General features: G+C 72.3%; 50 protein-coding genes, 1 tRNA gene and 3 pseudogenes (2 of these 54 running past the window's edge). 28 read left to right on the top strand and 26 right to left on the bottom strand.

The genetic code is table 11. The features are described from left to right. Positions 1-327, bottom strand: the 5' end (the start) of a protein-coding gene (locus tag ABD954_RS24155) for an aldehyde dehydrogenase (RefSeq protein WP_345488775.1). The gene continues 1,143 nt to the left of window position 1, outside the view; the window shows 327 of its 1,470 coding nt (coding positions 1-327); its start codon is at positions 325-327; its stop codon lies off the left edge, out of view. Between the two features lie 119 nt (positions 328-446). On the opposite strand from ABD954_RS24155, the gene ABD954_RS24150 reads away from it, so the two are divergent. From ABD954_RS24150 to ABD954_RS24115, 7 genes are all read left to right on the top strand, one after another. Next, positions 447-1,484 (top strand): Strvi_7410 family MBL fold metallo-hydrolase, encoded by a 1,038-nt coding sequence (locus tag ABD954_RS24150; RefSeq protein WP_345488773.1) that lies wholly within the window; start codon positions 447-449, stop codon positions 1,482-1,484. Between the two features lie 284 nt (positions 1,485-1,768). Then, positions 1,769-3,061, top strand: a complete 1,293-nt coding sequence (locus ABD954_RS24145) for an SCO2321 family membrane protein (RefSeq protein WP_345488771.1) — start codon at positions 1,769-1,771, stop codon at positions 3,059-3,061. Positions 3,062-3,096: 35 nt separating this feature from the next. Beyond that, positions 3,097-3,753, top strand: coding sequence for an SCO2322 family protein (locus ABD954_RS33660; RefSeq protein ID WP_382745821.1), 657 nt, complete (start codon positions 3,097-3,099; stop codon positions 3,751-3,753). After that, the gene (locus tag ABD954_RS24130) at positions 3,750-4,874 is read left to right on the top strand and encodes an energy-coupling factor transporter transmembrane component T (RefSeq protein ID WP_345492434.1); all 1,125 of its coding nucleotides are present in this window, start codon (positions 3,750-3,752) and stop codon (positions 4,872-4,874) included. Before ABD954_RS33660 ends, ABD954_RS24130 begins: the two co-directional genes overlap by 4 nt. Continuing rightward, complete coding sequence (locus tag ABD954_RS24125; protein WP_345488769.1) at positions 4,871-6,736, top strand: ABC transporter ATP-binding protein; 1,866 nt, start codon at positions 4,871-4,873, stop codon at positions 6,734-6,736. The genes ABD954_RS24130 and ABD954_RS24125 overlap by 4 nt, the downstream gene beginning before the upstream one ends. Beyond that, complete coding sequence (locus ABD954_RS24120) at positions 6,733-7,647, top strand: ECF transporter S component (protein WP_345488766.1); 915 nt, start codon at positions 6,733-6,735, stop codon at positions 7,645-7,647. Before ABD954_RS24125 ends, ABD954_RS24120 begins: the two co-directional genes overlap by 4 nt. Before the next feature lie 300 nt (positions 7,648-7,947). Continuing rightward, entirely contained in the window at positions 7,948-8,349 is a 402-nt protein-coding gene (locus ABD954_RS24115; protein ID WP_345488763.1) for an aggregation-promoting factor C-terminal-like domain-containing protein, read from the top strand. A gap of 232 nt (positions 8,350-8,581) precedes the next feature. On the opposite strand, the gene ABD954_RS24110 is transcribed toward ABD954_RS24115, so the two are convergent. Next, a complete protein-coding gene (locus ABD954_RS24110) occupies positions 8,582-9,760 on the bottom strand; it encodes a steroid 3-ketoacyl-CoA thiolase (RefSeq protein ID WP_345488761.1) in 1,179 nt (392 codons plus the stop codon). Between the two features lie 263 nt (positions 9,761-10,023). Between ABD954_RS24110 and ABD954_RS24105 the strand changes: the two genes are divergently transcribed. From ABD954_RS24105 to ABD954_RS24095, 3 genes are all read left to right on the top strand, one after another. Then, a complete protein-coding gene (locus tag ABD954_RS24105; protein WP_345488759.1) occupies positions 10,024-11,268 on the top strand; it encodes a cytochrome P450 in 1,245 nt (414 codons plus the stop codon). 72 nt (positions 11,269-11,340) lie between these two features. Next, the gene (locus ABD954_RS24100) at positions 11,341-12,483 is read left to right on the top strand and encodes a DUF2330 domain-containing protein (RefSeq protein WP_345488757.1); all 1,143 of its coding nucleotides are present in this window, start codon (positions 11,341-11,343) and stop codon (positions 12,481-12,483) included. Between the two features lie 56 nt (positions 12,484-12,539). Continuing rightward, a complete protein-coding gene (locus tag ABD954_RS24095) occupies positions 12,540-13,214 on the top strand; it encodes an O-methyltransferase (protein WP_345488755.1) in 675 nt (224 codons plus the stop codon). A gap of 210 nt (positions 13,215-13,424) precedes the next feature. On the opposite strand, the gene ABD954_RS24090 is transcribed toward ABD954_RS24095, so the two are convergent. Next, positions 13,425-14,555 (bottom strand): serpin family protein, encoded by a 1,131-nt coding sequence (locus tag ABD954_RS24090; RefSeq protein WP_345488753.1) that lies wholly within the window; start codon positions 14,553-14,555, stop codon positions 13,425-13,427. 12 nt (positions 14,556-14,567) lie between these two features. Between ABD954_RS24090 and ABD954_RS24085 the strand changes: the two genes are divergently transcribed. Together ABD954_RS24085 and ABD954_RS24080 are read left to right on the top strand one after the other, a co-directional pair. Next, positions 14,568-14,882, top strand: coding sequence for an antibiotic biosynthesis monooxygenase family protein (locus tag ABD954_RS24085; RefSeq protein WP_345488751.1), 315 nt, complete (start codon positions 14,568-14,570; stop codon positions 14,880-14,882). Between the two features lie 29 nt (positions 14,883-14,911). Beyond that, positions 14,912-15,397 carry a GNAT family N-acetyltransferase gene (locus ABD954_RS24080; RefSeq protein ID WP_345488749.1) on the top strand — a complete coding sequence of 162 codons (486 nt, stop codon included), beginning with the start codon at positions 14,912-14,914 and terminating at the stop codon, positions 15,395-15,397. A 35-nt stretch (positions 15,398-15,432) separates the two neighbouring features. Here the strand turns inward: ABD954_RS24080 and ABD954_RS24075 are convergent, their stop codons facing one another. Further along, positions 15,433-17,487 (bottom strand): MFS transporter, encoded by a 2,055-nt coding sequence (locus ABD954_RS24075; protein ID WP_345488748.1) that lies wholly within the window; start codon positions 17,485-17,487, stop codon positions 15,433-15,435. Between the two features lie 619 nt (positions 17,488-18,106). Here ABD954_RS24075 and ABD954_RS24070 point away from each other — a divergent pair. Further along, positions 18,107-18,970, top strand: a complete 864-nt coding sequence (locus tag ABD954_RS24070) for a peptidoglycan-binding domain-containing protein (protein WP_345488747.1) — start codon at positions 18,107-18,109, stop codon at positions 18,968-18,970. A gap of 166 nt (positions 18,971-19,136) precedes the next feature. After that, positions 19,137-19,817, top strand: coding sequence for an HAD-IA family hydrolase (locus tag ABD954_RS24065; protein WP_345488745.1), 681 nt, complete (start codon positions 19,137-19,139; stop codon positions 19,815-19,817). 172 nt (positions 19,818-19,989) lie between these two features. Here the strand turns inward: ABD954_RS24065 and ABD954_RS24060 are convergent. Next, a pseudogene (locus tag ABD954_RS24060) lies at positions 19,990-20,739 on the bottom strand (ABC transporter permease); the annotation flags it as partial. Positions 20,740-20,966: 227 nt separating this feature from the next. On the opposite strand from ABD954_RS24060, the gene ABD954_RS24055 reads away from it, so the two are divergent. From ABD954_RS24055 to ABD954_RS24045, 3 genes are all read left to right on the top strand, one after another. Next, positions 20,967-21,617, top strand: coding sequence for an HNH endonuclease family protein (locus ABD954_RS24055; protein ID WP_345488742.1), 651 nt, complete (start codon positions 20,967-20,969; stop codon positions 21,615-21,617). 138 nt (positions 21,618-21,755) lie between these two features. Further along, the gene (locus tag ABD954_RS24050) at positions 21,756-22,229 is read left to right on the top strand and encodes a DoxX family protein (protein WP_345488740.1); all 474 of its coding nucleotides are present in this window, start codon (positions 21,756-21,758) and stop codon (positions 22,227-22,229) included. A gap of 526 nt (positions 22,230-22,755) precedes the next feature. After that, positions 22,756-23,421 carry a DedA family protein gene (locus ABD954_RS24045; RefSeq protein ID WP_345488738.1) on the top strand — a complete coding sequence of 222 codons (666 nt, stop codon included), beginning with the start codon at positions 22,756-22,758 and terminating at the stop codon, positions 23,419-23,421. Here the strand turns inward: ABD954_RS24045 and ABD954_RS24040 are convergent. Next, the gene (locus tag ABD954_RS24040) at positions 23,381-23,674 is read right to left on the bottom strand and encodes a DUF2277 domain-containing protein (RefSeq protein WP_345488736.1); all 294 of its coding nucleotides are present in this window, start codon (positions 23,672-23,674) and stop codon (positions 23,381-23,383) included. The genes ABD954_RS24045 and ABD954_RS24040 overlap by 41 nt on opposite strands. A 352-nt stretch (positions 23,675-24,026) precedes the next feature. Next, the gene (locus ABD954_RS24035) at positions 24,027-24,251 is read right to left on the bottom strand and encodes a hypothetical protein (protein ID WP_345488734.1); all 225 of its coding nucleotides are present in this window, start codon (positions 24,249-24,251) and stop codon (positions 24,027-24,029) included. 218 nt (positions 24,252-24,469) lie between these two features. On the opposite strand from ABD954_RS24035, the gene ABD954_RS24030 reads away from it, so the two are divergent. After that, positions 24,470-25,234, top strand: a complete 765-nt coding sequence (locus tag ABD954_RS24030) for a GntR family transcriptional regulator (RefSeq protein WP_345488732.1) — start codon at positions 24,470-24,472, stop codon at positions 25,232-25,234. On the opposite strand, the gene ABD954_RS24025 is transcribed toward ABD954_RS24030, so the two are convergent. Next, complete coding sequence (locus ABD954_RS24025; RefSeq protein WP_345488730.1) at positions 25,176-26,096, bottom strand: MBL fold metallo-hydrolase; 921 nt, start codon at positions 26,094-26,096, stop codon at positions 25,176-25,178. The two genes, ABD954_RS24030 and ABD954_RS24025, sit on opposite strands and share 59 nt — an antisense overlap. Next, positions 26,093-26,629, bottom strand: coding sequence for a DUF4231 domain-containing protein (locus tag ABD954_RS24020; RefSeq protein ID WP_345488728.1), 537 nt, complete (start codon positions 26,627-26,629; stop codon positions 26,093-26,095). The genes ABD954_RS24025 and ABD954_RS24020 overlap by 4 nt, the downstream gene beginning before the upstream one ends. A 315-nt stretch (positions 26,630-26,944) precedes the next feature. Between ABD954_RS24020 and ABD954_RS24015 the strand changes: the two genes are divergently transcribed. After that, entirely contained in the window at positions 26,945-27,562 is a 618-nt protein-coding gene (locus ABD954_RS24015; protein WP_345492432.1) for a hypothetical protein, read from the top strand. A gap of 742 nt (positions 27,563-28,304) precedes the next feature. Here the strand turns inward: ABD954_RS24015 and ABD954_RS24010 are convergent. Further along, the gene (locus tag ABD954_RS24010; RefSeq protein ID WP_345488725.1) at positions 28,305-30,425 is read right to left on the bottom strand and encodes an ATP-binding protein; all 2,121 of its coding nucleotides are present in this window, start codon (positions 30,423-30,425) and stop codon (positions 28,305-28,307) included. A 133-nt stretch (positions 30,426-30,558) separates the two neighbouring features. On the opposite strand from ABD954_RS24010, the gene ABD954_RS33655 reads away from it, so the two are divergent. Beyond that, positions 30,559-31,632, top strand: a complete 1,074-nt coding sequence (locus tag ABD954_RS33655; protein ID WP_382745771.1) for a DNA cytosine methyltransferase — start codon at positions 30,559-30,561, stop codon at positions 31,630-31,632. 555 nt (positions 31,633-32,187) lie between these two features. Continuing rightward, positions 32,188-32,607 (top strand): hypothetical protein, encoded by a 420-nt coding sequence (locus tag ABD954_RS24005; protein WP_345488723.1) that lies wholly within the window; start codon positions 32,188-32,190, stop codon positions 32,605-32,607. Positions 32,608-33,187: 580 nt separating this feature from the next. On the opposite strand, the gene ABD954_RS24000 is transcribed toward ABD954_RS24005, so the two are convergent. Together ABD954_RS24000 and ABD954_RS23995 are read right to left on the bottom strand one after the other, a co-directional pair. Further along, the gene (locus tag ABD954_RS24000; protein ID WP_345488721.1) at positions 33,188-33,313 is read right to left on the bottom strand and encodes a hypothetical protein; all 126 of its coding nucleotides are present in this window, start codon (positions 33,311-33,313) and stop codon (positions 33,188-33,190) included. Positions 33,314-33,357: 44 nt separating this feature from the next. After that, positions 33,358-33,645 (bottom strand): annotated as a pseudogene (locus ABD954_RS23995) (NUDIX hydrolase); the annotation flags it as partial. Between ABD954_RS23995 and ABD954_RS23990 the strand changes: the two are divergent. Continuing rightward, positions 33,644-33,919 (top strand): annotated as a pseudogene (locus ABD954_RS23990) (tyrosine-type recombinase/integrase); the annotation flags it as partial. The pseudogenes ABD954_RS23995 and ABD954_RS23990 sit on opposite strands and share 2 nt — an antisense overlap. A 75-nt stretch (positions 33,920-33,994) precedes the next feature. Here the strand turns inward: ABD954_RS23990 and ABD954_RS23985 are convergent. Next, positions 33,995-34,069, bottom strand: a tRNA-Val gene (locus ABD954_RS23985). A 150-nt stretch (positions 34,070-34,219) separates the two neighbouring features. Here ABD954_RS23985 and ABD954_RS23980 point away from each other — a divergent pair. Next, positions 34,220-35,470 carry a coiled-coil domain-containing protein gene (locus ABD954_RS23980; protein ID WP_345488719.1) on the top strand — a complete coding sequence of 417 codons (1,251 nt, stop codon included), beginning with the start codon at positions 34,220-34,222 and terminating at the stop codon, positions 35,468-35,470. A gap of 22 nt (positions 35,471-35,492) precedes the next feature. Next, positions 35,493-35,708 (top strand): FmdB family zinc ribbon protein, encoded by a 216-nt coding sequence (locus ABD954_RS23975; protein WP_345488717.1) that lies wholly within the window; start codon positions 35,493-35,495, stop codon positions 35,706-35,708. An 84-nt stretch (positions 35,709-35,792) separates the two neighbouring features. Here ABD954_RS23975 and ABD954_RS23970 read toward each other — a convergent pair whose 3' ends face one another. Together ABD954_RS23970 and ABD954_RS23965 are read right to left on the bottom strand one after the other, a co-directional pair. Beyond that, positions 35,793-36,458 carry a response regulator transcription factor gene (locus tag ABD954_RS23970; RefSeq protein WP_345492430.1) on the bottom strand — a complete coding sequence of 222 codons (666 nt, stop codon included), beginning with the start codon at positions 36,456-36,458 and terminating at the stop codon, positions 35,793-35,795. Further along, on the bottom strand, positions 36,458-37,576 hold the full coding sequence (locus tag ABD954_RS23965; RefSeq protein ID WP_425584113.1) for a sensor histidine kinase: 1,119 nt from the start codon (positions 37,574-37,576) through the stop codon (positions 36,458-36,460). Before ABD954_RS23965 ends, ABD954_RS23970 begins: the two co-directional genes overlap by 1 nt. 931 nt (positions 37,577-38,507) lie before the next feature. On the opposite strand from ABD954_RS23965, the gene ABD954_RS23960 reads away from it, so the two are divergent. Further along, positions 38,508-39,143 carry a DedA family protein gene (locus ABD954_RS23960; RefSeq protein ID WP_345488713.1) on the top strand — a complete coding sequence of 212 codons (636 nt, stop codon included), beginning with the start codon at positions 38,508-38,510 and terminating at the stop codon, positions 39,141-39,143. Here ABD954_RS23960 and ABD954_RS23955 read toward each other — a convergent pair. From ABD954_RS23955 to ABD954_RS23945, 3 genes are read right to left on the bottom strand one after another with little or no spacing between them, the layout of a single operon-like run. Continuing rightward, positions 39,097-40,200, bottom strand: a complete 1,104-nt coding sequence (locus tag ABD954_RS23955) for an HAD family hydrolase (RefSeq protein ID WP_345488711.1) — start codon at positions 40,198-40,200, stop codon at positions 39,097-39,099. The genes ABD954_RS23960 and ABD954_RS23955 overlap by 47 nt on opposite strands. Further along, complete coding sequence (locus tag ABD954_RS23950) at positions 40,197-43,034, bottom strand: phosphoribosyltransferase (protein ID WP_345492428.1); 2,838 nt, start codon at positions 43,032-43,034, stop codon at positions 40,197-40,199. The genes ABD954_RS23955 and ABD954_RS23950 overlap by 4 nt, the downstream gene beginning before the upstream one ends. Before the next feature lie 41 nt (positions 43,035-43,075). Continuing rightward, positions 43,076-44,278 (bottom strand): HpcH/HpaI aldolase/citrate lyase family protein, encoded by a 1,203-nt coding sequence (locus ABD954_RS23945; RefSeq protein WP_345488709.1) that lies wholly within the window; start codon positions 44,276-44,278, stop codon positions 43,076-43,078. 163 nt (positions 44,279-44,441) lie between these two features. Here ABD954_RS23945 and ABD954_RS23940 point away from each other — a divergent pair, with 163 nt between their 5' ends. Continuing rightward, positions 44,442-45,338 carry a TerD family protein gene (locus tag ABD954_RS23940; protein ID WP_382745773.1) on the top strand — a complete coding sequence of 299 codons (897 nt, stop codon included), beginning with the start codon at positions 44,442-44,444 and terminating at the stop codon, positions 45,336-45,338. A 197-nt stretch (positions 45,339-45,535) separates the two neighbouring features. Here the strand turns inward: ABD954_RS23940 and ABD954_RS23935 are convergent, their stop codons facing one another. The 6 genes from ABD954_RS23935 to ABD954_RS23910 form a co-directional block, all read right to left on the bottom strand. Continuing rightward, positions 45,536-46,273, bottom strand: a complete 738-nt coding sequence (locus ABD954_RS23935) for a TerD family protein (protein WP_345488705.1) — start codon at positions 46,271-46,273, stop codon at positions 45,536-45,538. Positions 46,274-46,395: 122 nt separating this feature from the next. Beyond that, complete coding sequence (locus ABD954_RS23930) at positions 46,396-47,538, bottom strand: DUF475 domain-containing protein (RefSeq protein WP_345488703.1); 1,143 nt, start codon at positions 47,536-47,538, stop codon at positions 46,396-46,398. Between the two features lie 29 nt (positions 47,539-47,567). Further along, positions 47,568-48,143 carry a TerD family protein gene (locus ABD954_RS23925; protein WP_345488701.1) on the bottom strand — a complete coding sequence of 192 codons (576 nt, stop codon included), beginning with the start codon at positions 48,141-48,143 and terminating at the stop codon, positions 47,568-47,570. Positions 48,144-48,252: 109 nt separating this feature from the next. Next, on the bottom strand, positions 48,253-48,828 hold the full coding sequence (locus ABD954_RS23920; protein ID WP_345488700.1) for a TerD family protein: 576 nt from the start codon (positions 48,826-48,828) through the stop codon (positions 48,253-48,255). A gap of 187 nt (positions 48,829-49,015) precedes the next feature. Continuing rightward, entirely contained in the window at positions 49,016-49,486 is a 471-nt protein-coding gene (locus tag ABD954_RS23915; protein WP_345488697.1) for a peroxiredoxin, read from the bottom strand. A 141-nt stretch (positions 49,487-49,627) separates the two neighbouring features. After that, positions 49,628-50,050, bottom strand: coding sequence for a DUF3052 domain-containing protein (locus tag ABD954_RS23910; protein WP_345488695.1), 423 nt, complete (start codon positions 50,048-50,050; stop codon positions 49,628-49,630). A 417-nt stretch (positions 50,051-50,467) separates the two neighbouring features. Between ABD954_RS23910 and aceE the strand changes: the two genes are divergently transcribed. Together aceE and ABD954_RS23900 are read left to right on the top strand one after the other, a co-directional pair. Continuing rightward, a complete protein-coding gene (aceE, locus tag ABD954_RS23905; protein ID WP_345488693.1) occupies positions 50,468-53,200 on the top strand; it encodes a pyruvate dehydrogenase (acetyl-transferring), homodimeric type in 2,733 nt (910 codons plus the stop codon). 114 nt (positions 53,201-53,314) lie between these two features. Further along, positions 53,315-54,109, top strand: a complete 795-nt coding sequence (locus tag ABD954_RS23900; protein ID WP_382745775.1) for a potassium channel family protein — start codon at positions 53,315-53,317, stop codon at positions 54,107-54,109. On the opposite strand, the gene ABD954_RS23895 is transcribed toward ABD954_RS23900, so the two are convergent. Together ABD954_RS23895 and ABD954_RS23890 are read right to left on the bottom strand one after the other, a co-directional pair. After that, positions 54,090-54,530: a peptidase inhibitor family I36 protein gene (locus tag ABD954_RS23895; protein WP_345488689.1), complete on the bottom strand. Its 441-nt coding sequence runs from the start codon at positions 54,528-54,530 to the stop codon at positions 54,090-54,092. The genes ABD954_RS23900 and ABD954_RS23895 overlap by 20 nt on opposite strands. Positions 54,531-54,686: 156 nt before the next feature. Then, positions 54,687-56,185, bottom strand: the 3' portion of a protein-coding gene (locus tag ABD954_RS23890; RefSeq protein ID WP_345488687.1) for an MFS transporter. The gene runs 124 nt beyond the window's last position; the window shows 1,499 of its 1,623 coding nt (coding positions 125-1,623); the start codon falls outside the window, past its right edge; the stop codon is at positions 54,687-54,689.

The following is a 56,185-nucleotide window of genomic DNA, read 5'->3' as shown; positions in this document are numbered from 1 at the left end:
CGCCTGGGCGAGGACCGACCAGGAGTAGGGGGAGCCGTTCTGGGAGCTGATGGCGCGGGCGATCTCCTCGTGCCGCACGGCGATCGCGTCCTTGATCCGCGCGACGGCCTCGATCCGCCGCTCCAGCGTCCACCGCGGCCACGGCCCCTCGTCGAAGGCCCGCCGGGCGGCGGCGACGGCCCGGTCGACGTCGGCCTTCGAGGCGTGCGGGACGCGGCCGATGACCTCCTCGGTGTGCGGCGAGACCACCTCGATGACCTCACCGCCGAGCGGATCGGCCCACTCGCCGCCGACGAACAGTTTTCCGTGCTCCACAAGCTCGGTCATGGCCGACTGCCTCCCGGCACCGCACGTGGGCTGTGAATTCCTGACGGACTTTCAGAACTGATACCAGTTCTCGTTATAGTGGGCAATGGCCGTACCGGTACGCGGAGACGAGGCTGCCCATGACGCAGGTGACCGAGCACGGCGCGGGCGTCTGGTCGTTGCGGGTGCCCATTCCGGACAACCCCCTCGGGCACACCCTCGTCCACGTCCTCGACACGGCCCGCGGGCCCGTGCTCGTCGACACCGGGTGGGACGACCCGGACTCCTGGGCCGAGCTCACCGCCGGGCTCGGCGCCCTGGGGCTCGGGGCCCGGGACGTCCACGGGATCGTCGTCACCCACCACCACCCCGACCACCACGGACTGTCCGGCCGGGTCCGGGAGGAGTCCGGCGCCTGGATCGCCATGCACGCCGCCGACATCGCCGTCGTCCGCCGCACCCGCGACTCCGCCCCCGGCAGCTGGCTCGACTACCTGGCCCGCAAGCTCGCCGCCGTCGGCGCCCCCGAGGAGCACACCGCCCCGCTGCTCGCCGCCCGCGCCGCCGGCCGGATGCGCACCCTGCCCGGACTGCGCTCCGCCCTGCCCGACCGGGAGATCGTCCCCGGCGAGCTCCTGGACCTGGCCGGACGTCGCCTGCGCGCCGTGTGGACGCCGGGCCACACCCCCGGCCACGTCTGCCTCCACCTGGAGGAGGCCCACCCGGCCGGCCTCCCCGGACACGGCCGGCTCTTCTCCGGCGACCACCTGCTGCCCGGCATCAGCCCGCACATCGGGCTGTACGAGGACCCCGACGACGCCACCGTCACCGACCCCCTCGGCGACTACCTCGGCTCCCTGGAGCGCGTCGGCCGCCTCGGCGTCGCCGAGGTGCTCCCCGCCCACCAGCACGCCTTCCCCGACGCCGCCGGCCGGGTCCGCGAGCTCCTCGCCCACCACGAGGAACGCCTCACCGGCCTGCTCGCCCTGCTCGCCGTCCCCCTCACCCCGTGGCAGCTCGCCGAGCGCATGGAGTGGAACCGCCCCTGGGACCGCATCCCGCACGGCTCGCGCACCATCGCCGTCAGCGAGGCCGAGGCCCACGTCCGCCACCTGGTGAAGCGGGGGCGGGCGGAGCCGGTTGCGGGGACGGACCCGGTGGCGTACGTGGCGGTCTGAGCGGTGTGAGCAAAGTGGCCTGAGGGGGCGGTGCGCCGGGAGCGGTGTGACGTACGGCTCCGGGGGCGGCGGGTGACCGGCCGGTAGAGTGGGCGACCGTCGTCATGCCCGTACAGGGGGAAGCCGGTGGGAATCCGGCACTGACCCCGCAACCGTGACACGCCCCTGGGCGTGGAGTCGGACCGCCCGGTACGGGACGTGAGCGCCGGCACCGTCGAGGAACACGGCGCCGGAGGCTGGGCCCGTGGGGGCGCCGGTGTCCGGTGCCCGCAGGAGAGGGACCCATGATCAGCGTTCGCCGCGCGGCCGCCGCACTCGCGGCCGGTGCCGTGCTCAGCACCTCCGTCGCCGGAGCGGCCACCGCCGCCCCCTCGCCGACGCCCTCCCCCGCCAAGATCCCCGCCGGCCTCTACGGCACCTCGGACCCGGCCTACGACGGCGTCTGGCGCCAGTCACTCGCCTTCCTCGCCCAGCGCACCTCCGGCATCCAGCCCGCCGACCAGGCGGTCGACTGGCTGCTCGGCCAGCAGTGCGCGAACGGCGCCTTCGCCTCCTACCGCCCCGACCCCGCCAAGCCCTGCGACGCCAAGACGATGCTCGACAGCAACGCCACCGCCGTCGCCGTCCAGGCGCTGACCGCCGTGAAGCGGCAGTCCGCCGACCCGGCGAAGACGGAGAAGGCCGCCAAGGCCGGCGCCGCCTGGCTGAAGAGCGTCCAGAACAAGGACGGCGGCTGGAGCTACGTCCCCGGCGGCGCCAGCGACGCCAACTCCACCTCCATCGTCATCAGCGCCTTCGCGTCCTCCGGCGTCCGGCCCGCCGACGTGAAGTCCGCCGGCGGCAAGAGCCCGTACGACGCCCTCCTCACCTTCGCGCTGCCCTGCGCGGACCCCGCCGCCAAGGACGGCGCCGCCGCGGGCTCCTCCGCGGCGAAGGGCGACGGGGGCGCCTTCGCCTACCAGCCCGACAAGACCGGCAAGCTCTTCGCGAACGCCGACGCCACCGCCGCCGCCACCCTGGCCGGCCTCGGCAAGGGCATCACCGCCCGCGGCGCCCAGCCCCAGCAGCCCGTCACCTGCACCGACCTGCCGAAGCCGACCGCGGAGCGGGCCGCCCTCAACGGCGCCTCCTACCTCGCCGCCCGGCTCGCCACGTCCGGCCACCTCGTCACCCCGCCGATGCCGGGCGCCACCGAGACCGCCGCGCAGCCCGACTACGGCAACACCGCCGACGCCGTCGTCGCGCTCGCCGCCGCCGGGGCGAAGAAGGAGGCCGCCGGCGCGCTCGCCTGGCTGGAGAAGAACGCCGCCGCCTGGGCCAGGAGCGGCGGCCCCGCCGCCTACGCCCAGCTGGTCTTCGCCGCGCACGCCATGGACACCGACCCGCGCAGCTTCGGCACCGTCGACCTGCTCGAACAGCTCAACGCCACCGGCCCCGCCCCCAAGGCGCCCGACAACTCCCAGGCGTCCGCCGGCGCCGACGAGGACGAGTCCGGCTTCGACGTGTGGTGGATCATCGGCATCGGCATGGTCGTCGGCGTCGGCATCGGCTTCCTCCTGAGCGGCCGCAAGAAGTGAGGAACGGGCTGGCCGCGGGCGCCGCGGCGGGACTGATGCTGCTCGCCGCGGCCACGCCCGCCGAGGCGGCCGGCTACCGCTACTGGTCCTTCTGGGAGGCCCGGGGCGGCGCGACGTGGGGCTACGCCACGCAGGGCCCGGCGACCGCCCGCCCGGCCGACGGCGACACCATCGGCTTCCGCTTCGCCGTCAGCCGCGACTCCAGCGACGCCGCCCGGCCCTCCGCCGCGCCCGACTTCGCCGGCCTCTGCTCCGGCGTGGCCGCGAAGGACGGCAGCAAGCGGGTCGCGGTCGTCATCGACTTCGGCCGCCCCGAGGACGCCCCGCCCGGCGAGACGCCGCCGGCCCCGGCGCTGCGGACCGGCTGCCCGCAGGTGCGCGAGGACGCCACCGCAGCGGAGGTGCTCGCGGCGGTCGTTAAACCGCTGCGGTACGACTCCAAGGCGCTGCTGTGCGGGATCGCCGGGTATCCGGCGAAGGGCTGCGGGGAGCAGGTCGCGGACGCCGGCACGGAGCCGCCGAAGACCGGGGCGGACGCCTCGTCCCCCGCCTCCCCCTCCAGGACGCCCGCGCGGGGCGCGTCCACCACCGACTCCGGCGGCGGGCCGTCCGTCGGGCTCGTCGCGGGCGGGGCCGCCGTGCTCCTCCTCGGCGCCGCCGGTGTCTGGCAGGCCCGCCGCCGCCGCGGATGACCTCGCTCGCACGGCTGCGCGCGCCCGAGGCGAACCGGTCCAACGCCCTGCACCCCGGCGCCTGGTGGCTCTGGTCGCTCGGCCTCGCCGTGGCCGCCTCGCGCACCACCAACCCGCTGCTGCTCGGCCTGATCGTCGGCGTCGCCGGCTATGTCGTCGCCGCCCGCCGCACGGACGCGCCCTGGGCCCGCTCGTACGGCGCGTTCGTGAAGCTGGGTCTGTTCGTCGTGGCCCTGCGGGTGGTGTTCTCGCTGCTGCTCGGTTCGCCGATCCCCGGCTCGTACGAACTGTTCACGCTGCCCGAGGTGCCGCTTCCCTCGTGGGCGCAGGGCGTGCGGATCGGGGGCCGGGTCACCGCCGAGCAGGTGGTGTTCGCGGTCTACGACGGGCTGAAGCTGGCGGCCCTGCTGATCTGTGTGGGCGCGGCCAACGCGCTCGCCAGCCCGGCGCGGCTGCTCAAGTCGCTGCCCGGCGCCCTGTACGAGGCGGGCGTCGCCGTGGTCGTCGCGATGACCTTCGCCCCGAACCTCGTCGCCGACGTGGTCCGGCTGCGGACCGCCCGCCGGCTGCGCGGACGGCCGACCGGCGGGGTGCGGGCCCTGCTCCAGATCGGCCTGCCGGTCCTGGAGGGCGCGCTTGAGCGGTCGGTGGCGGTGGCCGCCTCCATGGACGCGCGCGGCTACGGCCGTACGGCGCGGGTGCCGGCCTCGGTACGGCGCACCACCCACGTGCTCACCCTCGGCGGGCTGCTCGGGGTGTGCGCCGGCTCGTACGGGCTGCTCGCCGCGCAGGGCGCCTCCTACGGGCTTCCGCTGCTGGCGGCGGGGCTCCTCGCGGCCGTCGCCGGGCTGCGGCTCGGCGGGCGGCGCGCGGCGCGCACCCGCTACCGGCCGGACCGGTGGGGTGCCCGGGCCTGGCTGGTGGCCGGGGCGGGGGTCGTCGTCGCGGTGGCGATGATCTGGGCGGGGTCGGTGGCGCCGGACGCGCTGCGGCCCGGGGTCGTACCGCTGGAGGCGCCCCAGCTGCCGCTGTGGCCGGCGGCGTCCGTGCTGATCGGGCTGCTGCCCGCGTTCGTGGCCCCCGTGCCCGCGGGGCCTGGCAAGGAGAGTGCTCGCCCGTGATCCGCTTCGAGAACGTCTCGGTGACCTACGACGGCGAGTCCGCGCCCACGCTGGACGGCGTGGACCTGACCGTGCCCGAGGGCGAGCTGGTGCTGCTCGTCGGGCCGTCGGGCGTCGGGAAGTCGACGCTGCTGGGGGCGGTGTCCGGGCTCGTCCCGCACTTCACCGGCGGCACGTTGAAGGGGCGGGTGACCGTGGACGGCCGCGACACCCGCACCCATCCGCCGCGCGAACTGGCCGACCTGGTCGGCACGGTGGGGCAGGACCCGCTCGCCCACTTCGTCACCGACACGGTGGAGGACGAGCTGGCGTACGGCATGGAGTCGCTGGGGCTCGCGCCCGCCGTGATGCGCCGGCGGGTGGAGGAGACGCTGGACCTGCTGGGGCTCGCCGATCTGCGGGACCGGCCGATCGCCACGCTGTCGGGCGGGCAGCAGCAGCGGGTCGCGATCGGCTCGGTGCTCACCCCTCATCCCAGGGTCCTCGTCCTCGACGAGCCGACCTCCGCCCTCGACCCCTCGGCCGCCGAGGACGTCCTGGCCGTCCTCCAGCGCCTGGTCCACGACCTGGGCACGACGGTCCTGATGGCGGAACACCGCCTGGAGCGGGTCGTGCAGTACGCGGACCAGGTCCTCCTGCTCCCGGACGCGGTCATGGGCCCGCCGGCCGAGGTCATGACCGTCTCCCCGGTCCGGCCGCCCGTGGTCTCCCTGGGCCGCCTGGCGGGCTGGGACCCCCTGCCCCTGTCGGTACGGGACGCGCGGCGCGCGGCGGGCCCGCTGAAGGCCCGGCTGGCGGGGCGGGAACGGCTCGCGGGCGAAGGTGTGGGGTCTGCGGTGGGTGCGGGGACGCGTATGGGTACGGGTACGGGATCTCCGGCGGGTGCGGGGACGCGTACGGGTACGAAGTCTTCGACGGGTGCGGGGACGCGTACGCGTACGGGCGCGGGATCTCCGGCGAGTGCGAGTGCGCAGGCACCTGCACCTGCGCCCGCGCCCGCGGCAGGGCTGGACGCGGCCGCCGGCCGGCCGGGCGGCGGGGCGCTGTCGTGGTTCGGGCGGTGGCGTGGCCGGTCCGCGGTCGTACCCGCCGCCGCATCCGCCGCCGAGCCCCTCGTCGAGGTCCGGGCCCTGGGGGTGCGGCGCGGGCGGGTGGAGGCGCTGCGGCGGGTGGAGCTCGCCGTGCGGGCCGGGGAGACGGTCGCGCTGATGGGGCGGAACGGTGCCGGGAAGTCGACGCTGCTCGGAACGCTGGTCGGGATGATCACGCCGACGTCCGGCAGCGTGCGGGTCGCCGGGCTCACCCCGCACACGACGGACCCGCGCGCCCTGATCCGGCAGGTCGGACTCGTACCGCAGGAGCCGCGGGACCTGCTGTACGCGGACACGGTGGCGGCGGAGTGCGCGGCCGCCGACGCGGACGCGGGGGCCGCGCCCGGAAGCTGCCGGGCGCTGGTGTCGGAGCTGCTGCCGGGCGTGGCGGACGAGACGCATCCCCGTGACCTGTCCGAGGGGCAGCGGCTCGCCCTCGCGCTGGGCGTGGTGCTGACCGCCCGGCCGCCCCTGATCCTCCTGGACGAGCCGACCCGCGGCCTGGACTACGCGGCGAAGGCCCGCCTGGTCGCGCGGCTGCGCGTGCTCGCCGCCGAGGGGCACGCGATCGTGCTGGCGACGCACGACGTGGAGCTGGCGGCCGAGCTCGCGCACCGTGTGGTGGTCGTCGCGGGCGGTGAGGTCGTCGCGGACGGCCCGACCGCCGAGGTCGTGGTGTCCTCGCCCGCCTTCTCGCCGCAGGTCGCGAAGATCCTCGCGCCGGAGCCGTGGCTCACGGTGGAGCAGGTCGAGGAGGCGCTGCGCGCATGACCCCGACCCGCCGTGCCCCTACGAGCGCCCGCGCGCCGCGGCCCATCCGGCTGGGACCCCGTTCGGTCGCCGCCCTGGTCCTGGTGTCGGTCGTCGGTCTCTTCGCCGTCGGCTGGCCGCTCTTCGCCGACGCCGGTTCGGCCGTTACGGATCACGCGGCCGACGCGCCGTGGTTCTTCGCCCTGCTGCTGCCGCTCCTCATCGCCGTCGTCGTCGCGACGATCGCCGACTGCGGGATGGACGCGAAGGCGGTGGCGATGCTGGGGGTGCTCGCCGCCGTCGGGGCGGCGCTGCGGCCCCTCGGTGCCGGGACGGCCGGCCTGGAGCCGATGTTCTTCCTGATGGTGCTGAGCGGCCGGGTCCTCGGCCCCGGCTTCGGCTTCGTGCTCGGCGCGGTGACGATGTTCGCGTCGGCGCTGCTCACGGGCGGGGTTGGTCCGTGGATGCCGACGCAGATGCTGGCGATGGGCTGGTTCTCGATGGGCGCGGGGCTGCTGCCGGGCGCGGGCCGTGACCGGGGCGTCGGCCGCGCCGGGGGCCGGGGGGAGCTGTGGATGCTGTCCGCGTACGGGTTCGTGGCGGCGTTCGCGTACGGCACGGTCACCAATCTGTACGGGTGGGTGACGGTCGGCGGCATGGAGCTCGGGATCTCCTTCCAGCCGGGCGCCCCGGCGCACGAGAACCTGGTGCGCTTCCTGGCCTTCGTCGTGGCCACCTCCCTCGGCTGGGACCTCGGGCGCGCCGTCCTCACCGTCGTCCTCACGCTGACCGTGGGCGGACCGCTGCTGCGGGCGCTGCGGCGGGCCACGCGCCGCGCGAACTTCGAGGCCCAGGTCACATTCGAGGCTCCCGGAAAGGGGCTCCGGGGTGAGGCCCCTCATAGGACCCAGGTCACGTACGACACGGAATAGTAGCGGTGGGCGTTTCTCCCATATCACCCCATAGGGGGCGCTGACCTGCACAGGTGGCGCCCCCCTGGACCCCCTGTCCCGCTCCCGCGCACCCCCTCCCAGTCCGAACCTTCCTCGTACCGGGGGTGATTGCGCGGCCCTGCCGGGTTTGCTTCTCTGGTGGACGTCGCCAGGCAGCCGGTGCTCGTCGCAGCACCACGGCCGGCCGGTTCCCCCCAGTTCCCGGGACTCCCGGGCCCTGGTTCCGGCATGCCGAAAACGCCCGGCGCACCCCATGTCCCCGACGTTAGGTATGACGTTTTGTTCCGCTCGATCGCCACTCGCGCCGTCTCCCGCAAGAAGACCTTCGCCGTCTCCGCCGCCGTCCTCATCGGCGCCTCGGGCGCGGTGCTCGGCAACACGGGTACGGCCTCGGCCGCCACCCCGCAGGAGATCGCTCGAAAGATCGTGCCGCCGTCGCAGTTCGCGTCCTTCAGCAAGATCGTCGAGCACGAGTCCGGCTGGAACCACACCGCCACCAACTCCTCCAGCGGCGCCTACGGCCTGGTCCAGGCCCTGCCGGCCTCGAAGATGGCCTCGGCCGGCTCCGACTGGAAGACGAACCCCGCCACGCAGATCAAGTGGGGTCTCGACTACATGAACGACCGCTACGGCTCCCCGAACGCCGCCTGGAACTTCTGGCAGACCCACGGCTGGTACTGAGCAACACCCCCAGCCGCGCCGCAAGGCCCCGCCCTCCCTTCGGAGGGGCGGGGCCTGCGGCGTTTCCCGGCGGGGCCCGCGGCGTCTCCCGACGGGCCTGCGGCGTTTCCCGGCGGTCCGCGGCGTTTCCCGGCGGTCCGCGGCGTTTCCCGGCGGGTCCGCGGCGGCGCCCGCCGGCTCCCCGGCCGCGTCCCCCGCCGCCCGGCCGCGTCCCCCCGCAGCCCGGCTGGACCTACAGCCGCTGGATGATCGTGCCCGTCGCCAGCGCGCCGCCCGCGCACATCGTGATCAGGGCGAATTCCTTGTCCGCGCGCTCCAGCTCGTGCAGGGCCGTCACGACGAGCCGCGCCCCCGTCGCGCCCACCGGGTGGCCGAGGGCGATCGCGCCGCCGTTGACGTTGACCTTCTCCAGTCCGTCCAGGTCCCGGTCGAACTCCTGCGCCCAGCTGAGCACCACCGATGCGAACGCCTCGTTGATCTCGACGAGGTCGATGTCCCTGAGGGACATCCCGGCCTTCCCGAGGACGGCCCGGGTCGCGTCGATGGGCCCGTCGAGGTGGTAGTGCGGGTCGGACCCCACGAGGGCCTGGGCGACGATCCGGGCGCGGGGGCGGAGCTTCAGGGCGCGGGCCATGCGCTTGGAGGCCCACATCAGGGCGGAGGCGCCGTCGGAGATCTGGGAGGAGTTCCCGGCGGTGTGGACGGCGGTCGGCATGACCGGCTTGAGCCGGGCCAGCGCCTCCATGCTGGTGTCGCGCAGCCCCTCGTCGCGGTCGACCAGCCGCCACATGCCCTGCCCGGCGGCCTGCTCCTCCTCCGTGGTGGGCACCTGGACGGCGAAGGTCTCGCGTTTGAAACGCTCCTCGGACCAGGCGACGGCGGCCCGCTCCTGGGACAGCAGACCGAGCGCGTCCACGCGTTCGCGGGTGAGGCCGCGCCGGCGGGCGATGCGCTCGGCGGCCTCGAACTGGTTGGGCAGGTCGACGTTCCACTCGTCGGGGAAGGGCTTGCCCGGCCCGTGCTTGGAGCCGGAGCCGAGCGGCACCCGGCTCATCGCCTCGACGCCGCAGGAGATGCCGATGTCGATGACGCCGGCGGCGACCATGTTGGCCACCATGTGGCTCGCCTGCTGCGAGGAGCCGCACTGGGCGTCGACGGTGGTGGCCGCGGTCTCGTACGGCAGGCCCATGGTGAGCCAGGCGGTGCGGGCGGGGTTCATGGACTGTTCGCCGGCGTGGGTGACGGTGCCGCCGACGATCTGCTCGACGCAGTCGGCGGGGATGCCGGTGCGGCCGAGGAGCTCGCGGTAGGTCTCGCCGAGGAGGTAGGCGGGATGGAGGTTGGCGAGCGCGCCTCCGCGCTTGCCGATGGGGGTGCGTACGGCTTCGACGACGACGGGTTCCGCGGCCATGAGCTCGTCCTCTCCTCGCCCGGCGGGGTGTCCCGGCACCCGCACCGGTCGACGTCACGTGACACTCGTACGAGCACTAGTCAGAGAACTAGTACGCGTTCTAGTTCTCCGTGCAGTCTTATGACTGCTACCGCCGGTACGCAAGGGTCGGGGACGCAACAGTTCCCGCCGTTCTCCTTGCTACTTGTAGAACTCGTTATTACCTTTCCGGGGCCGACGGCCGCATCTTCTGATGCCCCATCAGATAATGGAGTGTGTTGCCGATGTCCTGCCCCCACCTCTCCGAAGGGTTCGACGCCACCGACCCCGACCTGCTCCAAGGCCGCGTCCCCCACCCGGAGTTCGCGCGGCTCCGGCGCACCGCTCCCGTCTGGTGGTGCGCCCAGCCCCCCGGCGTCACCGGCTTCGCCGACGGGGGCTACTGGGCCGTGACCCGGCACGCCGACGTCAAGTACGTCTCCACCCGGCCCGAGTTGTTCTCCTCCCACGAGAACACCGCCGTCATCCGCTTCAACGAGCACATCACCCGGGACCAGATCGAGGTCCAGAAGCTGATCATGCTCAACATGGATCCGCCCGAGCACACCCGGGTCCGCCAGATCGTCCAGCGCGGCTTCACCCCGCGTGCCGTCCGCAGCCTGGAGAACGCGCTGCGCAGCCGTGCCCGCGCCGTCGTCGAGGAGGCGCGGGCCTCGGCGGGACCGGACGGCGCCTTCGACTTCGTCACCCGGGTCGCCGTCGAGCTGCCGCTCCAGGCCATCGCCGAACTCATCGGCGTACCGCAGGAGGACCGGGCCCGGATCTTCGACTGGTCGAACAAGATGGTCGCCTACGACGACCCCGAGTACGCCATCACCGAGGAGATCGGCGCCGAGGCCGCGATGGAGCTCATCGGCTACGCGATGAACCTGGCCGCCGCCCGCAAGCAGTGCCCGGCCCAGGACATCGTGAGCCGGCTGGTCGCCGCCGAGGGCGAGGGCAACCTCTCCTCCGACGAGTTCGGCTTCTTCGTGCTGCTGCTCGCCGTCGCCGGCAACGAGACCACCCGCAACGCCATCAGCCACGGCATGCACGCCTTCCTCACCCACCCCGACCAGTGGGAGCTCTACAAGCGCGAACGGCCCTCGACCGCCGCCGAGGAGATCGTGCGCTGGGCGACCCCGGTGGTGTCCTTCCAGCGGACCGCCACCGAGGACACCGAGCTCGGCGGGCAGAAGATCCGCAAGGGTGACCGGATCGGCCTCTTCTACTCCTCAGCCAACAACGACCCCGAGGTCTTCGAGAACCCCGAGACCTTCGACATCACCCGCGACCCGAACCCTCACCTCGGATTCGGCGGCGGCGGGCCCCACTTCTGCCTCGGCAAGTCCCTCGCCATCAAGGAGATCGAGCTGATCTTCGAGGCGCTCGCCGACGAACTGCCCGACCTGACCCTCGCGGGCGACCCGCGCCGGCTGCGGGCGGCCTGGCTCAACGGCATCAAGGAACTCCAGGTCAGGGTGGCGTAGGACGACCCGTCACGGGACCGCGTCGGGGCGCGCGAGGGGAACCGGAAGATCCGCTCGCGCGTCCGAGCAGGCATGCGGGGGACACACCGAACGCACGGACACCACGGAACGCGCCGGGCGCGCCGGCTCCTGGCCCTGTTCGTCGCGCTGCTCGCGCTCCAGCTCGGCTCGCTCGTCGCGCCGGCGTACGCGTGCGGCTGCGGCGCCATGGTCACCGACGGCATGGCACGCATCGGCGTCGACCGCGAGACCTCGGCCGTCCACTGGGACGCGCGCACCGGCACCGAGCAGATCGTCATGCGCCTCACCGTGCACGGCGACGCCGAGGAGGCCGCCTGGATCATGCCGGTGCCGCGCCGGGCCGACGTCACCCTCGGCGACCCGGAACTCTTCCGACAACTCGACCGGCTCACCGCGCCCGAGCGCAGGACCCGCCACTACTTCTGGCCGCGCGGCCGTGACTGGCCCTTCTCCGCCGGCGACGCAGACGGCGCGGGCGCCATGCCCGGGACGGACGGCGGACCCGGAGTCGGCGTCGTCGGCCGCGAGCGGCTCGGCCCCTTCGACGTGGCCCGGCTGACCGCCACCGACCCGGACGCGCTCGGCGACTGGTTGCGCCGCAACGGCTTCCGGCTCTCCGACCGGCTCGCCACCGAACTGCGCCCCTACGTCGACCGGAAGTGGGAGTACGTCGCCGTCCGCCTGGCCCCCGAGAAGACGGGCGAGCGGCTGTACGGCGCCCTCGACCCGCTCGCGATCACGTTCCGCAACGACACCCCCGTGTATCCGATGCGGCTGTCCCGGCTGGCGAAGACCCCGCAGTCCCTCGGGCTGTTCGTGCTCGCCGACCACCGGATGGAACCGGAGGGCAGCATCGGCGGCGACCGCCCCGAGGTGCGGTTCGCGGGCGCCGTCGACGAGCCGGAGGGCGCCCTGGCCCGGCTCACCGGCCCCGGTCCCGTCTACCTCACCGCCCTCGACCAGTCCTTCCCCGAGCCCGCCCGCATCGACGGCGACCACGAACTCGTCCGCGCGGCGGCCGACACCCCGTACCGCGAGGTGATCTGGAAGGACCGCCTGTGGACGGTCGGCGGCGGCGTCCCGGTCTGGCTGCTCACCGTCGGCGGCGCGCTGCTGCTCCTCACGGCGGGCGGCTTCGCGACGGCCCGGGCGCGGCGCACGCGGGCGCGGCGCACGCCGCTCCGACGCGTTTAGGCCGGGCTCGCCCGGGCCCGGCCCGCGCGGGCCGAGGCCGGTGTACGTTCGGCCGCATGAGCAACGATCAGGACCGATGGACCACCGTCGACCACTACCTCACCGACCTGCTCGCCCCCGCCGACGAGGCGCTGACCGCGGCCCTCGCCGACTCCGCGGCCGCCGGACTGCCCGAGATCGCCGTCGCCCCCAACCAGGGCAAGCTGCTCCACCTGCTCGTCGCGGCGCAGGGCGCGAAGAACGTCCTGGAGATCGGCACCCTCGGCGGCTACAGCACCATCTGGCTGGCCCGCGCGCTGCCCGCCGACGGGCGGCTGGTCACGCTGGAGTACTCCCCCGCCCACGCGGACGTGGCCCGCGCCAACATCGCCCGCGCCGGCCTCGACAAGGTCGTCGAGGTGCGGACCGGCGCGGCGCTCGACACCCTCCCGCTCCTGGAGCAGGAGGGCGCGGGCCCGTTCGACTTCGTCTTCGTCGACGCCGACAAGGTCAACAACCCGCACTACGTCTCCTGGGCCCTCCGGCTGTCCCGGCCCGGCACCCTCATCGTCGTCGACAACGTCGTGCGGGGCGGCCGGGTCGCCACTGCGGCCCCGGACGACCCGGCGATCACCGGGACCCGCGAGACGTTCGAACTCATCGCCGGGGAGCCCCGGTTGGACGCCACGGCGGTCCAGACCGTCGGCACGAAGGGCTACGACGGGTTGCTGCTCGTCCGTGTGGTGAGCTGATCCACGACCGATGCACGGGCCGGTCCGTGAGCCGGTCCCGGGGGCAGTCCGCCAGCCGGTCCACAGGGCCGGTGCACGGGCCGGCCGGCCGGCCAGGGACGGTGGGGCGGCCCCTCAGGCGCGGTGGGCCGGTCCGTGGCCGATCCGGCGAGGGGGTCGGTGCGCGGGCTGGTCCGCCCGGGGTGGTGGGCCGGTCCGTGGCCGGATCCGTCAGCGGTCCGCCCGGGCGCGCCAGCCGGTGAAGAGCGGCACCTCGCCCGTGCCGTCGAGGACCACGACGCCGAAGGGCCGGTCGAAAGCGATCCGTTCGACCCGACGCTGCCGGGGCGCGGCGGCGCCGCGGGTCATCGCGACCACGGTGACAGCGGCCGCCTCCACGCCCTCCTCCGCGATCTCCACCAGCGCCTCCTGGACCGCCGCGGAGACGTACAGCGGCACCGGCGAGAGGCCGGAGAAGTCGGCGTCCGGCCGTACGGCCCGGCCGATGCCGAGCGCGGGCAGCCGCGCGTACACGTCGGTGCGGGTACGGAGGGTGAAGCGGGGCAGCGCGAGGTCGACGGCCTCGGCCCGTACCGGCATGCGGGCGGCGGGCCCGGCCCAGGCCAGGGGCAGCACCTCGGCGGGCCCGCAGCCCTCCTCGCCGAGCACGAACCGCACGCGGACCGTGTCCCCGGCACAGGGCAGCTCGACCACCGTGGCGCCGCCGAAGCGCCAGGCCCGGTGCGCCGGGATCCGCTGGTGCATGGTCGGTACGAGAGCTGTGGCGCCGTGGCCGGCGGTGAACGGCTCGTCCCGGGTGAGGTGCGCCGGGAACCGGCTCAGCCACGCGGCCTTCAGGGCCAGGGCCCCGGCCAGGACCAGGTCCTCACCGCCGTCCAGCCTCACCGGCAGCGCCTCGACGCGACCGCCGGTGGCCCCGCGCACCCAGGCGTCGATCTCCCGCTGGGCCTGCGCGCCGAGCGTCCCGAAGCCGACGCCGGGCAGCCGGTCGCGGAACTCCGGGCGCAGCGGCACCCGGCTCCACACCCCCGTGGCGAGCGCGACCCCGTCGGCCGGTCCCCGCGCGAACGCCCCGCCGGTCCGGTCCCGTCCGGTCGCCGCGTCGGTCCCGTCCGGTCCGGCCACGGCTCCGGTCCGGCCCAGCGCGCTCACCGCGTCGGCGGCCTCGGGTCCCGCGACTCCGAGCACCTCGCGCAGCTCCCCCGCCGTCTCGCCGCCCGCCCCGGACGCCACGGCGGCGAGCGCCAGCCACAGCCCGGCCGGCGAGCAGACGAAGTCGTCGTCGCCGAGCAGCGGCAGCCACCGCCCGGCCAGTGCCCGGATCCGTTCACCCGCGGTCATATCCTGCCCCTCATGAGCATCGTGAAGATCAACGTACTGACCGTCCCGGCCGAGCAGCGCGAGGTCCTGGAACAGCGCTTCGCGTCCCGCGCCGGTGCCGTCGAGGGCTCGGACGGCTTCGAGTGGTTCGAACTGCTGCGTCCGCTGGAGGGCACCGACCAGTACCTGGTGTACACCCGCTGGCGCAGCGAGGAGGACTTCCAGAACTGGATGAACGGTTCCATGAAGGCCGCGCACGAGGGCGGCGCGGACCGCCCGAAGCCGGCGGCGACCGGCTCCACCCTGTGGTCGTTCGAGGTGGTGCAGCAGGCGGCCCCCAAGAACTGAGCTGCGCGGCGGGTCGTGCGCGCCGCACAATGGCGCGCATGACCTGGACCTTCTCCCCCGAGCGCGTCGACACCCCGGACGCCACCGCTCTGCGCCGCGACTACTTCGGCGATGTCGCGGGCCGCTACTACGGCCGCGTCCTGGCCGAGGACGAGTACGACGAGGAGATGATCGACGAGGGTCTTGACCTGCTCGCCCCGCCCGCCGGCGCGTTCCTCGTCGGCCGTCACGAGGGCAAGCCGGCCGCCTGCGGCGGAGTGGTCCTCCTGGACGCCGAACGGGCCGAGCTCACCCGGGTGTTCATCCGCCCGGCCTTCCGCGGCACCGGCGGCGCCGGTCTCCTCCTGAACGGCCTGGAGGACGCGGCCCGCGCGCTCGGCGCCCGCCGCATGGTCCTCAACACCCGTCTGGACCTCGTGGAGGCGCGGGCGCTGTACGTGCGGCACGGGTACGCGGAGATACCGGCGTACTGCACCGGTCCCTATATGGAGATCTGGTACGGCAAGGAGCTCTGAAGGAGCGGGCCTCCTGATCCGCCCGGCCTCGACGGCTACGCGTGGTGGTCGCGGGGCGGTCCGGCCGTGCGGGGCCGTTCCGCGTCCGAGCCGCCGAGTTCGGCGGTCAGCTCCTCCACCAGGCGGACGAGGTCGGTGGGCCGCTCCGGTCCCCACCAGTCGCCGAGGAGTTCGGCGAGCGAGTCCTCGCGCGCCTTGGCGAGCCGTACCGCCGTCCGCGCCCCCTCCTCGGTGAGGACCAGCTGGATCCCCTCACGGGCCACCAGACGGCGCTCCTCCAGTTGCCGGGCGGCCTCGGTGATCGCCCGCAGCGGTACGGGAGTGGTGTCGGCGAGCCGGCCGGGCTCGACGGTGCCGTGGCGGCGCACCCGCAGCAGCAGCCAGCTCGCGGCGGGCAGCAGGTCGAGGCCGGCGCGGGCGGTGATCTTCTCGTAGATGTGCTTGCGGCCCTCGCGGGAGCCGAGCACGGACAGGGCGCGGGCGCATTCGTCGTAGGAGGAGCGCTCGACGGGGTTGGAGGCCAGGGTCTGGCTGGGGTCGGGCGCGGTGACGGAGCCGCGCAGCCGGTCCTCCTTCAGGAACCAGGCGATGACGAAGGCCACGAGGACGACGGGCGCCGCGTACAGGAAGACGTCGGTGATGGAGGTCGCGTACGCGTGGACCACCGACGGCCGCAGCGGGGGCGGGAGCGCCGCCATGGCGCGCGGGTCGGCGGCCACCGTGCCGGCGTCGACGCCCGGCGGCAGCGGCTGTCCGGCGAGGGCGTCGTCGAGCTTGTCGGTGAGCCGGTTGGTGAAGACGGTGCCGAAGATCGCGACGCCGAAGGAGGCGCCGATGGAACGGAAGAAGGTGGCGCCCGAGGTGGCGACGCCCAGGTCCTCGTAGGCGACGGCGTTCTGCACGACGAGGACGAGCACCTGCATGACCAGGCCCAGTCCGGCGCCGAAGACGAAGAAGAACAGGCTCATCGTCCAGGTGGAGGTGGTCTCCGTCAGCTCGTTGAGCAGGAGCAGGCCGAGGGCGGTGACCGCCGTGCCGGCGATCGGGAAGACCTTCCAGCGGCCGGTGCGGGAGACGATCTGGCCGGAGCCGGTCGAGGTGATCAGCATGCCGAGCACCATGGGCAGCATGTGCACGCCGGACATGGTGGGGCTGACGCCCTGCACGACCTGGAGGAAGGTCGGCAGGTAGGTCATCGCGCCGAACATCGCGAAGCCGACGACGAAGCTGATGACCGAGACCAGCGTGAAGGTCCTGATCCGGAACAGCTTGAGGGGCAGGACGGGCTCCGCGGCCCGCCGCTCCACGGACACGAACCACACGAGGAGCACCGCTCCCAGGACCGCGAGGCCGATGATCTGCGCCGAGCCCCAGTCCCAGGTGGTGCCGCCGAGGGAGGCGACCAGGACCAGGCAGGTGGCGACGGAGGCGATGAGGAAGGTGCCGAGGTAGTCGATGCGGTGGCGGGTGCTGCGGACCGGGATGTGCAGGACGGCGGCGATGACGAAGAGGGCGACGACGCCGATCGGCAGGTTGATGTAGAAGACCCAGCGCCAGGAGAGGTGCTCGGTGAACAGGCCGCCGAGGAGGGGGCCGAGGACGCTGGTGGCGCCGAAGACGGCACCGAAGAGACCCTGGTAGCGGCCGCGTTCGCGGGGCGAGACGAGGTCGCCGACGATCGCCATGGACAGCACCATGAGCCCGCCGCCGCCGAGGCCCTGGACGGCGCGGAAGGCGATGAGCTGGGGCATGTTCTGGGCGATGCCGCAGAGCGCCGAGCCGATGAGGAAGAGCACGATGGCGCCCTGGAAGAGCTTCTTGCGCCCGTACTGGTCGCCGAGCTTGCCCCAAAGGGGGGTGGCGGCGGTGGAGGCCAGCATGTAGGCGGTGACGACCCAGGACAGGTGCTCCATGCCGCCGAGCTCGCTGACGATGGTCGGCAGGGCGGTGGACACGATGGTCTGGTCGAGTGCGGCGAGGAGCATGCCGAGCAGCAGCGCGCCGATCGCGACGACGACGGTGCGGTGGCTCTGTGCCGCTCCCGGTACGGGGCCTTCGCCGGCGTGCGGCGCGCGTACTTCCTGGGCCATGGGCGTCTCCTCCGGTCCGGGCCGCTGGCTCCGATCCTCTCCATCCTGGAGGGTTTGTGCCGTTATGGCCTGCGGAGGGGTGCACAGGGGACAGCTGTTCACCCCGTGGCGGCGGCCGGGCTGCATAATCGCTCGGAACTGACCGGGGAGGGACCCAACGATGTCCGGACACGCCTGTCCTGAATGTGGTGCACACAGACCTGGCCCGCGCTGCGCCTGCGGGCGCGGCGCGGAGGCGGCGGCCGCCGCCGAGCCCCTGGCGACGTCCCAGCCCGCCGCGCCGTCCGACCCCGTGGCGCCGTCCGAGCCCGTGGCGCCGGAGGACTTCGATCCCTTGCGGGTCAGGCCGTACGTGACGCTGGGGACGGCGGAGGGCACGGCCCGGGGGGCAGCGACGGAGGACGTGACGGCGGTGCTGCCGGTGGGGGCGGGGCAGGCCGTGGGGGCGCGGCCCTCGTCGCCCGAGGCACCGACGGAGGTGCGGGCGGCGGAGGCAGGGGCCACTGAGGTACGGGCGACCGAGGTGCGGGTGACTGAGATACGGGCGGCGGCGCCAGGGCCGGTGGCCGCGCCCGGGGAAGCGCCGGCACCGATACCGGCGCCGATACCACCGACGGCGGTGCTGCCGTCCCCGTACGCGGGCGGATCCGGGCCGCAGGGCGGCGATGGGTACGAGGGGAGCGCCTACGGGGCGGCCGGCGGGTACGGGGCCGATGCACACGGGGCCGAGGGGTACGAGCCCGGCGGCTACGAGCCCGACGGGTACGGGGCCGATGCGCACGGGGCCGAGGGGTACGAACCCGGTGGCTACGAGCCCGATCGGTACGAGCCGGCGCTCACGCTGGCGTACGCCCCCGAGGAGCACTCGGGGCGCGCGCGGGGCCGGGGCCGGGCGGCCCTGATCGCCGCCGTGGTCGCGGCGGCGGTCGTCGGCACCGCCGTCCTGGCCACGGTACTGATCGGCGGCGACGACAGCGACACCGACGACCGCGCCACCGTCCCCGAGGTCACCACCAGCGCGTCCGAGAACGTGGCCGTCTCCGAGGCGCCGATCACCAGCCGTTCCCCCTCGGCATCCGCCTCGGCGACCGCGGCCCCGGAGGCGACCTCCGCGTCCGCCTCCCCCTCCGCCACGGCATCCGCCACCGCGACCGGCACCGGCTCCTCGGCGCCCGCGGCCCCCGGGGCGCCCGCCACGCGGACCGCCACGCCGACGAGCGCGAGCGCGGTGCCTCCGACCACGGCCCCGGCCACCGAGGCGCCGACCCTGAGCCTCGGGTCCACGGGCCCGGAGGTGGAGGAACTGCAGCGGCGGCTGCGGGAGGCATGGGTGTACGACGGGCCGGTGAACGGCTCGTACACGAGGAAGGTGGAGCGCGCGGTCGCGCTCTACCAGTCGTACCAGTACATCGAGGAGGACCCGCGGGGCGTCTACGGCCCGTACACGCGCCGAGCCCTGGAGGCGGAGACGACGGGGCAGTGAGGCAACGGGGCAGTGAGCCGGCGGGGGTCCCGCCATGCGGACGGGACTGGCGGGGCGGCCCCTCGTTTTGTATCGTGGAGGAACAAAGTGGCCCCGCTCGCACTCCCTGACCGGCGAGCGGGACCGCTCTGTATTCGTCTCCGACCACCCCTCCTGGAGATCCCTTATGCCCGCCACCACCCCGGCGACGCTTACCGCACGTGCCCTGCTGCTCGACATGGACGGCACGCTCGTCAACTCCGACGCCGTCGTGGAGCGCTGCTGGCGGCGCTGGGCGGAGCGGGAGGGACTCGACCCCGCCGAAGTGCTGAAGGTGGTGCACGGCCGGCAGGGATACGCCACGATGGCCGCCCTGCTGCCGGACCGGCCGATGGAGCAGAACCTCGCCGACAACCGGGCCATCCTCGCCGAGGAGACCGCCGACCTCGACGGGGTGGTGCCGGTGCCGGGCGCGCCCGCCTTCATGGCCGCGCTCGCCACCGTGCCGCACGCCCTCGTCACCTCGGCCGACGAAGCGCTGGCGCAGGCCCGAATGGGCGCGGCGGGCCTCGCGATGCCGGACACCCGGGTCACCGCCGAGTGCGTCGGCGCGAGCAAGCCGGACCCCGAGGGCTTCCTCAAGGGGGCGGCCGCGCTGGGCTTCGCCCCCGAGGACTGCGTGGTCTTCGAGGACTCCGAGGCGGGCATCCAGGCGGGCCGCGCGGCCGGCATGCGCGTGGTCGGCGTGGGTCCCCGGGCCGCCGCCTTCGCCCCCGACGTCCACGTAGGGGATCTCACCGGCGTACGGGTGGAGCGGGGCCCCGACGGCACGCTCACTCTCGCCTTCTCCGCCGCGCGGGCGGCGTAGCCCGGGGCGCGTCCTCCCCCCGCTCGCGCACAGGTCCCGGCCCGGGGGCGGGCTGGTTATGGCCGTCCGGCGCGGGCGAATCGTAGGCGTCGGGAGCGGGCGGACCATGGGGCTCCGGCGCGGGCGGATCGTCGTCGTACCGTGCGGACGCGCGGGGACCGTCCCCGCCGCCTTCCTCCGGCCGGTGACGGACGAGCCGGCCCCGGGCGACCAGTTCCAGGGTGACGGCGACCGCGACCGCCTGGACGAGCAGCAGCGCGACGAGCACGAAGAGCTGCACCGCGCCCGCGCGCAGCGGTGACGCCCCGCCGAGGAGCATGCCGACGAAGGCACCCGGAAGAGTGACGAGTCCGACCGTCCGGGTCTGGTCCATGCCCGGCAGCAGGGCGTCCGACGCGGCCTCGCGCGCCACCTCCAGGCGGGCCTCGCGTTCCAGTAGGCCGATCGCGAGCCCGGCCTCCACCTCGCCCTTCCGCTGGGACAGCTCGTCGAGCGCGCGGCGCCCGCCGAGGACGGTGGCGGTGAGCGCGCCGCCGATGAGGATGCCGGTGACGGGGATCAGGGTGATCCCCTTCAGGGGGACGAGGCCGGTGAGCAGGAGGGCCGCGACGACCGGGGCGACACCGGCGGCGATGGGGACGGCGGCCCACCGCCAGGCACGGCCGGGCGCGGGGACGACGCGCCGGCCGGCGGTCCGTACGGCCACCGCGTACATCAGCAGCAGGAAGCAGAGCAGCAGCGGCAGCGAGCGGACGACCCAGCCGATCACGAGGGAGACGGCGACGAGCTGGACGGCCGCCCGTGCTCCGGCCGTCAGCGTGTCGCGGGCGCGGCCGAGCCGGGCGAGGGCGACGACTCCGGCGGCCACGGCGAGCAGGACGGCCAGAACCGCACCGAAGGTGACATTCACGTCCAGAAGCACGGCCCAACCCTAGGGTGCCGTGGCCCGCCCGCCGCCCGATCCCCGTGCGGCGGCCGGAACCTGTCCATCCCTCACCCCGATTCCCCCGCCGATCCCTCACCCCCGCACCCCTTGATGTGACGTGCACATGTCGCCACGCTGTTACCTGGTGCACCCCCCAGGGAAACCCGGCGCCGCCACGATGACCGAGCCGTCCGGCAAGGTCCCCCCACATCAAGGGAGTTCGCATGTCCGCCGTCCGCGTCTACGCGCGTCGAGCCGCCGTCCTCGCCGCCTCCGCCGCCGTCACCGCCACGGGCCTGCTCGCCACCGCCCCCGCCGCCCAGGCCGCCCCGCCGACCCCGGTCAGCGCGGCCACCGCCCGGACGTACCTGAGCTCGCTCACGGTGAAGGCGGAAGGTTCCTCCACCGGTTACAGCCGGGACCTCTTCCCGCACTGGATCACCCAGTCGGGCACCTGCAACACGCGTGAGGTGGTGCTCAAGCGGGACGGCGTCAACGTCGTGACCGACTCCAATTGCGCGTCAGTGAGTGGGAGTTGGTACTCGGAGTACGACGGGGTCACCTGGACCCTCGCCTCCGACATCGACATCGACCACGTCATCCCGCTGGCCGAGGCATGGCGGTCGGGCGCCAACTCCTGGACCACCAGTCAGCGGCAGTCCTTCGCCAACGACCTGACGCGCCCGCAGCTCATCGCGGTCACGGACAACGTCAACCAGGCGAAGGGCGACCAGGACCCGGCGGAGTGGCTGCCGCCGCGCACCTCGTACCGCTGCACGTACGCGCGGATGTGGGTGCACGTCAAGTACCACTGGAACCTCAGCGTCGACTCGGCGGAGAAGAGCGCGCTGCAGTCGGTCCTCAACGCCTGCTGATTCCACTCGGCACCAAAAAGGGTCTGTTGTTGAACTTGCAAGTAATAGTGAGGGATGCCTAACCTGAGGGCCTCATCGGTGCACCGTCCCCCATGACCCGTGCGCTCCGCACGGGCCGGACCGAAGGAGCCTTCCCCCATGAACTCGCTTGCGAGCCGCCTGAACCAGGCCCAGCCCTACGCGCTCGGCCTCTTCCGGATCGTCATCGGCCTGCTCTTCGCCTGCCACGGCGCCGCCTCGCTCTTCGGCGTGCTCGGGGGCGCCGGCGGCAGTGGCGCCACCCTGCCGGCCGGCAGCTGGCCGGGCTGGTACGCGGCCGTCATCCAGCTCGTCGCGGGCGCCCTGGTCATCCTCGGCCTCGGCACCCGCGGCGCGGCGTTCCTCGCCTCCGGCTCCATGGCCTACGCGTACTTCGACGTCCACCAGCCGCAGGCCCTCTTCCCCCTCCAGAACGCCGGCGAGCCCGCCGCCCTCTTCTGCTGGGCCTTCCTCCTCCTGGTCTTCACGGGCCCGGGCGCCCTGGCCCTCGACACCCTCTTCCGCCCCCGCACCGCGACGTCCGGCACCCAGCCGGAGGGCGAGGACCGAAAGACGGCACCGGCCACCGCGTGAGGCCGACGCAGGCCACCGAAGCGGGCGCGAAGCAGGGTGAGGGCGGCGCGGTGAGCCCGTGACAGGGACGCCCCGGCGAGGCGACGGCCGGTCCCAGGGCTACCCCCCGAGCGGCCCGGAGCGACGGCCGGTCCCACGGCTGCCCCCGAACGGGACGCGCGAGCGGACTGGGACACCAGAGCGGCCCGGGACACCGAGCGACCCGGGACACCAGAGCGGACCGGGACACCCGAGCGACCCGGGACACCTGACGGGGCTGGGGCACCGAGCGACCCGGGCCAGCTGAGCGGACCGGGACACCCGGGCGACCCGGGGCACCCGAGCGGGCCGGGCCACGAGCCCCGAAACCCGGCTGCGGGCCGCGCCCGGGACTCCCCCTCAGTCCGGGCCGGCGGGAACCCTGGCCGACCGGCGCCCTGGCGGCGGCGCCGGGCCGGGCCCCGTACCGTCACCTCCGGGCCGCCCCCGGGCCGTTCCGCGGCCCCGTCGGCGGCGGCCCGGCCGCCCCCGCGTAGGCTCTGGCGCTGTGAACGTGCTCGACGGCACGGGGTGGTCACTGCAGTCGCTGACCGCGGGCCCGTGGATCTACGCGGCGGTGACGACGTCGATCCTGCTCGACGTCTTTCTGCCGGTGCTGCCGAGCGGCATCCTCGTGGTCACCGCCGCCACGGCCGCCGCCGGTGCCGCCACGGCGACGACGGCCGGTGCCGCCGGGGCCGTCGCCGAGGTGCCGTACGCCCCGGCCCTGCTGCCCCTCCTGCTCTGCGCGGCCACCGCCTCCGTGCTCGGCGACCTCGCCGCGTACCGCCTGGCCCGGCGCGGCGGGACGCGGCTCGGTCGCGTCGTCACCCGCTCGCGCCGCCTCACCGTGGCGCAGGAACGTCTCGGCGAGACACTGGCCCGTGGCGGCGGCCTGCTCGTCGTCCTCGCCCGCTTCGCCCCCGCCGGCCGCTCGGTCGTCTCCCTCGGCGCGGGCGCGACCGGGCGCCGACTGCGTGACTTCCTGCCCTGGTCGGCCCTGGCGGCCGCGGTGTGGGCGACCTACGGCGTAGGTCTCGGCTGGCTCGGCGGCCGCTGGCTGGGCGCGACCTGGCTCGGCGCCTGCGTGCCCGTGCTGGCGCTCTTCCTCGCAGGCACGCTGGCGGCCTGTGTCATACGGCGTCCGGCTGCGGCTCCCGCTCCGGCGGCCTGACCGGCCTCGCCGGCCGCGCCGGGTGCGCGGCGTGCGCGGGGTGCGCGCCGCGGATCTCCAGGTCATCGAGGAGGCGGGCCGTGGCCTCGGCGATCTCGTCCACGGCCCGGTCGAACACCTCCCGGTTGTGCGCGGCGGGCGCGCGGAAGCCGGAGACCTTGCGGACGAACTGCAGCGCGGCGGCGCGCACGTCGTCCTCGGTGGCCTCGTGGGGCAGGGCGGGCGGTCGGAGTGTCTTGATGCTGCGGCACATGCCTCCAGTGTGACGCGCACCACTGGCAGCGCCGCATCCGACGACGTCGGGCCCCAGGAAAGAGCCTCAGGTCGGACACCGGTCCCCTACCGCCCGGCCCCCGGACCACGAGCCCCGACCCCGCCCGCAACACCTACCACGGCCCCAGCCCGGCGCCATGGGCCCCAGCCCGTCCCCCAGCCCCGGACCACGAGCCGGGCCCCGTCCCACCTCCCCGAACCCGCGACCGGCCCCCGTCCCACCTCCCCGGACCCGCGGCGGGCGCCCCCACGCTCCGACCGCCCGCCTCGCATCCCCGGCCCGGAGCAGCACCAGCCAGCCCATCTCTCCCCCTCCTCTCCCCCTCCCCCTCTCACATGCCCAGGCTCCGCCGGCTCCGGGCGTTGATCTCCGCGGCCCGGGCGCGCAGCTCCCGCAGGGGTGTGGCGAGCTGGACGTCGGCGGGCTCGGCCGCCCACGCGCGGCCGCCCCGCACGGGGCGGATCAGGAAGCGGCCGGCGACGCTGTCGACGTAGAAGCCGACCCGACCGGTGGCGGTGTCACGTACGAGGTCTCCGGCCTCGGGCACGGGCTGCACACATCCTCCGTTTCGGCTGCTGGGCCGACGACTGCGGACATCGGTCGTGGAGTGGGACGGACAGACTCAGGGAAGCCCCCGGGATCCCCCGATGTCAACGCATCTCTAGAGAAGTCGCCCGAAGGACGGACCGCCCGCGCGGCCCCGCGCACACGTGTGCTCCGGCCCCGGGAAGCGCGCCGTAGGGTGTCCCGCAGACGGAAGGGAGTGGTCCACCCATGACTGACCAGGAGAGCGGCCGGCGACCCAAGTACCAGCGGATCGCCGACGAGTTGAGAACCGCGATCCAGTCGGGCACCTTCGCGCCCGGTGACCGGCTCCCCGGTGAGAACGATCTGATGTCCACCTACGACGTGGCCCGGATGACCGCCCGCCAGGCCCTGTCCGTACTGCGCAACGAGGGACTCGCCGAGGCCCGTCAGGGCGCCGGCGTCTTCGTCCGCTCCTTCCGTCCGCTGCGCCGCCGGGGAATCCCCCGCCTGGCCCGCGACCAGTGGGGTGGCGGCCGCTCCGTCTGGTCGGCCGACATCGAGGACCGCTCGCTCGTCGTCGACCAGATCGAGGTGACCCCGGCCGCCCCCGCCGGGCCGCGGGTGGCCCGGATCCTCGGCCTGGGCTCGCCCGAGGAGCCGGTGTGCGTCCGCAGCCGGCGGTTCGTGCTCGACGAGAAGCCGGTGCTCGTCTCGGTCTCGTACCTGCCGGCGTCCCTTGCCGAGGGCACCGCCATCACGGAGCCGGACACCGGCCCCGGCGGCACCTACGCCCGGCTCGCCGAACGGGGCCACCGACCGGTCCGCTTCCGCGAGGAGGTCCGCTGCCGGATGCCGACGGCCGAGGAGGCCGCCCGGCTGGCCCTCGGCCTCGGCACCCCGGTCATCCTCATCAGCCGCACGGCGGTGACGGAGGCCGGAGCCGCGGTCGAGTTCAACGAGATGACGCTGGACTCGGCCTCGTACGTCCTGGAGTACGACTTCGACGGGTGACCCCCTCGGTACCCCTGGCCCCGGTGGAGCCGGTGGAGCCGGTGGCGGGGGTGGAGCCGGTGGCGGGGGTGACGGTGAAGGTCCGGCCGGGCGCGGCGTACTCGACGGGCCCGCCGAACACCGCGGCCGCCCGCCGGACCGCCGCGTCCGGTGCGACCGCCGGCCCCACGTGGGTCACGAGCAGCCGGCCGGCCCCGGCGTCGGCGGCGGTCCGCCCGGCCTGCTCGGGCGTGTGGTGCCCGGGCCCTTCCCCGTCCGCCTCGCAGAGGAACAGGTCGCTGCCCTGGGCGAGTTCGGTGAGCGCGGGGCAGGGCTCGCTGTCGCCGGAGTACGCGAACACGACCCGCTCGGCGCCCTCCGTCCCTTCGCCGGTTCCGGCGCGTGTGGACCCCGCGCCCGCCTCCACGCGCAGGCCGAACGCCTTCGTCCCGCCGTGCTCGACGGCGCGCGTGAGCAGTGTCAGTCCGCCGAGCCGGATGCGCTGCCCGTCGTACAGGTCGGCGAAGGCGAAGGCCCTTTCGACGGGGCTGCGGTCCGGTCCGTTGGTGAGGAAGCCGGCCAGCCGGTCGGCGGTGCCGGGCGGTGCGAAGAGCGGGAGGGGGGCGTCCCGGCGTACGTCGGCGTAGAGCAGCCCGTAGGAGGCGGTGAGCAGGTCGGCGCAGTGGTCGGCGTGCAGATGCGAGATCCATACGGCGTCGAGTTCGGCGAGCCCGGCGTACCGGCGCAGTTCCCCGAGCGTGCCGCTGCCGGCGTCGACCCAGACGCGGACGCCGCCGCCTTCGAGGAGGTATCCGGAGCAGGGGTTGCCGACGGCGGGGTACGGGGTGGCGGAGCCGAGGACGGTGACGCGCAGGCCCGTCACGCGCCCGCCGCCTCGCCCTGGCGCTGCGTGGGCAGCCCGTACTGCTGGAGCTCGGTGCTGACCTGCCCGCCGAGCGTCATGACGTTGAGCGTCGCGGAGTTCTCGCTGGCGATCGCCTTCTCCACGCGGGCGACCAGGGTGGTGAACGCGTTGCGGTCGGAGAGTCCGTGGTAGGCGCCGACCCGGGCGGAGAAGTAGACGCGCTCGTGCCCGAGGAGCTGTTCGGTCGACCGGTAGTTCTTCCACTGTTCGCGGTAGCGGTAGACGCTCTCCAGCGACACCGAGGCAACGACGATCAGGCTGAGGACGGTGGCGGTGATCCGAGCGAACCCGACGTCCAGGTTCACGAGTACGGGCACGAGCGCACCCCCGACCACCGACACGGTCCGCATCCGCAGGTGCATCGCCTTCATCCTGGTGGCCTTGCGGTCGTACCACTCCTGGTACTGCGCGAGCCGCTCGTCCACGTACCGCTGCGGCGTCATGACCCCGCTCCACGCCTGCCCTTCGGGCGCGTCCCCCACGTCTTCCATGCGCCGGAGTACACCGCCCGCGCTATGAACACGTCAAGGCGGCACGGGCACCCGCGTCGGCCCCCGCCCGCACGGGGCCGCACGGGGCCGCACGGCGACGGCGATCACCGACGCGGCAGCGTGGGCGACGAGCGCTCCCTTCGCCCACGCTGCGGCAGGCGGCCCACGACGACGCCCCCGGATCTCTTCCCGGGTGTCGGCACGGTGGAGGAGCTGAGGGTGGCCCAGCCGTGTGCGGGCAGCCGGCACTCCTGGTGGGAACGAGAAGTGGGCGAACTGCCCCACGGGCCGTACGGCGTCCGGCAGTCTGGCGAGATGCGCATGAACCTCACCGCTGCCCTCGTCGCGGCCGCGACGCTCGCCCTGACCGCCACCGCCTGCGAGGACAGCGGGACGAGCCCCGGCGACAAGCCCGCCGCCACCCGGACCACCGCCGCGCCCGAGGGCGAGGCGAAGCCGGCGGCCCTGCCCGACATGACGGGCAAGGGCCTCCAGTCGGCGCAGGACCAGGCCCAGGCCGCCGGGTTCTTCAACCTGCACTCCCACGACGCCCTCGGCCGGGGCCGCCTGCAGGCCCTCGACCGGAACTGGAAGGTGTGCGGGCAGAGTCCGGGCCCCGGTGAGCACCCGACCGACACGAAGGTCGACTTCGCCACGGTCAAGCTGGAGGAGACGTGCCCGCCCGAGGACGAGGGCGGCACGGAGCCGACGACCGCCTCGACGATGCCCGACTTCACGGGCAAGTCCGTCAAGGTCGCCCGTCAGTCCCTGGACCCGTCCACGAGCCTGACCGTCACCGACGCCTCACCCGAGGGTCGGATGGTCCTCATGGAGTCCAACTGGCAGGTCTGCACGCAGACGCCGGCGGTGGGCACGAAACTGGACGGCCGGCCGGTGACGCTGACGGCGGTGAAGTTCGGCGAGAGCTGCTGATCCCGTCCGCGCCATCCGCTCGCATGTCCCTCCTGACGGTTCCCCCTGGCGTCCGGCTGCACCGGCACGGCGAGGCCCCGGACAGACGCGACCCGGGACAGACGCGCCGGGTCGCACTGCTCACGAGTCGGCCGAGCCCTCGCCGCCGCGCTTGTGCTGGTGGGCGCGGACGGTTTCGAACCGCCGACATCTGCTTTGTAAGTTCGATCGGAGCGGCCGCGCGTGGCCAACAGCCGAGGGTTCTTCTGCCTCTGGAGACCGCCTTCGGCCACCCGCGTCCACGTCTGTTGATGTCAGCCGTGGATGTCAGTCGCCGGTCACCACCACGACCACTTCTTCTTCCGAAGGGCCTGCTTCTTCGCTTCAGCTTCCTTCTTCTTGCGGTCCGCCTGTGCGCGGGCCGTCCACTCGCCTTGATGCTGCCAGCACTGACCGCTGCCTGGCTCAGCCGGCCGCGTACACCGGCCTCCCCGCTGCTTCGGAGCCCCGCACTTCGGCTGGGTCACGCTCTCTCCTCTCCCTTCCGGGAACCCGTACGGACCCTGGCAGCCTCCAGCCGACGCCACTGGCCGAGGAAGGCGCACACGGATGCACGGTGATGCACACGGCTCCGGAGGGCGCGTGCGTCGTGTGCATTGATGCTGCTCAGTGTTCTGGGAGAGTCTTCATGCTCCACGCCGTCCACAGGTCGTCCACGCCACCGCTAAGCAAACGGGGGGTGGCCCTTGGAAGGGCGTTCGTGCTAGTTCACGGCTGGCGGCAGCGCGCCGTCGGTTCGAACCGCCTCCACGCGTGAGAGGAAGTCACGGTGAGCCCTCAACGTGTCGTCGAGGAGTTCATGCCAGCCCCTGATATCAATTCGATGGTCGTTTTGCATCGAGGAAATAGAAACGCTGCTGAGCTTATCGGTGTGGTCGGCGATGAAGGTGAGCTTCCGTACTGGAAACTGTTGCCCGAGAGTCTGGTTCTCGTTCAGGAACGTATCCAGATCGGTGAGGTAGTTGACGGCCCGCAGATACTCCGCGTCGGTCAGGTGGTAGTTCATCCGCTTGATCTCGACGATCCACAGAGTGCCTGAGTCATGGAGCATGACGAAATCAGGCTCTCGGCGGTGACGGTTGATGGCCGTGGTCACAAGGGACACGCCTTCCTTCTTGAAGTACCACGCTTCGAACGACTTTCTTACTCGCTCAAGTGATTCGTTCATTCCAAGCGGGGTCCACTCAGGTGCCAGCAACCAAGGAGCTTGCTCTAGAAGCTCCTGCAACGGCTGCTCCAAGGTCGTTCCGTCGTTAATCAGAGTGGTCAGTCGGTTGACCACCTCGATGCGCTCAGATGCCACTTGGCCGAGTGAGTACATTTCGGCGATCCGGGCCTTCTGAAACAGGCCAAGGATAATATCCAGTGGACTCTCTGAGACCTCGGCTACCTGATGAAGCGTTTCGAGGAGCGTCTTGTGCGGGCCGATCACCTTGGAGAGCTGGAACACCTTTTCTGTATGCTCGGGGTTTGACATCGACTCTCGATCTCGATCCGAGACGAGGAGGCGGGCAGCTTGCTTGACGGACTCTTGGTACTCTCTATCTCCGGGTGCTTCCTGAGCAAGGCGCTCGCTAATCTTCGAAGTCTCTTCAAAGTCCTGCCATGTCTGCTTGGAGAGGGCCGTTTTACCTCTCTTCGCCAACTCGCGAATAACAGCTTGCCCCCACCTCTTTAGTGCGTCGCCGGCCTCGGAGCTCCAGATGATGTCCTGGCGGTCGGAACGAATGAGGTCCTCGTTCTCATCCAGCCATTCGGCGTGAACTTCCCCCACCAGGTATGAACGGATGCTGTACTCGCCGTGAAATCCCGAAGGAATGCCGAAATCGCGCGTCTGGGAGACGATCTTCCCTCGCGAGAAGATTCGAACTCCTGCCATCGCTTCGTCCTTGTAAGGCTTCCGCGTATAAGCGAGCCATCCGGAGATGGGGAGCTTTTCTCCCGCCTCCGTTTCTACGCAGCGGTCATCGAGGATCATCTTGGTTTCCTCCAAGATTTCGATGTCCAGTTCTCCGAGGCGTAGCGATTCAGGGAAGAGGGTGTCCTCAGTGTTGTGTAGCTCCACGTTCCAGTCGGCTCGCTGAATCCCGAATCGAGCAGAGAGCTGCCGATGAAGCTCGGTGCCGGACGGGACCCGCTTCCGTCGGAAATCTCGCAGCTTGATCGTAGTGCCGTGGTCGGGCGCCCACGTGCCGTTCAGGGGTCCCGGGGTCGGGTGATACACATTGTGGGTGTCGTCGAGGATGTCTTTCAAGGAGAGGATGAGGTGGGCAACCGCGTATCCCTTATCGGTTTTGTCGCCGCCAGCCGTGATTACCTCGACGGTCTCGCAAATGCCGAACGGTGCGAGCTTTCCGATACCCTTGCGCCCCATCACGGGCCTGTTCTTATCCCGTGAAGAGTCCTTACCGAACCGTTTCCTGCGATCGGATCCGACAGTGAGGTAATGGCTGTTGACTTCGGCGGAGGTCATTCCGTGACCGTCGTCCGTGATCGAGATCTCGTAGGGGCCGACCGGTGCAGCTCCGGCTTTTGCTGCCAGGAACACTCCCCAGGGGAGATAGACCTTCACGTTTACGGCATCGGCGTCGTAGGCGTTGGCGATGACCTCGGCGAGCACCGCGGAGACCCGGTCATACATCTTGATGCCCAGCTTGTCAACAGTTAGGCGACTGATGCGCATTGTGTACGGTTCGCCCGAGGAGGGGGTATCGCTGGACGTGAAGTCATCATGTCCGGGCATGCTTTGAGCGGGGACCGCCGCGAACAGGGTCCCCTCGTCGGTCCCGTGGTCGCCAGCCTCATGCGCGCTCTGCTGTTCCACCTGCACCCCTCCCGTGACGGCCGCCCATCTCGGTGATGGTCGGTCACCTTCAGTGCACATAGTGTGATCCAGTAGCAGTCAACGCGCCAGGGATACTGGCGCTTTGCTAGCCCTCCGGGGCTAAGATCGCTTCATGCTCAGACCCAGTGCCGTCGACCTGTTCGCTGGGGCCGGGGGGGCTACTCGGGGCCTTCGAGACGCCGGCCTTGACGTTCTAGCTGCTGTAGAGAATGACGTGGAAGCCGCAGCGACCTACCGGCAGAACCACCCCAGGGTGAAGCTCCTCAGTTGTGACATCCGTCAGGTTGACCCCTTCGAACTCCTGCGATCGATCGGGCTCCGACAGGGGCAGCTTGATGTCCTGAAGGCGTGTCCCCCGTGTCAAGGGTTCTCAACTCTGGCCAAGGGAGAGGTGGACCAGGAACGAAATGACCTCGTGCTTGATGTTGCGAGGTTTGTCGATGGGATGCTGCCGAAGATCCTTCTTCTGGAGAATGTGCCTGGGCTGCAACGCGATGCGCGTCTTTCCACTCTTTTGAACCACCTTCGCGGAAAGGGGTACACGTTTCGGGGGGATGCGCTGGATGCCACGTCGTTCGGAGTGCCGCAGAGGAGGAAACGGTTCATTCTATTCGCGGTGCGGGGGGATTTGCTCTTTTCTCCTCATGAGGAAATCTTGAGTCTTCTGCCAGGAACTTTCGCAACGAGCAGGCGGACGGCGCGTAACGTGCTGGATCATTTGAAGCGACACTTGCGCCCTGGCGACCCTCTCGACGTGCATCGCGAGAACAGTCCTGTTGTGCGGCGGAGAATTGAGTCCATTCCTGTCAATGGGAACAGATTCGACTTGCCAGCAGAACATCAGCTCGACTGTCATCGAAAGCTGAAGAATAGGTCTGCTGCCAGCTCGTATGGTCGTGTTAAGTTGGATGAGCCTGCGCCCACAATGACGACGCGATGCACCACGCCAGCTTGCGGAACCTTCGTACATCCGACTGAACATCGTGGGTTGACGCTAAGGGAAGCTGCCACGTTTCAGACATTCCCGGTGAGCTACGCCTTCACTGGCAACTACGGGTCGATTGAACGCCAGATCGGTAACGCTGTCCCGGTTCGCATGGCTAAGGGCCTCGGGCTGATCGCATCCGCCATTCTTCAGAGAAGTGCTACGGCCTCAGTGAATGACGTTTCCCTTGGGGAGGGGTAACTCGGCCTGCAACCTGCCCCTCATTCCCCACATGCCTGCTCTAACTCAGCCGGTCGTGCCCGGTCATGGTTGACGCCCCTCGATCACCGTCCCGTGGCCCAGGGACGACGGCTCGGCTCGCCGCCTATGGCCATCTCGTCTGCGTCCACTGGCAGCTGTAGACCCGCAGCGCCAACCCGTTCGAGCCGGGCCAGGAGGGTACAAGCGCTGCGGGCTAGCAGGAGGGCGGGTGTGTGCCTGGCCTGCACCATGCCCGGAGAGCAATCCATAGTCCGGGACTGCCAATGCCCCTCGTTTCCCGTGGCTCCCCGCTCGATGTGGCTCGTTGCGGCACGGCCTCAGACCTCGTCGGTCCGGCCACTCCCGCAAAGCGCGGCCAGGCTTCCGAGGTGTCCAGCGCTGTTGTACGGCTGCGTCTCTGGGGGCCCGGTGTGAGCCCCGACCCGACCGACGGGGCTCCGTCGACGGCCAAGACTGCCCTGTCAGCCCATGGCCGTGCGCATGCTTCCCGGTACGCAGCGAGCAGGACCGTGATCCGCCGCTTACCTTCGACTCATGGACGGAAACGCGATCGCCACCGTCGTTGTGGCCGTAGCGGGCGTCGTTGGCGTTTTGATTGAACGGCGCTTCAGGAAGCCGCCTAGCTGGGAGATGGCCAGGCTGGAGCTAGAGATTCTGAGCCTTCTCCCAGACGGGAGCGAGGTGAGAAGCGACCTGATCAAGCACGTCGATGCGACGATCGAGACCTTCATCAAAGTCGAGAGCGATAAACGACGAGATCCCGTGGGAATTGTCCTAGCGCTGGTCTTCATGGCAGCGTCGGCCGTTCTCTTCTACGGCGCTGCGGAGAACGGAGGTGCGTGGTGGTGGCTTGCGGCGCCTGCAGCGTTCACCGGCTTGTTCGGGGTGGTGGGCTTCATTCAGAGCGTCAGGTCTCTGAAGAGAGACACAGCCGGCAGGGCTGTAGGTGGGTGAGTGCCGTCCAATCCTTGTGGGCCGCGCCGCGGCTTCGGACTGCGGTTACCGGGGCAATGCGCTTGCCCATCACTCACTCCCAACTCCCATCCCGTCTGCCGTCGGCCCACACGAATGTGGAGCGGGCGCGGTGCCGGGCGTCCAGGTGGAGCGCGCCACTGTACGAACGACCTGGACGCCCGGTGCCGTGTCTGCTCGGCTTGTCCTGGGTCGATGGCAGGCGGGATGGGAGTTCCCCACCGCCACCCCCCACCGGCCGGCACCCGCGTACGGCGCCCCCGCCATCCCGGAGCCTGAGGCCCCCGCCGGAGGCATGTCGGTGACCTTGGGAATCGGCGGCCGTTGGGGCTCGACTCATGCCCTTGGGCCTATCCCGTCTTGCAGGGGCGGGCGTCGGCGCAGCGCGCGCGGAGCGGGCCGGAGGCAGGAGCGTCGCGCGGAGCGGAGCCGGGAAGCCCGCCCGGCGGAGCGGAGCGCAGCCGGGTGCCTTGATGAAGTAGAGAAAGTCTTACCGCACTGCACTGTCCTCAGAGGGCGATCGACTTGTAGGCCATTGCCCTGTCGACGACCTACTCGGCGGTCAGCTCAGGATGAAGTCCCAGAAGATGTAGTCGCTGATGTGAGGGCACGCCAGGCCGCGCCTTAGGTCGTCCAGGATGTCGTCACCCTCGTCCTCGGAGGTCTCCCCGTTCATGAGGGGCTGCACGAGAGGGATCGCTTCTTCGCGGGACATCCGCGTCGGCTTCACGGTCACGGCTGCGCAATCGGTCGGCGGCCGTCGTATCTCCGGACGTGGGGGCCCGCCCCGTCCAACGCGTCCGGGACCCGGATCGCGAAGACCTCGGCCATGCGCTCTTCGACCTCCGCCGGCGTCAGCCACTCGACCGCCGTCGACTCGTCCGACGTGCGCTCGGCGCCGCCCGCGGGCTTGCAGCGGAAGACCAGAGCGACGATGCCCCGCGTCGTGTTCTTGTGGACCCCGGTCAGCTCGTCCACCTCGACGCGGGTGCCGGTCTCTTCCCAGACCTCGGGCGCCACGCGCACCGGCCAGCCCATCGAGCCGCGCAACCTCTACCGCTCGTTCACCCGCGTCGCGAAAAACGCCGGCCTTCGCGTCGTCAGGCTGCATGACGCCCGGCACGGTACCGCGACGCTCCTCACCGCCGCCGGCGTGCCGCCCCGCGTCGTGATGGAGATCCTCGGGCACAGCCAGATCGCCGTGACGATGAACGTCTACACGCACGTCGTCCAGGACACCCAGCGGGAGGCCGTGAGCCACGTGGATCGGCTGCTCAGGAGCCGTCCCCGGTCGCGATCGGCCGCTCCCGTTGATGTCAGAAGTGGATGTCAAAGGCCCCGGACCATGATCGGTCCGGGGCCTTCGTGCTGGTGGGCGCGGACGGTTTCGAACCGCCGACATCTGCTTTGTAAGAGCAGCGCTCTACCCCTGAGCTACGCACCCGTGGAATGAGGCAACAGCGTACATGGCTGACCGGTGGGTGCCGCAAACCGGTGGATGGGTGAACTGATCGGACCGTGTCGACGTCCTCACCAGGTGGGACAATGAACCGGACCCGGCAGGGCGGCGGACACAGCACGGGGAGAGGGTGACGTGGCGACCGAGAGGACCCGGCGGTGGTTCGGGGGGCGGGACGAGAGCCGGCGGGCCGAGGCGCAGGCGGCGAAGGATGCCGCCGCGGCCGCGTTCTACGAGCTCGACACCGCACAGCGCGGGCTCAGGATCTCCATCGAGACGATCACGGCCGTGGACGACTCGGCCGACGCCCGGCGCGCCGCCGAGGGGTTCGCGGCGCTCGGGCGGCGGATCGACGAGGTCAGCCACGGCTACATCACCGCCGTCGACGCCCACGACCTGGACCGCGACGAGCTCGACGCCGCGACCGCCGGGCGCGCCCGCACGGAGCTGGAGCGCGCTCGCGACGAGCTCGTGCGGGTCAAGGGCGAGCTGGACCGGTTCGAGCAGGGGCTCGCTCCGCTGCTCGACCGGGCCGAGACCCAGCTGGCCCGGCTCGCGCCCGCCGTCGAGCGCGCGCGAGCGGCGCTCCGATCTGCGAGCACCGCTCTTGACACGGTCAGGGAGCAGGGTCTGCGCGCCGACGACCTCGCCCTCCGGCTCGCTCGCCTCGGGCCCGAGCTGACCCGCCTCAACGAGGGCGCCGGGCGGCACGGAGTCACCGCCACCCTGCAGCGCGCCGACACCGTGCTGCGCGAAGCCGAGGCGGTACGGGCCGAGGCCGAGCGCCTCCCGGAGCGGGCCGCGGAGATCGACAAGCGGCTCGTGTCGCTCCGTACCCGCGCCCAGGCCCTCACCACCCGGGCCGAAGGGGTCGAACCCGTTCTGTCCGAGCTGCGCCGCCGTTTCTCCGCCGCCTGCTGGCAGGACCTCCAGCACGTCCCGGAGCAGGCCGTCACCGCCGCCCGGCAGGCCGAGGACCGGCTCGCGGAGGCGGCGAAGGCGCGCGAGGAGCAGCGCTGGCCCGACGCCACCGCCCTGCTCGCCACCGCCCGCGCCCTGCTCAACACCGCCGACGAGGGCGTCGCCGCGGCCGGCGAACGGCTGCGCCGCCTCGACGCCGTCGCCAAGGACCCTCAGGCCGAGATCGACCGGGCCCGCTTCGCCCTCCGCGACGCCCAGCGGCTCGCCATGGCCGGCCGCACCACCCCCGATCCCCGGCACGCCCAGCCCCTCGACGCCGCCGTCGCCCGGCTCGACCGGGCCGTCGCCTCCCTCGACACCGGCCGCCACCCCGACTACTGGGCCTTCCTCACCGAACTGGAGGCGATCCGCGCCACCGCCCACGAGGTCGTCGAGCGGATCCGTGAGGAGCGGGCCAAGCCGTGACCTGACGCCGTAACCTGGGGCCATGCCCCGTTACGAGTACCGCTGCCGCACCTGCGGCGACACCTTCGAACTCAGCCGTCCGATGGCCGAGTCCTCCGATCCCGCCGCCTGCCCCGCCGGGCACGACGACACCGTGAAGCTGCTCTCCGCCGTCGCCGTGGGCGGGACGGCCGCACAGGCCGCGCCCTCCGCGGGCGGTGGCGGAGGCGGCTGCTGCGGCGGAGGCTGCTGCGGCTAGGTCCAGCACACGCGGGCACGCGGGGCCGCGGCCGGTTACCGGGGGCCGGGGCCGGGAGCCACGGCCCCGGCCCCGGCCCCCGCGCTAACTGTCCAGGTACCTCAGCACCGCCAGCACCCGCTTGCTGTAGCCGTCGCTCCGGCCCGTCAGTTCCAGCTTGTCGAAGATCGCGTTGATGTGTTTCTCCACCGCGCTCTGCGACACGTGCAGCCGCGCCGCCACCGAGGCGTTGGTGTGGCCCTGCGCCATCGCCGCGAGCACTTCCGCCTCCCTCGGCGTCAGGCGGGCCAGCGGGTCGGTGTGCGACGAGCGGACGAGGAGGCGGCGCACGACCTCCGGGTCGAAGGCCGTGCGCCCCTGCCCCACCCGGTCCAGGGCGTCCAGGAACTCGTCGACCTGCGCCACCCGGTCCTTCAGCAGGTAGCCCACGCCGCCCCCGCCCCCGCCGTCGGCTCCGCCCCCGGCCCCGCCGGTCAGCAGCTCGGTCGCGTACCGCTTCTCCACGTACTGCGACAGCACCAGAACCCCCACCTCCGGCAGCCGGGAGCGGATCTCCAGCGCGGCGCGCAGGCCCTCGTCGGTGTGCGTGGGCGGCATGCGGACGTCGGCGACGACCACGTCCGGCGGGTCCGCCTCGACGGCCGCGAGCAGTTCGACGGCGTTGCCGACGGCGGCCCGCACCTCATGGCCCTCCTCGGCCAGCAGCCGTACGAGCCCCTCACGCAGCAGGGTCGAGTCCTCGGCCAGCATCACGCGCACGGCAGCACCGCCCGGATCTCCGTCGGTCCGCCCGCCGGACTGTCCACCACGAGCCGCCCGTCGAGCGCGGCGACCCGGCTCGCCAGGCCGGCCAGACCGCTGCCTCCGGGATCCGCGCCACCGCCGCCGTCGTCCCGCACCCGTACGTCCAACTCCCCGTCCTCCCAGCTCACTCGTACGTCCACTCCGGTCGCGCCGGCATGCTTGACCACGTTCGTCACGGCCTCGGACACGACGAAGTACGCGGCCGTCTCCACTGCCTTCGGCAGCTCCCCGGAGCGGGCGACGGCGTAGTCCAGCCGCACCGGCAGCGGGCCGCGCTCGGCGACCGCCTCCAGGGCGCCGCGCAGGCCCGCCTGGTCGAGGATCGCGGGGTGCACCCGCCAGGCCACCTCGCGGAGTTCGGCCAGGGCGCGGTGGCTCTCCTCGTGGGCCTGGAGCAGCAGTTCGGCGGCGCGCCCGGGGTCCTGGCTGCGGCGGGCGCGGCCGATGAGCATGCCGAGGGCGACGAGCCGCTGCTGCACGCCGTCGTGGAGATCGCGCTCGATGCGGCGGCGTTCCTCGTGGACGACGTCCATGATCTCGGCGCGGCTCGCGGCGAGTTCGGCGATCCTGGCCTCCAGCGCGTCGGCCTGGCTGGGCCCGAGCATCCGCAGCGCCAGCTCGCCCTCCATGCGGGCCACCTGGCCGATGCCCTGGCCGGCGAGGAAGAAGAGGAGCAGCCCGCCGAGGCCGGCCAGGGCGACCATCGCCGGCTGCCGCAGGTCGACGAAGAGCCAGCCGACCAGCGCGAAGCCGAGGTAGGCCAGGCCGATCGCCGCGCAGCCGAGGACGATCCCGCCGAGGAGCCCGATCGGCCAGCGCGCGAGGAGGTACGGGACCGTGCGCGCCCGCCCGTACGGCGGGACGCGGACGCCCAGGAACCGGTCGAGCCGCCATCGTTCCAGCCGCACCATGCGCCCGGCTGCCGCCGTCACCGACCGCCGGCCGCGCGGCCGTGCCGCGAGCGGGAGCACGGCGAGCGCCGCCACCGCTTCCAGGAGCACGGCGGCGGCACCGAGCCCGAGACCGGCCGCCGTGCGCAGGCCCTTCCCGGCGACGCCGATCAGGAGCGCGGCAGCCGAGCGGGGCCCGGGGGTGGTGCCCGTACGTGACCCAGGGCCCTGGGGCGAGGCGGTGGCCGCAGCAGTGGCGGTGCCTGGACCAGCGGCCCCGGCCGAGGGCGCGCCGACAACGGGGCCCGTGGCCGTACGCCGCCCCGGGGCGGTGCCTGTACGTGACCCACGGCCCTGGGGCGAGGCGGTGGCCGCAGCAGTGGCGGTGCCTGGACCAGCGGCCCCGGCCGAGGGCGCGCCGGCGACGGGGCCCGTGGCCGTACGCCGCCCAGGGGCGGTGCCCGTACGTGACCCGCGGCCCTGAGGCGCGGCGGTGGCCGCAGCGGTGGCGGCGCCTGGACCGGCGGCCCCGGCCGGAGGCGTACCCGGGGCCGTACGCCGCCCGACGGCCCCGACCTGCTGCGTACCCGGGGCCGTACGCCGCCCGGCGGCCCCGACCTGCGGCGTCCCCGTGGCCGTACCCGGCTCAGCCGCCCCGGACCCGTCCGTGCCCGTGCCCGTGGCCGTGGCCGTCCCCATAACCGGCTCCCGCCCCTGGGCCGGCACCCCCGGCCCCGGGACCCCCGGGCCCGGAACCTCAACACCCGAGCCCCCAGCGCCCGTAACCTCAACACCCGGACCCCCAACACCCGGACCCCCAGCGCCCGGAACCTCAACGCCCGGAACCTCAACGCCCGGAACCCCAACGCCCGGCCCCCGCAAGCCCCGTGCCGCCCCGCTCCCGCTCGCCTTCCCGCTCGCCTTCCCGTTCGCCGCTCCTGTCGGCGGCCCGGTTGCCGGGTCCTGTCGGCCGTGGTCGCCCCGGAGATCTCTCATGATCGTCCACGCTAGCGGGCCCCGGGCCCGCGCACCCTGCGGAAAACCACACCGATCCCTGCGGCCGGCAGCAGTCCACCCCGACGCCCTGATCCCTAGCGTCGAAGGCATGGAAACCTGGATCAACAGCCTGATGGACACCCTCGGCGCGCCCGGTGCGGGCCTCGCCGTGGCCCTGGAGAACCTCTTCCCGCCCATCCCCAGCGAGGTGATCCTGCCGCTCGCCGGCTTCGCCGCCTCCACCGGGCGGATGGGCCTGCTCTCCGCGCTGCTGTGGACCACGGCCGGCTCAGTGGTCGGCGCGCTCGCGCTGTACGGCGTGGGCGCGCTGTTCGGGCGGGAGCGGGTGATCGCGATCGCGGCCCGGCTGCCGCTGGTGAAGGTCGCGGACATCGAACGGACGGAGGCGTGGTTCGCCCGGCACGGCACGAAGGCCGTGCTGTTCGGCCGGATGGTGCCGATCTTCCGCAGTCTGATCTCGGTGCCGGCCGGGGTCGAACGGATGCCGCTGCCGGTCTTCCTGGCCCTCACGGCCCTCGGCAGCGCGCTGTGGAACACCGCCTTCGTCCTCGCCGGGTACGTGCTCGGCGAGAACTGGGAGCAGGTCACCGACTACGTCTCGGTCTACTCGAAGGCGGTGCTCGTCACGGCGGCGGCCGCGGCGGTGTGCTTCGTCGCGCTGCGGGTCGTACGGGCGCTCAGGCCGGGTCGGGGAGCACGCCGGGCGCGGGCCGGCCGGTCGTAGGCAGGGCCGGGGACGGCAGGACGGCCGCGGGGAGACCGGGCGGCGGCAGGGCCGGTTCGGCGGAGAGCTGGCGCGGCGAGCCGTGCTCCCTCGCGGTCGCCCGGAAGCGGCGCAGGATCTCCTCGCCCGCCGCCACGCCCCGCTCGGCCAGCGCCTCCACGTGCGGCGCGGTCCAGTCGGCGTCGGCGAGTTCGCCGTGGCCGGGGCGCCAGGCTCGGTCGGCGGCGAGCAGCAGGTCGGCGTCGAGGAGCGAGTCGCCGGCGGCCAGGGTGAGGGCGGCGCCGGTGCGGCGGGCGACCTCGCGGACGGCGGCGCTCTTGGTGAGCGGCTTCGGCACCGCGTACACCTTGCGGCCCTGCAGCGAGACCGTCCAGCCGCGCTCGCCGGCCCACTCGGTGAACCGTGCGAGCCACTCCTCCGGCAGCCGTTCCCGCTCGACCACGAGATAGGCGAACAGGTCCTCGGCGACCCGGTGCTTGCGCACCCACGACAGGTCGGTGGTGGCGGTGAAGTAGGCGCGGATCTCGGAGAGCGGGGCGCAGGCGTCGGCGATCCGGCGGAGCACGTCGGCGTGCCAGTCGTGGTCGGTGACGCCGTCGACCAGCAGGTGCCCGCCGTTGGCGCAGATCGCGTATGTGGGCGTGTGCGTGTCCCGGGACGTGTGCGGGGACGTGTGCGGGGACACGTGCGTGGGCGGGACGCCGTGTCGACCGCCGTCCGCACCCCGCTCGCCCTCGCCGCCGGGGAGGCTGATCCGCTGGTACTGCTTGCGGGTCCGGGTGGTCGTCGGGACGAAGACGGTCTCCTCGGTGAGCGCCCGCAGTTGGTCGGCGGCCTCCTCCGTCATGTAGGAGAGCGGCTTGGACTCGTGCACCTCGACGCAGAGCAGCCGGGGTGCCTGGGCGTCGGGCATGCCGAGGGCGAGCGCGGCGGTCGAGTAGATGAGGGTGCGGTCGAGGTCGCTCGCGACGAGGACGGGCCCGGAGGCGGCGGGCACGGACCCGGCGGCAGGAGTGGCGGCCGCGGAGGGAGCGGGGGTGACGGGTGCGGAACTCATCGGGACACCACCGCCTTGCCGTCGGCACCTGTCGCACCCCTGGTGTACTGGGGGTGGATCAGGCCGACGCAGCTGTACGGCAGTTCGTCGACCTCCTCGACCGGTACGCCGCGCTGCTCGGCGAGCAGCCGTACGTGGGCCAGGTCGGCGCCGGCGCTCCGCTGGGCGAGGATCTTCCAGGGGACGCGGCGGAGCAGGACCCGGGTGGTCTCGCCGACGCCCGGCTTGACCAGGTTGACGTCGTGGATGCCGTACTCCTCGCTGATCCGCTCGACCGCGGCCCAGCCCTCCCAGGTGGGCGTACGGTCGGCGCCGAGGAGCTCCTTGACGTCGGCGTCGACGGTGTCGGCGACCTCGTCGAAGCGGGCGGTGACGGCGTCGAGGAACGCGCCGGAGACGTCGGAGCCGGCGAGTTCCCGGTAGAACTTGGCACCGTGGAAGTCGTGCGGGCCGACCAGGTCGGAGCGCAGGACGGTGCGCGAGATCAAGCCGGAGACGGTGGAGTTGAGGCAGGCGGAGGGGATGAGGAAGTCCTCGCGGGTGCCGTAGGTGCGCACGCAGGAGCCGGGGTCGGCGAGGACCACGACCTCCGGGTCGAAGTCCCGGAACTCGCCGGACTCCGCGAGCGCGGCGGCCAGTTCGCGGGTGATGGCGCCCTTGCCGGTCCAGCCGTCGACGAAGACCACGTCGGCCGGGTCGTGGTGGGCGGCGAGCCAGCGCAGCGCGTTGGCGTCGATCCCGCGGCCGCGCACGATGGAGACGGCGTAGTGCGGGAGTTCCAGGCCGTGCCGGTGCCCCGCCCAGCGGCGCATCAGCACGCCGACGGGCGTGCCGGCCCGGGCGAGGGAGACGAGGACGGGGCTCCGGCCGGGCCGCCGGGCGCTCCGCTCCGCCAGGACCGTCTCGGTGACGGTGCCGACGGCACGGGCGATACGGGCGGCGGATTCCTCCAGGGCGCTGTGGAACAGCTCCTGGTAGCGCTCGCTGGGCTGGTACTCGACCGGCAGCGACTCGGCGTAGTGCGCGCCGCCGCTCTGGATGGCCTCTTCGCGCTCCTCGGTCGGGGCCTCGAGCTCCACGTCCGAGAGGTCCTGGAGCAGCCAGCCGACCTCCTCGGGCGCGTACGAGGAGAAGGCGGGGCCGCGGAGGGGCTCGGGCAGCATGGAGCTCCTTTCGGGAGCTTCGGGAGCGTCGGGAGCTTCGGGCGTCTGGAGAGCGTCGGCGATCCGAACGGCGTCGGGATTCTGGAGGGCGTCGGCGATCCGAACGGCGTCGGGGTTCTGAAGGGCGTCGGCCGTCCGAACGGTGTCGGCGTCCTGAAGGGCGTCGGTGATCCGAACCGTGTCGGCGATCCGGCCCGTGTCGTCGGTCCGAACCGCGTCGGGCGCTTCCGCGGGCGCGGGGGGCGGTACGTACGAGGGGACGACGGCCAGGAGCACGTGCGGTATGTGCGCGGCGAGCCGGGCGAGCAGGCCGTCCGGGGCGTGGAGCTCCGGGGTGTCCGCGACGGAGTCGACGACGGCGACGACCGCGTCGAAGCCGGCGCCGGCGACGTTGTACGCGTACCGCTCGCCGGGTCCGTCGGCGGGCGCGTCGTGCGCGGGGAAGACGAGCCGGGTCCGTATGGCGTAGCCGGGGTCGTCGACGGCGAGGACCGGCGAGCGGGTGGTGGTGGAGTAGCGGACGTCCGCGCCCGCCCGCTCCAGCTCTTCGGCGAGCCGCAGCGGCGCGTACATCAGCTCCTCGAAGCCGAGGACGAGCACGCGGGGTGCGTCGCCGCCTTGCGCCACCTCGCCGGCCGGCCGGGACGGGGACCCGCCGGTGTCGAGCGCCTCGCGGATGCGGGCGGCCATGGCCGGGAGGGCCGCTTCGAGGCGGGTGCGGTGTTCCGGTGTGAAGCCGTGGCGGCCACCGTCGGGGACTCCGGCCGGCCAGGCCAGGTCCACGCGGACCGGGGCGCGGCGGGGCCCGCGCGGCGCGGGCAGCGCGGTCGGTCCGGTCTGCACGATCGGCCCGGTCTGCACGGGCAGCACCGGGGACGACCCGGACGGCATCGGGGACGACCCGGACGGCACCGGGGACGCCTCGGGCAGCACCGGGGACGACCCGGTCGCGGGGGGACCGTCGGTCGCGCCCGCGGCCTCGTGGCGGGCCACCAGTTCCTGGCCCTTCTCCAGGACGCCGGGCGGGAGGCCCACCGTGCCGGACGCCAGTGTGATCAGGTCGACGCGGGCGCCGAGCTCGGCGGCGAAGGCGGTGAGCCGGTCCCGGTCGGCGGGGCCGCGCATGTCGACGAGGGCGACCACCACGTAGCGCTCGCGCGGGTGGCGTCCGTGCAGGTCGCGGATGGTGTTGAGGACCGTGTTCCCGGTGGAGAACTCGTCGTCGACCAGCACCAGCGGGCCGTCGCCCGCGAGGAGCTTCGGGTCCTCCGGGAGCAGCAGGTGGGAGGTGGCGTGCGAGTGGGACTCCTCGAAGCCGCCGGCCGGGGCGAGACCGGGGACCGGCCGCCGGGTGGAGTGCAGGTAGGGGGCGAGGGCCAGCCCGTCGGCGACGCTGTGGCCGAGGCCGGTCGCGGTCTCCGCGTAGCCGAGGACGACGGCCCGCGCGGCCTCCTCGTCGCCGAGCAGCTCCCGTACCCGTACGCCCAGGCCGTGGCCCGCGTCCCGCACCACCGAGGGGCGCTGCGGCACGTGCTTGCCGAGCACGTTGGAGACCAGCAGGTGGGCGCGCTTGGGGTTGCGGCGCAGTGCGAGGCCCAGCAGGCCCGGTAGCTCCTCGTCGCCGATCAGTTCGACGCCCAGTCGCTCCGCGACCCAGGTTCCGGTCCACACCACGTCGTCGTTGTCCCTTCGTCTGCCGGTGAGTCCGGCGGTCAGCCGGCGAGTCCGGCGGTGAGCAGCTCCACGAAGCCGACGTCCTCGCGGGCGACGCCGAAGACCTCGGCGCGCCGCAGGGTCCGTTCGGCCCACGCGCGGTGGGGCTTCACTTCGTTCATCTTGTTCGTGTAGGCGGATCGGAGCACCCCGCCACCGCCGCGTTCCGGCCGCAGGATGTCCTGGGCGTCGCTGTACTCCTCGTGGCTGACCACGGACAGGGCGTGGACCGGGACCACGTGGGTGGGGTGGATGCAGGTCTTGCCGAGCAGGCCGTTGGCACGGTCGAGCTCGATCTCGCGCAGCAGTCCGTCGAGGTCGTGCTGGATGAGCGCGGTGCGCAGGTCCTCCGCGCGGCCCTCCAGGAAGGGGCTGCGGCGCAGCTGCGGCTTGAACATGCGCTCGCCGGGGCGGAAGTACTCCCAGACGGGGCCGGTGATGGTGAAGCCGGTGCCGTCGGAGCGGCCGAGGACGTTGACGACGTCGCCGATGACGTGGGCGACGATCTGGACGTCGTAGGCGGTCATGTCGGGCGAGCGGCGCAGCCCGTAGTGGGAGCAGAAGTCGGTGACACCGAGGCGGAGGGCGAGGATCCGCTCGCGGTACTTGTCGGTGAGGGCGGCGATGCCGGCCAGGGTCTCGGCCCGGGACTCCAGGTGGAGCAGCTCGGGGGACTCCAGGACGGGCATGGCGAAGAGCCGGTGGCCCGAGGACTGCTCGGCGGCGGTGAGCGCTTCGAGGAAGGGGCGGCCGCGGGCCTCGGTGAACTTGGGCAGTACGAATCCGGACAGCAGCCGTACCGTCTCGCCGAGCCGGGAGACGAGGTCGGTGATCTGGCGGGGCTCGCGGACCCGGACGAACAGCAGGGGCACGTCCGCGCCCGCCGCCGCGCCGCCGTCGGGCCCGTCGCCCGCTTCGGCCGACGCGGCGAGGTCGGCGAACTGGCGGACCAGGTTGTCCTCGCCCGCCTCCACGTCGGCGTCGCTGATGGAGTCCTCCAGGCACAGCACCATGGAGACCACGCCGCGCGCGGCCTGTTTGCGCACGTCGTCGGCGAGCCGGGGCCGGGTGGCCGGGCTGTAGAGCGTGGCTCCCAGCGCCACGGCGAGCGTGCGCGCGGGGGACCCGGCCGAGAACTCGGCGGGCTCCCGGTGGAACAGCCCGCTCCGCGTGGCGGCCGGGATGTGCCCGAAATGACGCATGTATCTCCCCCGACTGGCCCCTGAGGCTCTGACGACATGTGGCCGGTAATAGTACGTAGGTATGGGTGTCCGTAGTTCCCCGAGAACGTGAAGTTCAGGTAACTCGTCCGCATCCGGCCCCCCGCGTTGTCCGGGAGGCGACCGGGCAGGGAAGATGACGGGCATGACGCACGCGATGCTGAAGGGCTCCAACGTCCCTCTCGACACCGCGGCCGTACGGGCCGTGCTCCGCTGGACTCCGGGACCCGGGGTGCCCGACGTGGACGCCTCGGCCCTGCTGCTCGGCGTGGACGGGCGCGTGCGGTCCGACGAGGACTTCGTGTTCTACAACCAGCCGCGCCACCCCTCGGGGTTCGTGCGCCGGCTGGCGAAGAAGCGGGACGCCGAGGGGCTCACGGACACGGTGGAGGCCGATCTGGGCGGGCTCGACGCCTCGGTCGACCAGGTGGTGATCGCCGCCTCCTCCGACGGTGACACCTTCCGGCGCGTCATGGACCTGCGGATCCTGATCTACGACGCGGCGGCGGGGCCCGCGGACCGGGAGCCGCTCGCGCTGTTCGACGTGTCGGCGGAGACCGGCGAGGAGACGGCGATCATCTGCGGCGAGCTGTACCGGCGCGGGGACGGCTGGAAGTTCCGCGCGGTCGGCCAGGGCTACCCGACCGGTCTGGTGGGGCTCGCCACCGACTTCGGCGTGTCGGTGGACGACGCGGCGGAGGGCGCCGGCACGGACCCCGAGACCGACGCCTCCCCCGAGGAACAGGGACAGGGGCAGCCGCAGGCCGGGACCCGGGCGCCCGGTCCGGCGCACGACCCGGACGCGACCATGGTGCACACCCCGTCCGGGGCCGGGGCCGGGACGCCGCCGCCGCCTCCGCCCGTACCCCCGCAGCCCACCGCTCCCCCGGCACCGGCCCCCGCACCGGCCCCCGCACCGGCGTACGGCTATCCGCAGCCGTCGGGCGCACCCGCTCCCGCCCCCGCTGCCGCGTACGGGTATCCGCACGCGGCCCCGGACTTCCGCATGCCGCCGATGGGTCCGCAGTTCGTCGGACGCTGACGCCACGGCGGCCCCCGTGCCCGGCACGGACCGGGAGCCCGCCACGGACCCGGAGGGCGGCGGGGAGCCGGAGCCCGGTACGGACCCGGAGCCCGGTACGGACCCGGAGCCCTGCACGGACCCGGAGCCCGGCACGGACCCGGAGGGCGGCGGGGAGCCGGAGCCCGGCACGGACCGGCAGCCCGGCGCGGGCCCGGTCAGGTCTTCGACTTGTAGCCGCGGCCCCACTGGAGGCCCCACCCGTACAGCCGGTCCAGCTCGGCCTGGAAGCCGTACACGAACCGCACCTCGCGGCGGACGACGAGCTCGTTCTTGACGTTCTCGACGGTGAACACCGCGCAGGAGCGGGCCTGGGGGGCGTCCTCGTCCAGCTCGATCTCGATCCGGGGGCCGTTGCTCGGATAGAGCGTGACCTTGGCCTGCGTGCGGTCGAAGGCCGGGGTCTGGTCGTAGATGTAGACGAAGAACAGCAGGCGCTTGATCGCGTCCCGGTGGTCGAGATTGACGAAGATCGTCTCACCGGACGGCGCCCCGAAGCGGTCGTCGCCGCTGAGCTTCACGTACGGCGGCTCGTTGAGCTCGCCGAAGAAGCCGCCGAGCGGCTGCACCACGCCCTTGCTGCCGTCGGCCAGCTCGTAGAGGCAGCCGAGGTCGAGGTCGACGTTGACGACGCCCTGGGTGTGGGCCTGGACCTCCTCCGGCTTGAAGAGCTTCAGCGGATGGCGCAGCAGGCTGCTCGACTGGCGGGGGCGGCGCTCGATGTCCGAGGACCGCATCCGCCAGGAGAGGTTGACCCGGAGGTTGCCGGTGGCGGCGCCCTGCTTGCTCAGGGAGACGCTGGGGCGCCGTCTGGTCAAGTCGATCGAGTTCGACCCGGGGCTGCCCGAATCGAACGGCTCTCCCCTGCCCGGAAAGAGATTGTCCAGGAAGCCCATGGCTCCGCACCCCCCACACTCGTACCCGTGTCGTCTCCGCCCCCGTACGGCGCCTCACACGCCGCGGGGCGGCCGGGTGCTCCGGCCGCCCCGCAGAGAAGCGTTCCTCATTGCCGGGGTCGTCACACCCCGGACTTCACCCCGGTCTTGCCCGAGGCGTCAGCTTTTCCCTCGGCCGCCGCGATGGCCCGGTTCCTCATGACGGAGGACAGGAACGACGCCGCGATGAGGACGACGCCGATGCCGCCGGTGATCAGCTCGCTGATCTCGTGCTGGATGGTGATGAGCAGGATGACCGCGAGGGCGCCGATGGCGTAGTGGGCGCCGTGCTCCAGGTAGACGTACTCGTCGAGGGTGCCCTGGCGGACCAGGTAGACCGTGAGCGAACGGACGTACATCGCGCCGATGCCGAGGCCGAGCGCCATCCAGAAGATGTGGTTGGTGATGGCGAAGGCGCCGATGACACCGTCGAAGGAGAAGGAGGCGTCGAGGACTTCCAGGTACAGGAAGAGGAAGAACGCCGCCTTGCCGGCCAGGCCGACCGCGGAGACCGGCTTGCCCTGGGCCTTGGCCTTCTCCTCCTCCTCGTGCTCGCGCTCCTCCTCTTCCTCCAGCTTGTTCTCGAAGAAGCCGGACAGGCCGCCGACGATGAGGTACGTGATGAGACCGGCGACACCGGAGAGCAGCACGGTGGAGGACTTGTCCATGTGGCCGGCGCTGGTGTGCGCGTGGGTGGCGAAGGTCATCGCCGTGACCAGCAGGACGATGAGCGCGATGCAGACCGACAGCATGTCGACCTTGCCGAGCTTGGCCAGCGGGCGCTCGAGCCAGCCGAGCCACTTGATGTCACGGTCCTCGAAGATGAAGTCGAGGAAGATCATCAGCAGGAACATGCCACCGAACGCGGCGATCGCCGCGTGGGCGTCGGTGACCAGTGCCTCGTACTGCGCCGGCTTGTCCAGGGCGAGTTCGATGGCTTCGATCGGCCCCACCTTGGCGCTGATGGCGACGATCGCGACGGGGAAGACCAGCCGCATGCCGAAGACCGCGATCAGAATGCCGATCGTGAGGAAGATCTTCTGCCAGAAGGCATTCATCTTCTTCAGGATTCCGGCGTTGACGACCGCGTTGTCGAAGGACAGCGAGATCTCGAGGATCGACAGGATCAGAACGACCCCGAACGCCTCCCACCCCCACTGCCAAGCGGCGAAAGCGAGGCCGATCGCCGTGATGGCGAACGACCACCCGAAGGTTTTCAGAACCACTGTCTACCCCATCGTGTAAGTACGCGGCTTTACGAAACGTTGACCCCGAAGTCTAGAGCGATGCCCCGGAGGCCCGACGCGTACCCCTGTCCCACCGCCCGGAACTTCCATTCGCCGTTGTAGCGGTAGAGCTCGCCGAAGATCATCGCGGTCTCGCCCGAGGCGTCCTCGGAGAGGTCGTAGCGGGCGAGCTCCTGGCCGTCCGCCTGGTTGACCACGCGGATGAAGGCGTTGCTGACCTGACCGAAGGTCTGGCCGCGGTTGTCGGCCTCGTGGATCGAGACCGGGAAGATGATCTTGTCGCAGTGGGCCGGCACCTTGGTGAGGTCCACGATGAGCGATTCGTCGTCCCCGTCCCCCTCGCCGGTGAGGTTGTCACCGGTGTGTTCGACGGATCCCTCGGGGCTCTTGAGGTTGTTGTAGAAGACGAAGTAGTCGTCGCCGAGCACGCGTCCCGACTGGCACAGCAGCGCGCTGGCGTCGAGGTCGAAGGGGGCTCCGGTGGTGGACCGCGCGTCCCAGCCGAGGCCCACGAGCACCTGGGTGAGATCGGGTGCGGCCTTGGAGAGGGAGACGTTTCCTCCCTTGGCGAGCGTGACGCCCATGACGTGGTTCCTCCCCGGTGGTTGCTGCGTGTGCGGGGCGCGGGCGCGCCCGAGGCGCGTCCGGCGCCGCACGGAAGGTGCGGCGCCGGACGAGGTGCGGTGCGTCGGCTCAGACGTTGACGCCGAAGTCCTGCGCGATGCCGCGCAGGCCCGAGGCGTAGCCCTGGCCGACGGCGCGGAACTTCCACTCCGTCCCGTTGCGGTAGAGCTCGCCGAAGACCATGGCCGTCTCGGTCGAGGCGTCCTCGGAGAGGTCGTACCGCGCGATCTCGGCGCCACCGGCCTGGTTCACGACGCGGATGAACGCGTTGCGGACCTGACCGAAGGACTGCTGGCGGTTGTCGGCGTCGTAGATGGACACCGGGAAGACGATCTTGGCGACGTCCTGGGGGACGGCGGCCAGGTTGACCTTGACCTGCTCGTCGTCGCCCTCGCCCTCGCCGGTGAGGTTGTCGCCGGTGTGCTCGACGGAGCCGTCGGCGCTCTTGAGGTTGTTGAAGAAGACGAAGTCCTGGTCGTTGCGGACCTTGCCCTCCGCGTTCACCAGGATGGCGCTGGCGTCGAGGTCGAAGTCCGTACCGGTGGTGGTGCGGACGTCCCAGCCCAGACCGACGGTGACGGCGGTCAGGCCAGGGGCCTCCTTGGTCAGCGAGACGTTGCCGCCCTTGCTGAGGCTGACTCCCACGAGTCCCTCCATTGTTTTCCAGGGGCAGCGCCCCCAGTCGTGCGTTGGCATCGGATCAACGTCTGGATCCTAGTGACGGGTTCCCCGCGGAAACAGACGTTTCGCCCGAGTGTTGGCACCGGAAGCACCGGAGGGGCCACCGGAGGGGCAGCCGGAGGCCCCGGCGGAGGCGCCCTTCCGCGCCCGGTCAGAGGGCCGCGAGCGCCTTGAGACAGTCGTCCAGGTCACGGGCGTCCGGGAGGGCGTTGACCACCGACCAGCGGACCGTGCCGGACCTGTCGATGACGAAGGTGCCGCGCACGGCACAGCCCTTGTCCTCGTCGAAGACGCCGTAGGCACGGGAGACCTCGCCGTGCTTCCAGAAGTCGGAGAGCAGCGGGAACTCCAGGCCCTCCTGCTCGGCGAAGACGCGCAGCGTGTGGATGGAGTCGTTGGAGACGGCGAGCAGCTGGGTCTCGTCGTTGACGAAGCGGTCCAGGTTGTCGCGCAGCTCGCGCAGCTCGCCGGTGCACACGCCGGTGAAGGCAAAGGGGTAGAAGAACAGCACCACGTTCCGGCTCGTCGCGGGGTCCGCGAAGAAGTCGGAGAGCCGCACGGTGCGGCCGTGGTTGTCCTTCAGTTCAAAGTCCGGGGCCTCGGCTCCGACCTCGATCGCCATCGCGTACGTGTCCCTTCGCGCGGCGGCCCACACGTTGGGCCGAAACGGTGAAACCCACCCTACGCAACCGCGGCGGGTGGTCACGGACGCGCAGAGCCCCCGCCGGTGTGGCCGGCGGGGGCTCCGTGCAGCGTATGGGGATCAGCGCTTCGGGGTGCCGAGTCGGGTGCCGACCCAGTCCTTGGCGACGCTGATGCTCTTGGTCTGGGAGAGACCAGCGGTCTGCGCGGCATCGTTGATGTCGCTCGGCTCGATGTAGCCGTCGCGGCCCGTCTTCGGCGTCAGCAGCCAGATCTGGCCGCCCTCCTCCAGGAGGCCGATGGCGTCCACCAGGGCGTCGGTGAGGTCACCGTCCTCGTCACGGAACCACAGCAGCACGACGTCTGCGACGTCGTCGTAGTCCTCGTCCACGAGGTCCTGGCCGATGATGGACTCGATGCCTTCGCGGAGATCGAAGTCGACGTCGTCGTCGTAGCCGATCTCCTGGACCACCTGTCCGGGCTCGAACCCCAGCCTCGCTGCCGGGTTGGTCCGCTCCTCCGCGTGGTCCGCGGTCGCGCTCACGGCTTGCCTCCTGATCATGTATTGGAAAATGCTTCGGCCGCGCGCGGGGGCGCGGCGCTGGCCGTAGTCCACACGTGCCGGGGCGGATCGCGCAAGTACCCGGCCGATGAGACCGCCGAAACGGTGACGTTTGGGGCCGTCTCGCCGCAACCTCCGGCGAGTGCCCGTCGCGCTCCGTGACGAGTCACGCACTCTTCGCCCCGCATTGTGGGGCTCTGCGGCTTCAGTCTGCCGAACATGTTGACGAAACGCATGCGCGGGATGGGCGTAAGGTTGCGATTTGACCGAACACGGCGCCCCGCGAGGGTTACCCCTCGGTAAAGATGACGTTTGCCACCGGCGGGGTACACGATGAACATCCCCGGCCTCAGCGGGGCCTCTTCCCCCGGGGGCTCCACCGACCAGCGAAGGAACAGCGTGGCTTCCGCATCCGATCGCAACCCGATCATCATTGGCGGCCTTCCCAGCCAGGTCCCGGACTTTGATCCCGAAGAGACCCAGGAATGGCTCGACTCCCTGGACGCCGCCGTGGACGAGCGGGGCCGGGAGCGGGCCCGCTACCTCATGCTGCGGCTGATCGAGCGGGCCCGCGAGAAGCGGGTCGCCGTGCCCGAGATGCGCAGCACGGACTATGTCAACACCATCGCCACCAAGGACGAGCCCTTCTTCCCCGGCAACGAGGAGATCGAGCGCAAGGTCCTCAACGCCACCCGCTGGAACGCGGCCGTGATGGTCTCGCGCGCCCAGCGGCCCGGCATCGGTGTCGGCGGCCACATCGCGACCTTCGCCTCCTCGGCCTCGCTCTACGACGTCGGCTTCAACCACTTCTTCCGCGGCAAGGACGAGGGCGACGGCGGCGACCAGATCTTCTTCCAGGGCCACGCCTCCCCCGGCATCTACGCACGCGCCTATCTGCTCGACCGGCTGAGCGAGACGCAGCTCGACGCCTTCCGCCAGGAGAAGTCGAAGTTCCCCGAGGGCCTGTCCTCCTACCCGCATCCGCGCCTGATGCCGGACTTCTGGGAGTTCCCGACCGTCTCGATGGGCCTCGGCCCGCTCGGCGCGATCTACCAGGCCCGGATGAACCGCTACATGGAGGCGCGCGGCATCGCCGACACCTCCAAGTCGCACGTGTGGGCCTTCCTCGGCGACGGCGAGATGGACGAGCCGGAGTCCCTCGGCCAGCTGACCATCGCGGCCCGGGAGGGCCTCGACAACCTCACCTTCGTCGTCAACTGCAACCTCCAGCGGCTCGACGGCCCGGTGCGCGGCAACGGCAAGATCATCCAGGAGCTGGAGTCGGTCTTCCGCGGTGCCGGGTGGAACGTCATCAAGCTGGTCTGGGACCGCTCCTGGGACCCGCTGCTGGCGCAGGACCGCGACGGCGTGCTCGTCAACAAGATGAACACCACGCCGGACGGCCAGTTCCAGACGTACGCGACGGAGACCGGCGCCTACATCCGCGACCACTTCTTCGGTGACGACCAGCGGCTGCGGGCCATGGTCGAGAACATGACCGACGACCAGATCCTGCACCTGGGGCGCGGCGGCCACGACCACCGGAAGATCTTCGCGGCGTTCTCGGCGGCCAAGGCCCACAAGGGCCAGCCGACGGTGATCCTCGCCAAGACCGTCAAGGGCTGGACGCTGGGCCCCAACTTCGAGGGCCGCAACGCCACCCACCAGATGAAGAAGCTGACGGTCGACGACCTCAAGCGCTTCCGCGACCGGCTGCACATCCCGATCACGGACAAGCAGCTGGAGGACGGGCTGCCGCCGTACTACCACCCGGGCCGGAACTCCGAGGAGATCCAGTACATGCACGACCGCCGCAAGGCGCTCGGCGGGTACGTGCCCACGCGGGTGGTCCGCGCCAAGCCGCTGGCACTGCCCGAGGACAAGACCTACGCGGCGGTGAAGAAGGGCTCGGGCCAGCAGTCGATCGCGACCACGATGGCCTTCGTCCGGCTGCTCAAGGACCTGATGCGGGACAAGGAGATCGGCAAGCGCTTCGTGCTGATCGCGCCGGACGAGTACCGCACCTTCGGCATGGACTCGTTCTTCCCGAGCGCCAAGATCTACAACCCGCTCGGCCAGCAGTACGAGGCCGTGGACCGCGAACTGCTCCTCGCCTACAAGGAGTCCCCGACCGGCCAGATGCTGCACGACGGCATCTCCGAGGCGGGCTGCACCGCCTCGCTGATCGCCGCCGGTTCGGCGTACGCCACGCACGGCGAGCCGCTGATCCCGGTCTACGTCTTCTACTCGATGTTCGGCTTCCAGCGCACCGGCGACCAGTTCTGGCAGATGGCCGACCAGCTCGCCCGCGGCTTCGTGCTCGGTGCCACCGCCGGCCGCACCACGCTGACCGGCGAGGGCCTCCAGCACGCGGACGGCCACTCGCACCTGCTGGCCTCGACCAACCCGGCGTGCGTCGCCTACGACCCCGCCTTCGGCTACGAGATCGCCCACATCGTCCAGGACGGTCTGCGGCGCATGTACGGCCCCGAGGCCGAGGACGTCTTCTACTACCTGACCGTCTACAACGAGCCGATCCAGCACCCGGCCGAGCCCGAGAACGTGGACGCCGACGGCATCCTCAAGGGCATCTACCGCTACAGGGCGGGCGAGGCCGGCGCGATCCCCGCGCAGATCATGGCCTCCGGCGTCGCCGTGCCGTGGGCGGTCGAGGCCCAGCGGATCCTCGCCGAGGAGTGGAACGTCCGCGCCGACGTCTGGTCCGCCACCTCCTGGAACGAGCTGCGTCGCGACGCCGTGGCCGTCGAGGAGCACAACCTGCTCCACCCGGACGAGGAGCAGCGCGTCCCGTACGTGACGCGCAAGCTCCAGGGGGCCCAGGGTCCGTTCGTGGCCGTCTCCGACTGGATGCGCGCGGTGCCGGACCAGATCTCCCGCTGGGTGCCGGGCAGCTACACCTCGCTGGGCGCGGACGGCTTCGGCTTCGCGGACACCCGCGGCGCGGCCCGGCGCTACTTCCACATCGACGCCCAGTCGATCGTGCTCGCGGTGCTCACGGAGCTGGCCCGGGACGGCAAGGTGGACCGCTCGGCCCTGAAGCAGGCCGTGGACCGCTACCGGCTGCTCGACGTCGCGGCCGCCGACCCGGGCATCGCGGGCGGCGACGCGTGACGCCGTAGCGCCGTCTCCGGCGCCGCAGCCGGAGTCGACCTAGCACATACCACCTGGTGAGGGGCGGTGGGACCGTGGTCCCGCCGCCCTTCGGCGTTCCCTACGATGCCGGGCATGAAGGAACACTGGGAAGAGCGCACCCGGACGCCGCTGCTGGCGCTGGCGGTGGCGTTCGGCGTCGCCTACGCCGTGCCGATCGTGGCACCGGGCGCCGACCCGTGGGTGCACCGGCTGTGCGCCCGGGTGGAGTGGGTGGTGTGGGCGGTGTTCGCCCTGGACTATCTGGTCCGGCTGGCGATCGCACCGGCCCGGTGGGCCTTCGTGCGCAGCCATCCGCTGGACCTGCTCGCGGTGGTGCTGCCGATGGTGCAGCCGCTGCGGCTGCTCAGGGTGGTCTCGACGCTCCTCCTGGTGGGCCGGCGGGCCCGGATGGCCCCGCAGATCACGCTCACCACGTACGTGGCGGGCGCGGTGGTCGGACTGATGATGTTCGGCTCGCTGGCCGTGCTCCACGTGGAGCGGGACGCGCCGGACGGCAACATCAAGACGCTCGGTGACGCCGTGTGGTGGTCCTTCACCACGATGACCACCGTCGGCTACGGCGACCACGCCCCGACCACGGGTCTGGGCCGGGTGCTCGCGGTCGGACTGATGCTGTCCGGGATCGCGCTGCTCGGTGTGGTGACCGCGAACATCGCGGCCTGGTTCATCGCCCGCTTCGAGCGGGACGACGCGGTCGAGCGCCGGCAGACGGAGCTCCTGGAGGCGCTGGCCCTGGAGGTGCGGGAGCTGCGGGCCGAGGTCGCGCGCCTCTCGGCCCCGCCGCCGGCACAGGCCGCCTCGGAGCCTCCCCCGCCGTCGGCACAGGCCGCCTCCGAGCTGCCCGCGCCTACCGCTCCCACAGCTTGAACGCCCTGACCTTGTAGGGCGTCTGGGGCACCCAGGTCCCGCGCCCGGGGTAGGTCTCGAACTCGCCGGTCTCCGCGCACTCGGCGGACTGGTAGGTGGTGACCGGCCGGCCGGTGCGGTTGGCGAGCGCCTGGGCGCTCATGCCGGCCGGTAAGGCCGTGCAGCTCTCGATGTCGACCGAGGCCAGCTCGTGGGTCACCGCCCGTCCCTTGAAGTCCGCCTTGGGCCACAGACACAGCTGCCCGGGCCCGCAGGCGCCGAGGGTCGTGGCGGCCGGTGCGGCAGCGCCGGGTGCGACGGCGGGAACGGCGGCAGACGGTGACGCGGCGGGTGCGGTGCCCGGCGCGGCCGAGGAAGCGGCCGGGGCCGCGACGAGGGCGGTCAGGACGGCCGCCGCGGCGAGGAAGGTCTTGGTGTACATGCAGGTGAACCCCCATTTCGTAACTCTGCGTAGTCACGAGCATGGGGCAGGGCGCACCCGGGACGGAAGAGGGGCCGCCCCCGTTCCTTCGAACGGGTGACGGCCCCTTAAGGGAACCCCGAGGGAGGGACCCCCGGCAGGGGGCACCCGACGGCGTCAGATGTGTCCGACCCCGGCGCCCGCCTCGGCGTTGGCACCGCGCTTGGTGAGCGTGGCGACGAGCGCCGCGACGACGGCGACCGCACCGGCGACGGTGAAGGCGAGGCCCATGCCCTGGAGGAAGGTCTCGTGGATGACCTTGCCGATGGCCGACAGCATGTCGGGCGTCATGCCCGGCGCCTTGGCCAGCTCCGGCGGCACCATGCCGAACTCGGCCGCCTGCTCCAGGCGCGGGTCGGCGGGAACGGGGATGCCGGCGTCCTTCCAGTTGTCGGCGAAGGAGCCGGACACCTTCGACGCCATGACCGCGCCCAGCACCGCCGTACCGAGCGCGCCGCCGACCTGCATCGCGGCCTGCTGGAGTCCGCCGGCGACGCCGGACAGCTCCAGCGGCGCGTTGCCGACGATGACCTCGGTGGCGCCGACCATCACCGGGGCGAGGCCGAGGCCGAGGAGGGCGAACCAGAGGGACATGGCGAGCGTGCCGGTGTCCGCGTCGAGGGTGATCATGCCGAACATGGCGACGGCCGTGCAGACCATGCCGCCCACCAGCGGGACCCGCGGACCGAACTTGGTGATGAGCGCGCCGGCCAGCGGCGAGGAGACGATCATCATGGCGGTCAGCGGCAGCAGGCGCAGACCGGCGTCGATCGGGCCGAGCCCCTTCACGCCCTGGAGGTAGAAGGTCACGAAGAACAGGCCGCCCATGAAGGCGAAGGCCATCAGGACCATCAGCACCACGCCGGCCGAGAGCGGCACGGAGCGGAACATGGCGAGCGGGATGAGCGGTTCCTGGACCTTGGTCTCCCAGACGGCGAAGACCGCGAAGAGGACGAAGGCGCCGATCAGGCAGCCCCAGGTGCTGGCGCTGCCCCAGCCCCACTCGGCGCCGGCCTGGATGAGGCTCCACACGAGCAGGCCCATCGCGGCGGAGAGCAGCACGATGCCGAAGACGTCGAAGGAGCGCGGGGCGTTCTCGGCGCGGTGGTCCTTGAGGATGACCAGGCCGAGGACGAGCGCGAGGACGCCGACCGGCACGTTGATGAAGAAGACGGACTGCCAGCTGACGTGCTCGACGAGGAAGCCGCCGAGGATCGGGCCGCCGGCGGTGGAGGCGCCGATGACCATGCCCCAGATGCCGATGGCCATGTTCAGCTTCTCGGCGGGGAAGGTGGCGCGCAGCAGTCCGAGCGCGGCCGGCATGAGCAGGGCGCCGAAGAGGCCCTGGAGGACGCGGAAGACGATGACGGCCGCGATCGAGTCCGAGAGGCCGATCGCGCCGGACGCGGCGGCGAAGCCGGCGATGCCGAGGAGGAAGGTCTGCCGGTGGCCGAAGCGGTCGCCCAGCTTGCCCGCGGTGATGAGGGCGACGGCGAGCGCGAGCAGGTAGCCGTTGGTGATCCACTGCAGCTGGTCGAGGGTGGCGCCGAGGTCGGCCTGGATGGCGGGGTTGGCGATGGCGACGATCGTGCCGTCGAGCGCCACCATCATGACGC

This window comes from Streptomyces roseoviridis, assembly GCF_039535235.1.
Lineage (GTDB): Bacteria > Actinomycetota > Actinomycetes > Streptomycetales > Streptomycetaceae > Streptomyces > Streptomyces roseoviridis.
The sequence above is the reverse complement of the archived record's forward strand: the minus strand, read 5'-3'. Positions and strand labels throughout refer to the sequence as shown.

What these genes read in the sequence shown, in the direction of transcription:
- ABD954_RS24065 (WP_345488745.1), top strand. Translation starts at nt 19,137, where the DNA reads ATGCCCGCCACCACCCCGGCGACGCTTACCGCACGTGCCCTGCTGCTC.
- ABD954_RS24130 (WP_345492434.1), top strand. Translation starts at nt 3,750, where the DNA reads ATGACCTCGCTCGCACGGCTGCGCGCGCCCGAGGCGAACCGGTCCAAC.
- ABD954_RS24015 (WP_345492432.1), top strand. Translation starts at nt 26,945, where the DNA reads ATGCGCATGAACCTCACCGCTGCCCTCGTCGCGGCCGCGACGCTCGCC.
- ABD954_RS23925 (WP_345488701.1), bottom strand. Translation starts at nt 48,143, where the DNA reads ATGGGCGTCACGCTCGCCAAGGGAGGAAACGTCTCCCTCTCCAAGGCC.
- ABD954_RS24030 (WP_345488732.1), top strand. Translation starts at nt 24,470, where the DNA reads ATGACTGACCAGGAGAGCGGCCGGCGACCCAAGTACCAGCGGATCGCC.
- ABD954_RS24110 (WP_345488761.1), bottom strand. Translation starts at nt 9,760, where the DNA reads ATGGCCGCGGAACCCGTCGTCGTCGAAGCCGTACGCACCCCCATCGGC.
- ABD954_RS23960 (WP_345488713.1), top strand. Translation starts at nt 38,508, where the DNA reads ATGGAAACCTGGATCAACAGCCTGATGGACACCCTCGGCGCGCCCGGT.
- ABD954_RS23955 (WP_345488711.1), bottom strand. Translation starts at nt 40,200, where the DNA reads ATGAGTTCCGCACCCGTCACCCCCGCTCCCTCCGCGGCCGCCACTCCT.
- ABD954_RS24005 (WP_345488723.1), top strand. Translation starts at nt 32,188, where the DNA reads ATGGACGGAAACGCGATCGCCACCGTCGTTGTGGCCGTAGCGGGCGTC.
- ABD954_RS23900 (WP_382745775.1), top strand. Translation starts at nt 53,315, where the DNA reads ATGAAGGAACACTGGGAAGAGCGCACCCGGACGCCGCTGCTGGCGCTG.
- ABD954_RS23975 (WP_345488717.1), top strand. Translation starts at nt 35,493, where the DNA reads ATGCCCCGTTACGAGTACCGCTGCCGCACCTGCGGCGACACCTTCGAA.
- ABD954_RS24080 (WP_345488749.1), top strand. Translation starts at nt 14,912, where the DNA reads ATGGCGCGCATGACCTGGACCTTCTCCCCCGAGCGCGTCGACACCCCG.
- ABD954_RS24095 (WP_345488755.1), top strand. Translation starts at nt 12,540, where the DNA reads ATGAGCAACGATCAGGACCGATGGACCACCGTCGACCACTACCTCACC.
- ABD954_RS24120 (WP_345488766.1), top strand. Translation starts at nt 6,733, where the DNA reads ATGACCCCGACCCGCCGTGCCCCTACGAGCGCCCGCGCGCCGCGGCCC.
- ABD954_RS23915 (WP_345488697.1), bottom strand. Translation starts at nt 49,486, where the DNA reads ATGGCGATCGAGGTCGGAGCCGAGGCCCCGGACTTTGAACTGAAGGAC.
- ABD954_RS24105 (WP_345488759.1), top strand. Translation starts at nt 10,024, where the DNA reads ATGTCCTGCCCCCACCTCTCCGAAGGGTTCGACGCCACCGACCCCGAC.
- ABD954_RS24040 (WP_345488736.1), bottom strand. Translation starts at nt 23,674, where the DNA reads ATGTGCCGCAGCATCAAGACACTCCGACCGCCCGCCCTGCCCCACGAG.
- ABD954_RS23940 (WP_382745773.1), top strand. Translation starts at nt 44,442, where the DNA reads ATGACGCACGCGATGCTGAAGGGCTCCAACGTCCCTCTCGACACCGCG.
- ABD954_RS24020 (WP_345488728.1), bottom strand. Translation starts at nt 26,629, where the DNA reads ATGGAAGACGTGGGGGACGCGCCCGAAGGGCAGGCGTGGAGCGGGGTC.
- ABD954_RS23945 (WP_345488709.1), bottom strand. Translation starts at nt 44,278, where the DNA reads ATGCGTCATTTCGGGCACATCCCGGCCGCCACGCGGAGCGGGCTGTTC.
- ABD954_RS24145 (WP_345488771.1), top strand. Translation starts at nt 1,769, where the DNA reads ATGATCAGCGTTCGCCGCGCGGCCGCCGCACTCGCGGCCGGTGCCGTG.
- ABD954_RS23895 (WP_345488689.1), bottom strand. Translation starts at nt 54,530, where the DNA reads ATGTACACCAAGACCTTCCTCGCCGCGGCGGCCGTCCTGACCGCCCTC.
- ABD954_RS24075 (WP_345488748.1), bottom strand. Translation starts at nt 17,487, where the DNA reads ATGGCCCAGGAAGTACGCGCGCCGCACGCCGGCGAAGGCCCCGTACCG.
- ABD954_RS24090 (WP_345488753.1), bottom strand. Translation starts at nt 14,555, where the DNA reads ATGACCGCGGGTGAACGGATCCGGGCACTGGCCGGGCGGTGGCTGCCG.
- ABD954_RS24055 (WP_345488742.1), top strand. Translation starts at nt 20,967, where the DNA reads ATGTCCGCCGTCCGCGTCTACGCGCGTCGAGCCGCCGTCCTCGCCGCC.
- ABD954_RS33655 (WP_382745771.1), top strand. Translation starts at nt 30,559, where the DNA reads ATGCTCAGACCCAGTGCCGTCGACCTGTTCGCTGGGGCCGGGGGGGCT.
- ABD954_RS24100 (WP_345488757.1), top strand. Translation starts at nt 11,341, where the DNA reads ATGCGGGGGACACACCGAACGCACGGACACCACGGAACGCGCCGGGCG.
- ABD954_RS24150 (WP_345488773.1), top strand. Translation starts at nt 447, where the DNA reads ATGACGCAGGTGACCGAGCACGGCGCGGGCGTCTGGTCGTTGCGGGTG.
- ABD954_RS24050 (WP_345488740.1), top strand. Translation starts at nt 21,756, where the DNA reads ATGAACTCGCTTGCGAGCCGCCTGAACCAGGCCCAGCCCTACGCGCTC.
- ABD954_RS33660 (WP_382745821.1), top strand. Translation starts at nt 3,097, where the DNA reads ATGCTGCTCGCCGCGGCCACGCCCGCCGAGGCGGCCGGCTACCGCTAC.
- ABD954_RS23935 (WP_345488705.1), bottom strand. Translation starts at nt 46,273, where the DNA reads ATGGGCTTCCTGGACAATCTCTTTCCGGGCAGGGGAGAGCCGTTCGAT.
- ABD954_RS23970 (WP_345492430.1), bottom strand. Translation starts at nt 36,458, where the DNA reads ATGCTGGCCGAGGACTCGACCCTGCTGCGTGAGGGGCTCGTACGGCTG.
- ABD954_RS24085 (WP_345488751.1), top strand. Translation starts at nt 14,568, where the DNA reads ATGAGCATCGTGAAGATCAACGTACTGACCGTCCCGGCCGAGCAGCGC.